This is a genomic window from Novosphingobium sp. 11B (genome assembly GCF_054589055.1).
This window is the reverse complement of the sequence record NZ_BAAILP010000058.1, coordinates 1-41,794: the sequence shown is the minus strand read 5'-3', so window position 1 is coordinate 41,794 and position 41,794 is coordinate 1. Positions and strand designations below refer to the sequence as shown.

Here is a 41,794-nt window from a genome sequence, read left to right as displayed (position 1 = left end):
TGACCACCGCCAATCCCTAATGCCATCAAGCGAAACGATCTGGCTTCTACCCGGCCGGGATCAAATCGGAATGATGGCCGGGATCAGATTGGAACAGGCGACCGGGATCATCGGAATCCGCACATTTAGCTTTTTTCCTGAATTTTACGTTCGAAACTTAAATCCGTAACGATGCGCGGCGTGTCATCGACCGTCTGCAATATTCCATATCGGTCCTCGGCTCCCTTCATCAATGACGGCTATGAATGACGGGCTATCGGAGGCGCTGTGGGCCGAAATGGGCGGATAGCGTTGAAGAAGCCCGTTTTGAACGAGAAAAGCGTGATGATCGCGCCGATGATTGATAAGGAACTGCGCACCAGCATCCGCCAGCAGCGGGACGGCGGGTACCGCACGGTGTCGTTTCCCGCCTTGCATGATTGCCTTAACGCTTCGGAACGAAGCACACAGGCAACTCCCATGGACGAAAAACCCTTCAGGTTGCAGCGTGCCACATAAGTGTGAGAATATTTGACCAAGGAACACTATCACAGCCCCGAGTAGCTTTTCCCTGTCCACCGCGACATGACTTTCATTGCCACGGGCATGGCCAGGGCAATGAGCGAGAGCCTGACGAGCAGTACTGAGGACCGTGCGGAAGGCATGCGTGTTGCGCCTGCACACGGCATTACGGAAGCAAACCGCGCGGTCCCGCCCCCATCCCGCGGCCCCACCACTCATCGAGCGTCGCTCGCAGCACGAGCGGCTCGTCTTCCAAACCAGGCGACGCACCTTTCCGGCACCGCCTCTCAGCCAGCTCGCGGCCAAAAAACGCGCGAACCGATTGCGGAGCAGACGCATTCTTCCCAGATTGGAGCCATGCAACAGACCATCATCCAGGCCCCGGCGCTGATCGTGCCGCTCGTGATCGCGATCGTATTTCACGAGGTGGCGCACGGGATGATGGCGCGGCTGCTGGGCGATCCGACAGCCTACGAACAGCGGCGTCTGAGCCTCAACCCTCTACGCCATGTCGACCCCGTCGGCACCGTGGTGCTGCCGGGCATGCTGGCGCTCGCCGGAGCGCCCGTCTTCGGTTGGGCCAAGCCGGTGCCGGTAAACCAGCTACGCCTGAACAACCCTCGTATAAGTATGATGGCGGTGGCATTGGCAGGCCCGCTCACTAACCTCGTCTTGGCGGGCGTGGGCGCGGTGCTGCTGGGACTGATGGCCAGGAGTGGTGCCGATGGCGACATCCTTGCCTTCCTCGCTCTCAACGTGCGCAATTTCGTCCTGATTAACATTTTCCTGGCGCTATTCAACCTCCTGCCCATCCCGCCGTTTGACGGCTCTCACATCATCGAAGGTTTGCTTCCGCGAAGCGCTGCCCGGCCGTACGCAAGGCTGCGCCCTTTCGGCTTCCCGCTGCTCTTCCTATTGCTGCTGGTCGTGCCGCAGATATGGCCCGGGATCCATCTGGTCGAACGGATCCTCCTGCCGCCGGTCGATTGGGCAACCGCGCGTTATGACGCGCTGGCTCGCCTGGTCGCCGGTGCCTGACACCATTCGCGGTGTCCAGGCTTAAATCCGCCTGCGGTTGCAAACGCGGGCTTGGTCTTCTCCACCCGTAGCGGATCGCGATCGAGCACTTAGCCGACCAGCCGCCAGCGCATTGTATCGCCGGCGTGGAACGGGACCACGTTCATGCCACCCGCGGCGATAATCTCCGGCACGGGTACATCCTCCCGCTTCAGTGTCACCGTACCTTCGTTCAGGGGAAGGCCGTAGAAATTGGGGCCATGTTCGGAGGCAAAACCTTCCAGCCGGTCGAGAACACCGTCCTCTTCGAACACTTGGGCGTAGCTTTCCAGAGCGAAGGGCGCGTTGAAGATGCCCGCACATCCACAGGCCGATTCCTTGCGACCGATTTCGTGCGGCGCACTGTCAGTGCCGAGGAAGAACTTTGGCGATCCGGACACCGCCGCGGCGCGCACAGCGACGCGGTGACGTTCGCGCTTGGCGATAGGAAGGCAATAGGCGTGAGGGCGGATGCCGCCAGCGAAGATCGCATTGCGGTTGATGATCAGGTGCTGCGGAGTGATCGTTGCGCCGATCAGCGGGCCGCTCTCGGCGACAAACGCGGCCGCTTCGGCGGTCGTGATGTGTTCGAGCACGATTTTGAGCGCCGGATAATCGCGGACCAGCGGCATCAGGATGCGTTCTACGAACACCGCCTCGCGATCGAAGATATCGACGTCGGGATCGGTCACCTCGCCGTGGATCAGCAGCGGCATGCCGATGCGCTGCATTGCCTCAAGCACCCGAGTCAGCTTGCGGATGTCGGTGACGCCGTGCTCGGAGTTGGTAGTGGCATGGGCGGGGTAGATCTTGCAGGCCGCGAACACCCCCTGCTCGTAGCCGCACACGATTTCCGCCGGGTCAGTGCCGTCGGTCAGATAGCAGACCATAAGGGGCGTGAAGTCCACACCGGCGGGCACCGCCTCCAGGATGCGTTCGCGATAGGCCTGCGCCCCCGCGACGGTCACGACCGGCGGGGTCAGGTTGGGCATAACGACGGCGCGCGCGAACTGGCGCGCGGTGTAGCCGACCACGGCTTTCAGCATTGCGCCATCGCGAAGGTGGACATGCCAGTCATCGGGGCGGCGGATCGTTATCTGCGAAGTCATGCCGCCTTCTCTAACCGCACACAGGCGGGCCGTCGATGCCTGGACTGCGGCACGCATGCACCAAGGTCGCACAGATTTGCGCCATTGATGAAAGCGAGCAGGATCACGCCAGTCCCCCCTTTTCTGGGTATTTCGCGAACGCTGCACGCCTCGATATCCTGGTGCGCATGAGAATCAATCTCCAGCGCGGGCTCGTCGTCAGCCTCGAGCGAGGTCAAACCGAGATCGCCAAACTCGACCTGTCCCCATTTGCGCAGGCCAGTGCCGTCCAGTTCGTGATCATCCCAAACGAACAGGGTCTGTCGCTAACGATCATCTAGGAGACCAGCGAGCCGCTTGACGAAGTCGCGATCCTGCCAGGCTTTCACCGCGCCACTGTCGAGCTACCTGAGCCGCCGGATGTCCTGCCCAGACGGTTGATGCTGCTCGGTAACGCACCCAGTTGATTGCCGCTAATCTAAGCGTCGAGGGCATCGCCCCAAGCCATGCGGGAACCCACCCCAGATCCAAAAGCCTGTGCAACCCGCAAAAGGAGAAATCCGTTCCGGTCTCGCCACCTAATCGGGAAGTGCTCAGGAAATTTCGCAAAGGTGAAGCCATTGTTAGGCATTTGGATGTACGCGAGTGCTGCAGATGCTACCCGCCATTGACCTTCCCACCTTGCGCTTGTGCAGCGCGCTTGCCTCGGTGACTTTCGTCGTCATCTTCCTGTCGCTTTGGCGGGGGCGCAGGGACCGCCTGCATTACCTTCATTGGGCCGCGAGCCTGATGCTATACTGCGTCCCGCTGGCCGGCCTGGAGTGGATAAACCGGCCAGAGGACGTGCTCATTCGGTCCCTGCTGGTGGCGGCGCTTACCGCATCCAACATTCCGTTAGTTACAGGGATGCGGCTGTTCGCTGGACGACCGCTGTGGCGCTGGTGGATGAGTATTCCACCCGCCGTGACGCTGATCGGGTTCCTGCTGCCTCACATCGCGGGCTCTCTGGGGATTTCCATGCTGGCGCGTAGCGAGCAGTTGCTTGCGGCTTTCGGCCTTGCGCTGGGAATGGGCTTGTTCGGCGCCGATGTCATCCGTCAGGCCGTCTGCGCCGTCCCGGACGGCTATGGGGGGCGCATCGCCGGCATTTCGCTACTTGCTTATCTGCCCTGCTATCTCTTCGCGATTGCTGGGGAGATCCTGCACCTCGCCGAGCCTACCACACTAGCGGTGGTGGCCCTGCTTTCGGACCAACTCCTGCTCATGCTTCTGAATGTGGGGCTATTGGCCATGCCCGCCGAGGCTGCGCTCGCTGCGATGCGCGAAAACGCCTGGCGCGACGGGTTGACCGGTGTCTTCAACCGCGCGTGGCTTGCCCAGATGCATTCCGGTTTCCTTCGGCCCGGGACCTGGCTGGCGCACATCGACATTGACCTCTTCAAGTCCGTCAACGATCGTTTCGGTCACGCGGCAGGGGATGCCGCGCTCGTCGCTCTCGCTCGTGTGCTGGTTACCGCCAGCCTCAACAGTGAGTTGGAGTCCGCCGCGCACGTCGTCCGGATGGGCGGGGACGAATTCCTCGTCATCATGCCTGACGCTTCGCCGCGCGCAGCGCAGATGCTGGTGCAGAACGTCCGAAATGCAGCGAGCGCCTCTGGCCCGATCCCCTGGACCGTCAGCATCGGGCTGGCCGAAGTCAAGACCGAGGATACAGCGTTGAGCAATGCGGTCGATCGCGCGGATCGACGGCTTTACGCCGCCAAACTGGCCGGGCGCGATCGCGTCGCCGCGTAGGACCGCGCTCGTAGGCTGAATCCAACGTTTGCTACAGAACCTATCAAACTTGCGTGGTCGTCCCAACGGTCCCCGTGAGCCGTTCCCAATTCGCGTGTGCGAAGCTCGCCTTATCGTTCTGGTCGAGCGCAAGGCTCTCAATAAACCCTCGGGCATCTCCGCCTGGCCGATATTGATAGGGAAAGTCCGTCGAGAACAAGATCCGCTCGACACCGACGGCATCGACGGCTTGTTGGAGATAGCGCCTGCTGAACATGCCGCTCGCCGTCAAATAAAGATTGCTGCGGACATACTCCAGGAAAGGCTTTTGGAGTCCAGACACTCGATCGAGCATGACGAGGCGCTCGAGATAGAAGATCACCAGCTCGCCCCAGTGGCCAAGGATGACTTGAAGGTCAGGATGGCGATCGAAGACGCCCGACAGCACGATGCGTACGAACTGCATACCCGCCTCAAAATGCCAGCCCAGACCAAAGGTTGACAAGGCGAGGTCGACGGGCGCGCTGAACCCGCTGTAATAGGCATCCCGCACACTGAATTGCGGTATCTGGGGATGGATCAACAGCGGCACACCAAGCTCGGCGGCGCAGCCAAATGTGGGCTCGAAAATGGCATCGTCGAGGTTCTTCGCGCCAACCCGGCCGTAGAGGATCGCGCCTTTCGCGCCGAGTTCCTTGACCGCCCGCTCCAACTCGCGGGCTGAGGCCGCGGGATCGGCTGAGGGTACCGCGGCAAGAAACTGAAACCGCGAAGGATTGGCGGCGACGGTTGCGGCGAGGAGATCGTTCGTGTGGCGGGCAAGCTCCACCCCACGGCCACCCAGATTGTTGAGGCCTGGCGTCGTCAGAGAAAGAACCTGCACATCGACGCCCGTCTCATCCATCAGCGCGAGACGGGCTGCACCCAGATCAGCAAGCCGTTCGCCGATAATGCCAGGATTGAGCCCGAGCGTTCCATCGTCTGCCCCGGGGATCGTGCTCCAGGCCTCTTTGACGGCATCGGGAAGCACATGCTCCTCGATCGCGATAATCTTCATGGTCTACTCCTCCCGCGACATGCGGTTTCATCCCGTCGATTGAAGTGGGAGGCTTCGCTGTAGCGAAACCGCCCTACCCCTGCGACACTCGGGAAGGCTGACGAGGGCCGATCAGGCCTTGATAAGCTGCGCAACGATAGCCTCGCCGACGCCATGTGCCGAAGCCGGGTTCTGGCCGGTGACAAGCCGTCCATCGGTTACGACATTTTCGGACCAGTTAGCCGCAGGCTGAAGCAGTGCGCCTTGCTTGTTGAGCGTCGTGGCGAGCAGATAGGGAACAACGTTGGTGTAATTGACCTCGGCCTCTTCCTCGTCCGTGAATGCGGCGAGCTTCTTGCCGGCTATGAGATAGCTGCCATCCGACAGTTTCGCGTTCACCAAGGCAGCCGGGCCGTGGCAGACCGCCGAGACAATACCGCCAGCTTCCCAGATCTCGCGAATGACCTTCTGCACGGCCTTGTCGTCGGCAAAATCCCACATCGTGCCGTGACCGCCAGCAAAAAACACCGCTGAATAACGGGAAGGATCGATATCCTTCAGCAGCGGCGTGTCAGCGAGCGCGGCACGAAAGTTCTTGTCCTTCCAGTAATGGGCGTTCGCGGCATCGGACAGGTCGAAAAAGTCGATCGGCGGATGCCCGCCGCGGATCGAGGCGATTTCATAGGAGATGCCGGCCTTGTCGAAGACCTCGAGCGGATGGGTCAGCTCGACCATGGCAAAGCCGGTCGGCTCACCGCTGTCACCGCGGATCGGATGGCTGGTGACTACGCACAGGACAGGCTTGATGGTGTCATTCATGGGCTTCACGCTCCTTGCTCTTCTTTAAGCGAGCCCATGTCGATGACGAAGCGATACTTCACGTCGCTCTCCAACATGCGCTCATAGGCTTCGTTGATCTTCTGGATGGGGATAATCTCAACGTCCGAGACGATGCCGTGCTTGCCACAGAAATCGAGCATCTCCTGGGTTTCCGGCACGCCGCCGATAAAGGATCCGGAGATTGCCCGGCGGCCATGCACGACGCCTCCGGCATTCACCGGCGTGCCAAGCGGTCCCATGTAGCCGACGAGGACCAGCACGCCCTCGAGCGCCAGCGTCGGCATGTACGGATTGACGTCGTGATCATAGGGGACCGTGTCGATGATCACATCAAAACGCCCTGCGACTGCCTTCATCTGCGTGGGATCGCTGGAGAGCACGACATGGTCGGCCCCAAGGCGGAAGGCATCCTCCTCCTTGCCGGCCGAGCGGGTGAACAGCGTGACGTCGGCGCCGAGCGCCTTGGCGAGCTTCAGCGCCATATGACCGAGGCCACCGAGACCGATCACTGCGACTTTTCTGTCCTTCCCGACCTTCCAGCGATGCAACGGTGACCATGTCGTGATGCCCGCGCATAGCAGCGGGGCCGCGCCTGCCGGGTCCAGCCCGTCAGGCAGGGACAGCACGAACTTGTCATGCACGACGATCGAATCCGAATAGCCGCCATAAGTGACACTGCCGTCCCGACGATCGCGGCTCGCATAGGTAAAGGTCGGCCCCTCGACGCAATCCTGCTCCCACCCCCTCAGGCAGGGCTTGCAGTGCTGGCAGGAGTCGACCATGCAGCCGACGCCGACCATGTCGCCCGCCTTGAAGCGGGAGACGGCGCTGCCGACCTCGCGGACCCGGCCGATGATTTCGTGGCCCGGCACGATCGGGTAGGTCGTGAAGCCGAAATGGTTGCGGGCCAGATGGACGTCTGTATGACAGACGCCGCAATAAAGAATATCGATCGCCACGTCGTCCGGGCGCGGAGCGCGCCGTTCAAAAGCGAAGCGTTCGAGTGGAGCCGTGGCTGATTGCGCTGCAAAGCCCAATGCATTCATGATCGTCTGTTCCTTTTTTCCTTTGGCGCGAGTGCGTACGGCCTACAGTTCGGCCGCTGCGTCCGGCCGCTCACAATTGTCCGAAGGACGTCGCCAGCTTTCCGACGGCCTGGTCCACATATTGGGGCACGTCATAGAGAGCGATGTGAGTTGCTCCATCGACGACGAACAGTTCCTTTGGTCCCGGTGCCGGGTCATAGGCCTGATCGCTGTAGATCTTCGTGTCCGCTTCGCTTCCGGCGATGAGCAGCGAACGCTGCGTCAGCAAGGTCGGGATCGGCGGGAAGGTCAAAAAATGCCAGCATCTTGTCCATGCTGGTCATCAGGAAACGGCCCTTGGAATTCGGATGCTGGCCGCAGGGCGTCCGGTAATAGTCGTACCCTACGCGCAAAATAGTCGGTGTGTTGTCGTCGATGTCTACGAGCATTTCGGGCACGAAGGGGATGTAGACGGCAGGCGCACCATTGGCCTCTGCCGTTCTTTGCCCTGCTGCGGCCTCCTGCGATTTCACCAAGTCTGCAGGCGGAATCGGAAAGCCGAAGAAGCTTCGGGCCGCCTCGCCCATCGGCGTGGCGCTTATACCCGCCACAGCCTTGAACCGGCGTTCGGTCTGCGCCACGGCCAGCGCATATCCGCCCCCGGCACAGACGCCGAATACGCCCATGCGCTCGATGTACACAATTGGCTGGACGGTAAGAAAATCCGCTGCACAACGGGCGTCTTCCACGCGCGTCGCCGGGTCTTCCAGCAAGCGGGGCTCGCCTCCGCTCGCGCCCTGGAAGGAGGAGGCGTAGACCACCACCACAAAGCCGAAGGATGCGAGCCTCTGCGCGTAGAGACCGATGGTCTTTTCCTTGACGCCGCCCGCCGGATGAACCCCGACGAGAGCCGGATATTTCCTATCTTCGCCAAAGCCATGTGGAAGGTGGAGGTGCCCGGCAATCCGCACACCTTTGTTCTCGAAAGTGACGTCCTTGATCATCGAAGGTCCTTTTCGATCCAGATCAGAGCGCCAATGCATTCAGCCGACGCGAAGCCCTGGATCGCGAAGACAGAGAGAGCGCGGATTACATAATGTCCAGATCAGCCTTGCCGCCTTGATCACAGGTTGTTCGGGGCGAACAGCGATTCCCAGTTGGTGAAAGGACCGAGCGGGATGACGTCCCAGTCGATGAGCCCCGCCTTGGCGAGAGGGAATTCAGCCAAAGCGACCTTGGCGGCCTCGACGGACTCAGCTTCGGCGATCACCGCGACGCCTGGACGGTCCTGACGGAAGTAGATGTCGCGGATGATGCCGCCCTTATACATTTGCCAGGCGTGACGCGCTTCGTCCTGCATATGGGGTGCGTATTTTTCCATCGTCGCGCCGGGCTGCGGTATGTCGAGGCAAAGCAGTTTCACGATCAGGCTCCTTTTGGGGTCGCGCTTGCGGAATTCAGACCGGCGTGAAGCGGTCGGTGGTCAGTACGATGCGCTTGCAGACGTAGGACGCGGTATCCAGATCACTGCGGATCGGCGTCACATCGGCGCACTGGTCATTGTTGGATTGCGTCATAACGCCGAGGCAACTGCCATACCGGTTGAGAACGTCGGTGCTACCGATGCTGCTATAACCCGGCATTATGTCCAGACCAACGCAGATCAGGCCGTGTTGGGCTGCAAACGGCGCGATCGACACCAGCGAGTTCGGCTTGCCGCCGTGCTGCGCACATGAATTCTTGAAACCCGCCGCAATGTTGTCAGGCCGCCCCTGCTCGAACGAGGTCATTTTCCAGAAGTCCTCGAAGACCTGCTTGAAGCGCGCATGGATCATGCCCTAATAAGCCGACTAGCTGAAGACGATCGCATCCCTGGCTTCCGGAACGGCCCGGTCGACCGCGCCGTCAACAAAGGTGTCGCGCCTTGCATCTGGGCCGAAAGTCTCCCTGGCGCCTATTGCAACGGCTCTTGCCATCCGCGAGACGTGGCCATGGCCACCGGTATGTACAATCGAATATCAGCAATTAGGTGCCCTTCCTTCATTGCAATGATGGGGCATTCGTCACGCTCCGCGGGGCCAGTCCCTCCTGCCCGTCGCCTCCGAAAATCCTTTGGCATGTGGCGCTTATATCGTAGAATTTGGAATGACATCAGAACTGTTATTTCTACACAATGGTTCTTCTAATTCTACAATTGGTCTGTGAGCGGCGGGGACACCAAGAGATGCGAGATAGGTTCGATGGCGTGCAGGTGTTCGTCGAGGCCGTTGAAGCCGGTGGCTTCGCGAAAGCAGCCGAGCGGTTGTCGCTAACCCGATCAGCGGTGGGAAAAGCCGTCGCGCGCCTTGAGGAGCGCCTCGGCGTCCGGCTGTTCCAACGAACCACCAGAACGCAATGCCTGACGGAAGACGGTCAGCAATATTATGAGCGTTGCGTCCGCGCGATTGAGGAATTGCGCGCTGGCGAGGCCCTTCTGGAATCCGGCCGCCGCGAAGTCGCCGGACGATTGCGCGTCTCGCTCCCCGTCCTTTTTGGCCGGCATTGCGTTGCGCCCATCCTCATAAATTTTGCGCGCCAGCATCCGAGGCTGGAACTTGAGTTAAGCTTCAGCGATCGCCAGATCGACCTGATCGCCGACGGCTTCGATCTTGCCGTGCGAAACGGGCCTTTGGGCAACAGTTCGGCTCTGCGCGCGCGCCGTCTGGTCAGTCAACGCAAGGTCCTATGCGCTGCCCCGCAATATCTGTTCACCCGAGGAGAACCTGGCTCGCTTGGTGACTTCGCCAATCACGACCTTCTGGCCTATTGGCGCAGCGGCCATAGCCTTGCCTGGCAGGTGCCCGATGCAACCGGTGCACTGATCGACATGGCCGTTACCTCTAGGCTGCGTTTCGACGACCTCGAGGTGATTGCGAACGCGGCCGTCGATGGCATGGGTTTGGCATGGCTCCCCTATTGGCTCATCCGGGACCGCATACGCCAGGGCGAGCTCGTGGAACTCTGGTCAGAGCGTCCCAGAGTATCGATGGAATGTCATGCGGTGTGGCCGGCCACCCGGTATCTACCGCTTCGCTCCCGCCTCGCGATCGACGTGCTTGCCGCCGAGCTTCCCTCCAGCCTCGAAGGTTGAGCGTCTTGCACGGCCCGTACTCCTCGAGTTCGGCAAGCCTTCAATCAAGGTTTGAATGGCCCTCACGCGGATTTACGCCAATCCTGTTTGCATCTCGACGAGCGACACCTCGGCATCAGCCTGCCATCACGCGGTCGGGCTGAAATAAAGCGCCGCGCAACATCTTGCCGTGAACAGCATCCGGTCTGCAGCCGATTGCAGGGTCGGGAGTATCCTGATAGAAGGCATTTCTGTCGAAAGAGTGCTGACCGGATGGTAGCCCGGTCGTCGTCCTTGATAGGCGGCAACTCTTCCCTTCGGGGGTATCCGCGACACCTGAGCCGGCTTGCCGGCGCAAGAGGTGTGTCCGCTGATAACCCGATGTCGTCGTCGGCGCACCTTCCTAGCTCATCGAGAAGGAAGCACGACGTTGAAACTCTCAGGCAACACCATCCTCATCACCGGCGGCGCGACAGGCATCGGCTTGGAACTCGCCCAAAGACTCTCCGAAGGCAATCAGGTGATCATATGCGGACGCAGCCAGGCGTCTCTGCAGAAGGCCAAGACGCAAGTGCCGGCCTTGGTCACGCGCATCTGCGATGTGGCGGATCACGACAGCCGCCGCGCCATGGTCGAATGGCTAAGCACTGAGCATCCTACGCTCAATGTGCTGATCAACAATGCCGGCGTGCAGGCGCGCCGCGACTTCACCACCAATTCCGCCATCGATAGCCTCGACCAGGAAGTGGCAATCAACCTCACTGCCCCGATACATCTGATCGCAGACCTGCTGCCGGCGCTGCGCCAGCGAGCCGACGCCTGCATCGTCAATGTGACGTCGGGCTTGGCCTTTTCCCCGATGGCCGATGTGCCCGTCTATTGCGCCACCAAGGCCGCCTTACATTCTTTCACGCTCAGCTTGAGACATCAGCTGAAGGCGACCGGCGTGCGCGTAATCGAGCTTGCCCCGCCGATCGTCGATACCGGCCTTGGCGGTGGCATTCGCAGCGACGGCGCCGCGAACCGGATGATTGTCACCCCGGAAGACTTCGCCAGCGAGGCACTTGCGCAGCTTGCCGCAGGCAAGGACGAAGTCCTGATCGGCATCGCCGCCCAGACGCGCCAGATGGGCGAAGCGCTGTTCGAGCGCATGAACAGCCACCGCTGACCCGAACAAGGATTAAGCTCATGAAGATTCTTGTCATAGGCGCCGTCGGCGAAACCGCCGGCCTTGTCGTTCCTGCTCTTCTCGAACGTGACGCGGTCGTGCGCGCGCTTGTCCGCAAGCCAGATCAAACGCCACTCGCCAGGGATCGCGGCGCTGACGAAGTGGCCATCGCTGATCTAGCCGATCCCGAGACCCTGTACGCTGCCCTTGAAGGCGTCGATGGCGTCTTCCACATCGGTCCGGTGTTCGAGCCGAACGAGGTGCAGCTTGGCCTTAACATCGTCGGGGCCGCCGAGCGCGCCGGGGTCCGCAAGTTTGTGTTCTCGTCAGTCATCCATCCGATCCTCGACCTACCCAACCATGCGGCCAAGGCTCCGGTCGAACGGGCGCTGGTGAAATCGGCGCTGGACTACACCATCCTGCATCCGACCATGCTGTTTCAGAACTACGCCCAGTCCTGGGGCGACATCGTGGAGACTGGCATAATAGCCGAGCCCTTCGCCCCGGAAACCCGGTTCAGCCGCGTCGATTACCGCGATGTCGCCGAGGTGGCGGCCATCGCGTTCACCGAGGACCGTCTCGCCTACGGCACCTTCGAGCTATGCGCGCCTGGCATCCACGCCCGCGCGGATCTTGCCGCGATGCTCACCGAGGTTCTCGAACGCAAGATTGGAATCGGCACGATCGACCGTTCAACCATGACGCATGCGCCGCGCGACATGATCACCATGTTCGCCCATTACGACCACGCTGGTCTGTTGGGCAGCCCGCTTGCGTTGCGCGCCATCCTCGGCCGCGAGCCCCGCACGTTGCGGGCCTATTTCGAGGAACTGGCGCGAAGCGGTTGATAGACCTACCCGGTAACTGAAAGCTTGGAATAACGACGCGACGCTATCGCAATCGCGTTTTGGCAAACCTACATCAGGTTGCTTCGCCGGCCCGCGGGGAAGCACTGCCCATGGCCGCGACGTCACCGTATAGCTGACGATTTTGAATGAGCGAGGGACCGCCAGGAGGCAGGTCACCAAATCCCATCAGCGCGAAGGCGTGACCGGCATCGCGAAACTGGTAGCAGGTGGCCTGATGGACGGGCAGTGCCAGAAAACCGGTGGCCGGATCGGCTTGCTATCCGGCGTGAAGGGCCAGAGTTTCGAGGTGCAGCGTTGGTTGCGCCATCATCATCCTTCCAAGTAATGTCAGAGAGGCAGACTACCTGACTGCTTGATCTCGCGGATCGAGAAGTGGGTGTAGATTTCCTTGATATGGCCAATCGCTCGGATACGTCGCATCGCAATCTCGTGAAAGTCCTCCATGTCATGGGCCACGACTTGGAGCAAATAGTCGTATTTCCCCGATACATTGTGACAGCCGATCACCTCGGGCATCGCCGAGACGGCAGCCTCGAACGCGCTCATCGCCGCTTCAGAATGATCGTCGAGCATGATCGAGATGAAAGCGAACAGGCCGAACCCCAAGGCCTTTAAGTTCATCCGCGCCCCATAAGCTATGACAAACTGGTCTTCCAAGCGCTTCAGCCGCTTCCAACAGGCGGGCGCCGAAATGCCGACCTGCTTCGCCAAGTCGCTGTTGCTGATTCGCCCATCGATCTGAAGCGCGGTCAGGATCGCGCGGTCGGTCCGATCGAGTTTGAACATGGGCAGCAGTTAATTTTATTCCACGATTGCTGTCAATCGGGTCGCACTTCGAAACCTAATTATCTGCAGTTTAGGCTAAATAATAGCCCTCCTTGGAGATGCTTAGTGACCGACGCCCAGACTGACATCACGCTATTGGCCCATGCCGGGATCGACCCCGCCGTGCATCACGGCTTTGTGAACCCGGCCATCTATCGTGGTTCCACCGTTGCCTTTCCGAGCGTCGCGACGATGGTCAACGGAAAACAACCCTATCGCTATGGTCGCTGGGGAAATCCTACGACGAGCGCGCTGTGCGAGGCCGTTTCCGCGCTGGAAGGCGCGGTCGGCACGGTGCTGTGTCCTTCTGGACTAGCCGCCTGCACTACCGCTATCCTTGCCGTGTGTGGAGCCGGCGACCATCTGCTCGTTCCAGACAGCGTCTATGGCCCCGTGCGCCATTTCTGCGACACGGCTGGACGGCGCATGGGGATCGGTACCAGCTATTATGACCCTCGGATTGGTGCCGGCATATCTGATCTGTTCCGCCCAGAAACAAAGGCCGTGTTCACTGAATCCCCCGGCTCTCACACGTTCGAAATCCAGGACATCCCCGCCATTGCCGCCGTCGCGCATAATCGCGGCGCGCTAGTGCTGATGGACAATAGCTGGGCGACGCCGCTCTACCTCAAACCGCTGGCGCTGGGGGCCGACATCTCGATCATGGCCGGCACCAAATATCTGGTCGGCCATTCCGACGCATTGCTGGGCACGATTGCCTGCGGCCCGAGCGCTTGGGAGAAGGTGCGTGACGTCCATTTTCAACTGGGCCAGTTTATTGGTCCCGACGATGTGACGCTGGCGCTACGCGGCCTTCGCACGCTCGATGTCCGGCTAGCCCGTCATCAGGAGAACGCACTGGCTATCGCCGGGTGGCTGGAAACGCGGCCGGAGGTCGCCCGAGTCCTCTACCCCGGCATGCCTTCGCATCCGGACCACGAACTGTGGCGGCGTGATTTTGCGGGTGCCACCGGCCTGCTCTCATTCGTAACTAAAACCTGCTCGGGCGATGCCGTGGCGGCCATGATTGACGGTCTGGACCTGTTTACGATCGGCTACAGTTGGGGCGGATTTGAAAGTCTGGCGATGACTGTAGATCCGCGGACGCTCCGCTCGGCGACGCGGTGGACGGACGAAGGTCATCTGGTGCGGCTGCATATCGGGCTGGAAAGCGCGAGTGACCTTATTGCCGATCTGGAACGCGGACTGGTGCGGCTCGAACAGCAGGAGATACGATGATGAACAACCCTAATGAAAAAGCAAGGCAAGATTTCCGGCGCATGATGCGCTTGATCGTCGCTGTCGCGATCGTCGCCAGCGTTGCCGCTGTCGCTTATATCGGGATGTTCACCCCGCTTAATTTTGTCATCGTGACTGCCACGGGCATGGGCGTGTTCTTTTCCATTATTGTCGGGTCAGGCTTGTTGGCGCTTAGTTTCTTCAGCAATCACAGCGGTGCAGACGACGCGGTGAACAGCGCTACCGAAAGTCAGCGTGGAGGAGAAACCCCCGACTAGTTCGAACGACGCTCCGGCATTTTTATGATGGTCCAAGACCCTAAAGCGACAGTGCTTATCAGCGATAGGTGAGGCAGGGGTAAGTGAGGTCGTTTGGGTGGACGGCCTCCATACGGCATCGCGATGTGCCAGAATGAGATTGCCGGTTCCGCGTTCGACTTCGCATCCCTGCGGACATGGATTGCACATTGAGTCTTTGCGTGCGGATAAATCCCGTGCAATGAGCCTTTAGGAAAGAAATTTTCCGGTAGCAGGTGGCGAAGTACGTGATGCGGAATCAACAGGTCAACGACGCGGAAGCAATGGGCCGGAGACTACGCTTCATACGGCGCGAGCAAAATGCAACGCTCGCAGAAATTAGCGCGCGTGCGCAAATCTCGCTATCCACATTGTCGAAGATCGAGAATGCCCAAATTTCCGTTTCTTATGACATATTGAAGCGTGTATGCGACGCCTTGGCGATCGGCATCGAGGATATCGTTTCGTCGGGCGAGAAAAGCCAGCTTTCCGGCCGCAAGACAACGACGCGGACCGATGAGGGCGAGCGCTTCACAAGCGACCAGTACGACTACCGGGTCCATTCCAGCGAAATTTCCAAGAAGGCGATGATCCCATTCGAAATGGTAATCCGCGCCCGCTCCATAGACGAATTTGACCACTGGAGCCAGCACAACGGTGAAGAGTTCGTTTATGTCTTGTCCGGTTCGATCGAAATTCACACCGAGCACTACACTCCGCTTCGCCTGGATCAGAGTGAGAGCGCTTACTTCGACAGCAGCATGAAGCATCTGTATATTTCCATTGGGAACGCGGATGCCAGGGTACTGTCGATTTCCTACGACCCGACTGCCGCAGAGGCACGCCCGGTGTCTACCTATATGCATCCCTCAATCCGCTGACAGGAAGCACAAAGCCCTTCCTGCATCTTTCCTATAGGAAAATCGAAAAGCCGAGCGAGACACGCTTCAAACCCGGCGCTTTTCAGTCATAGCATCAATCATAGCATTCCGGGGCAAGCCGCATCTGCTGGATGGCGACGGGATCGTGGAACAGCAGCATACCGGCATCCATTGTCTCGCGGAGTTGCTTCAGCCGGCGGATAGCGCCCAGGGCGGCGGCATCGTCGCAGGACTCCCCCGGCAGTATTTCCAACTCGAAATTCTCGGCCAGATCGCCCGCGTCGAATGGCAGGATGATGGGCCCGCTTTCGGGCAGTTCCAGCAGCGCCGACTGATGGCCCGCCGTATGGCCGCGCGTGTCCAGAAGTGTCAGGCCGGGCATCGCCGTCCAGTCGCCGCTGCGCATGTCCCAGTCGAGCCCGGTCAGGTCGTAGTCCGAGCGAATATAGGCGGGTCCGGGATGTGCGCCGAACGCCACCATGTATTCCGCCTCCTGAACGCTGATGCGCGCATGGCGCAGGCGGTCCAGATAGCCACAGTGATCGAAGTGCAGGTGCGACAGAATGACCCAGCCGATATCCGCAAAGCCGATGCCGATCTGTTCGAGCTGCGTCTCCATACGGTGCGCGGCGCGGACGATCGGGGCGGTCATGCCATGCCGGGAGAAGCAGGCCTCGCGTCGCACCGGATCGTCGATGTTGTCCGGGTTCAGCCCGGCATCGAGCAGCACCCAGCCCGATGCGGTGTCCAGCAGGTAAGCGCACACGGGCTCGCTGAGAATGAAGCGGCTGCCAAGATCGCGGGTCGAGATTGTCTTGGGCAAGATCTCGAAGCCGCAGAGCAGGACGAAAAGGCGTTTGATGTCGGTCATGCGCTATCTCAGGTCGGGGCCGCGGCGGTCGTGCCGCGCGTGACCGGCAGGGCCAGCACGGCAAGCGCCAGCCCGGCGCAGGCGATCAGGACGAAACCGATCCACCGGGTCATGCCGAAATAGATCGATGGCGCCAGGAATGAGAGGATCGAGATGCCCTGCCCGATCAGGCCCGAGGCCGCGCCGCTGCGGCTCGGGCTGGTCACCACGGTGGAAAGCTGCGCCATCGCCACTGCACCCATGCCGCTGAACGCCACGAGCCAGCCAAACAGGCCAAGCGCGGCAACGGCAAAGCCCGAACCGGGCCAGAACAGCATCCACTGCGAAGCCGCCCCAAGCAGCGCCAAGCCGATGAACAGCACCTTGCGGTCGAGGCTTCCTGTCAGCAGCACGCCCGTGAGAAGTCCGCACAGCACCATCGCCACGCCCTTGATCGCCGCCACCACCGTGGCCGATGCCCCGATCGAGGTGCCATGCACATGCGCCAGATAGGAAGGCGAGATCAGGCTGGTGCCATAGGACAACGCGGAAGGTACCGCCACGGCCAGCGCCAGCAGAACGACCTTGCGTTCGCGAAACACTCCAGCGAAATCGCGTAGCTGCACGCGCCAGTGGGGCATTGCAGCGGTCTGGACGCGGGGCAGCGCCAGCAGGCCCGCGAACAGTGCCAGCATGATCGCTCCGTACAGCAGCAGCGCGGGCTGCCAGCGTCCGGTTCCCGCGAACGGCGCTGCCAGCAGCAGGCCCATGGCAAAGCCGGTGGGCGCATACGTAGACCACAGCGACATCGCGCGCACCTGCCGCCGACCGGCAGTGGCGCTGACCAGCAGCGCCGGGGCGGCAACGCTGATCCCGGTAAAACCGATGCCGCCGATGGCCAGCGCCAGCAGCAGCACGCCAAGGCTCTGCCCCAGCGCAGCAACGCCTGCGCCCCCTGCACAGAACAGCGCCGAGACGACAATGACGGCCCTCGCCCCTGTCCGGTCGACCAGCCCGCCGCAGAACACGCCGCCCACTGCCGAGGGCAGCGAGAACATCGCCAGCGCCATGCCCACTTCGCTGCCCGCCACATGCAGGGCCTCGCCAAGGTCTCCGGTCAACGCGGCGACCACGCCAACCATGGCCATGCTGGCGACAGTGGCGAGGTAGACCAGCGCGATCAGCAGCCAGTCAATCTGCGGGCCTTCGGGATTATCGCCTGTTGCGGGGCCTGTTGTGAGGTTTGCCATCTTGGTCTCCACAGATGCCAGTCAGGCGCGTTCGAGAATTGTGTTGTCCATGGCCCGGCCCAGAACCGCAAGCCGGTCGAGGTCCGGCACGGGGCCCGTATGCGCTGCCTTGCTGCCGATGTACCATACCGTTTCCTTGCCAGGGACGTACTGCGGCCAATGGTCCGCCTGCGATGCGGCATTGGGATTTCCGGTGCGGGCAAAGCGGGTCCACCACCCGCTCATCCGGTCCATCAGCGCGCGTTGCTCGCTGCTGAGGCCCAGGCCCCGCGCGGGCTGGGTGCGCAGCGCGAAACCGATCTCCGATCCGTGGAACGCGCCAAGCTGCGCGCCCGTACCCTCAGCAAAGCGCGCGGCGGCAGGGACCGTACCGCTGTATTCGAACTGATAGGAGTAGACCGGCGAGCGTCCGGATGTCGCCAATGCGATCGCCAGAGCAGCGGCGTTCCAGTTGAAGATGATGTCGCCCATGGCAGTGTGGCCCTGCCGCTCCGCCGCGCCATCGTCGGCCGCATCGTAGAAGGCGAACGCCTCCTGCGCCCGCGCGCCATATTCGGCGGCGATTTCGCTGCGCAGGCCCTGCACGGTGCCGCCACCGAGCGCGGCAAACATCGTGCCTTCATCGCGGTTGCGCCCCACGATCACCGGCACGGCGGCGTGACGCCCGGCCATGACCATGGTGAAAGGATGTTCGGGCACATAGTGTCCGTCTATCTGCGGATAGAACCGCCATGCACGGGAATTGGCCTCGACGAGCGCAGGGGCCGGCATCGCGCGCAGGTCCGCCAGGCTGGTAGCGCCGACTTCCTTGGCGAAATCGAGGCCGGCGCGCTCCATCGCCTCGCGCTCCCCCAGCAGGATGTAGCCGGACGGCTTGCCCATCGGCGCACCGCTTTGCGCGATGGCGCGGTGGAACATTCCGCGCGACTGCGGCATGACAAGGTGAAAGCCGACACTGAAAGCTCCTGCGGACTGGCCAAGGATCGTCACATTGCCCGGATCGCCGCCGAACGCGGCGATGTTCTCCTGCACCCAGCGCAGGGCAGCGATCTGGTCCATGAGGCCGTAATTGCCCGATATGCCTTCGGCGGATTCGGCGACGAGTTCGGGGTGGGCAAAAAACCCCAGAATGCCCACGCGGTAATTGATCGAGACGAAGACAACGCCTTCACGCGCCAGCGCCTCGCCGTCGTAAAGCGGGTTGTCGCTGGTGCCGCCGACGAAGGCCCCACCGTAAATCCACACCATCACAGCATGCGGTTTTTCAGAAGGCGTGGACGGCGCCCAGACGTTCACCGACAGGCAGTCCTCGCCCATCGATGCAGGCCCGCGCAGCGTGTAGACGCTCTTGCCGGTTTCGGGTGCGGCCCAGGGGCTGGGAGAAAAGCGGTCCGCGCGCAAAATGCCGGTCCAGGGCACAACCGGCTGCGGCGGACGCCAGCGCAAAGCACCGGATGCGGGCCGTGCGTAAGGAATGCCCAGCCAGCGGCGCACGCCGCTTTGCGGCAAGCTCTCCCCCTCGATCCGCCCCGCCGCCGTCTTCACCATAAGCGAAGGAGTAGCGGCGCGGACCGTTGGGGCCAAAGCCAGTGCTGCAGTACTGGCAACAAAGCCACGACGTGTAAGAGTAGTTACCTTCAACGGTTTTCCCATCGTGGCCCGGTCGTTGTTCCAATACGGCAAGCGCGGCGATTACTGACGATAGGTCAGCGTCAGGCCAAGGGTGCGCGGACGGTTCGAGAAGTCATAGTACAGCGCCGAACCCGTCAGATCGTGCGTGCGCGACAGGGGCTTGCTGTCGTTGAAGATATTGTTGGCGAAGATCGAGAGATCGAACGCCGCCATCTTCGCGCCCAGCCTCGCCGAGACGACCGCGCCCGACTTCGTGGCGGTAAGCCCCGGATCGTAGCTAAAGGTATCCTCGTTGCGCATGACGCCCTTGCTGCGGAAAGTCGTGTCGGCGCGGAGGTATGCGTCGATCGATTCCGAAACGGGCAATTCCACCTGGCCGAACACCGCGCCGGTCCACTGCGGACCGCCGATGCGCTCACCCTTGGCGGCAAGCAGCGAGCCGCCGCTGCCTTCTACGTCCTCGGCAAAGGTCGTGCGGTTGAAGCCGAGGTTGCCGCCCACGCTCAAGCCCGGTGCAAGCCGGAAGTCGAGCACGAGATCGAGGCCGCGGCTGTTCGCCTTGCCCAGATTGGCGATATACTGGAAGCCGCAGGTGGGCAGGTTGACCGGCTGCTGGATGTTGCTCCACTTGATCCAGTAGGCATTGGCGTCAAGATGCATGCGGCCGCCCATGAAGGTACCCTTGGCACCGCCGTCGAAGCTCCAGACGCTATCGGAATCATAGCGCGTGGGGCTCTTCTCGATACCCAGCGATTCCAGATCGGACGCGCAGTATTCGGCCGGAACCGGACCTTGCGCACCGCCCTGCCGAAAGCCCTTGGCCGCGTTCGCATAGACCAGCAGGTCGGGGTTCGCCTGATACGCCACGGCGAACTTGGGCGTGACCGGATTTTCCTTGGTGCTGCCCTCGACATAGCTGGGGCCACCGTTGACTGGGCCGTCGGCGGCGTCGGTAAACGAGAACTTCATCTGCGACACACGCACGCCCGCGCTGAGGGTCAGCTTGTCCGCGACGTGGTAGTCCAGATTGACGAAGCCCGCGATCTGTTCGTCCTTGGAATTGACCAGATCGATGTAGCTCAGGGCCCCTGTAGCAGCGGCAACGTTGGACGATGTGGTCTTGTTGTCCGAAACCTGGCGCTGGTTGGAATAGTAAAAGCCTACCACCCAGTCGAGCGGGCCGCCGGGTTGCGACTGCACGCGCAGTTCCTGCGTGAAGTTGCGCTGGGCGGTGATGACGGTTGCCGCCGACGGACGCAGGGTGGCGACTGGCGTGACCGCATCGCCGGTGCGGATCGCGCGCAAGTAGCTGGTATAGTCCAGCCTTGCCACCTGACGGCGATCGAACCACGAGGTGTTCGAGACGATCATGATCTTGTCGCCGGAGTACTGCACCTTGGCGGCAGGCAGGTAGAAACGGTCGCGCAGCGGCTCGGAGATCGTGTTGCCCGAACGGTAGTCCGCGCTGCCCATGTCGCTGTGCTGTTCCCAGTACTGGTTACGCTCTGGCTGGTACTGCTTCTGGAAGAACAGCGAAGGCGTGATAGTCAGTTCGGGCACCGGGCGGATGGCCAGCGCGCCGCGCACCACGGTGGTGCGCTGCCAGTTGGCGTTCTTGTCCACCAGATCGCCGGTCACGGCGTTGATCCGGTCGATGTAGCCGCCGTCGCGGCGCTGGGAGACGCTCAGGCGGAAGCCCACCAGATCCTGTGCCAGCGGTGCACCGATTGCGGCACCCACTTCGTAGGACGGCGCGCCGTTGTCGGTGGTCGCAGCTTCGGCGCGGCCATAGCCCGAGACTTTATCGAGGCTGGGCGCAGGCGTGATGAAGCGCACTGCACCGCCCTCGGCACCGGCGCCGAACAGCGTACCCTGCGGACCCTTGAGGACTTCGACACGCTCAAGATCGAACACGCGGGGGAAGGCGTTGCCGCCGAAGTAGCCCACGCTGCGGATCTGGATCGGCGTTTCGTCCACGTAGATCGCGGTCGTCGCGGCGCCGACGTCGGAGGAGATTCCCCGGATCGAGATGCTGTTGCTGGTATTGCCCGAAACGCCGCCGGTATTGGTAAACTGGAGGCCCGGCGTGTAACGGGAAATGTCGTCGATCGAGCGCATGCCGCGCTGATCCATCTGCGACTGGCTGAACGCGTCGATCTTCACCGGAACCTTGTCCAGCGACATCTCGCGACGCGTTGCGGTGACGACGATAGCCCCGTCCTCGACCGCCGGTTCCGCTTCAGCGGCCGACACCTGAACCGAGCTCGCCGAAGCGAACGTGACACCTGCGAGCAAACCAGCCCTCAGGATCGCGATTTTTCCCTCATGATTAGTATATTTATTGAACATACAACCTCCTAGAACCAGAATGTCGTGTTCGCCCTGCATTGTTTTGCAATTTTATATTTATGCTAGAATAAATCGAAGTACTCTTTCTGCTCCCAATCGGTAACCGAAGTGTTGTATCGGGCAACTTCGGCTCTCTTTATCATGACGAAATAATCGATGAATTCACGTCCGAATGCGCTTTCCATCATGGAACTCGCCTCCAGCACGTTCAGCGCCGCCTCAAGACTTTCCGGCAGGCGGTCCGCCTCGGCGATGTAGGGGGAATCGACGGGCTCCACCGGCTCTTCCCCGGCATCAATCCCGGCCAGCCCGGTCAGCATCTGCGAAGCGAGATAGAGGTAGGGGTTGGCCGCAGGCTCGCCAATGCGGTTCTCGATGCGCGTTGCACCGGGGGCACCGCGCGCGAGGACACGCAGCAGCGCGCCGCGATTGTCCTCGCCCCAGGCCACCCGGTCGGGCGCGAGCGAATTGGGGCGATAGCGCTTGTAGCCGTTGATCGTGGGCGTGCTGAAGGGCGTTGCCGCCCGCGCACCCGCCAGCAGGCCCGCAAGGAAGTGCCGCCCCGTCTCGGACAGGCCATACTGGCCATCCTCGCGCGCAAAGAGGTTGCGGCCGCTTGTGCGGTCACGCAGCGACTGGTGCAGGTGCCAGCCGCTCGACATCGCCTCGCTCCACTGCGGGCGGCACATGAAGCTGGCATGATAACCGTGGCGGCGCGCGATTTGTTTTACCGCGTTGCGGAACAGGATCATGTCGTCGGCGGGCTGGATGCCGGTGCCCGGGCGGAAGACGAACTCCACCTGGCTTGGCCCGAACTCGATCTCGAGCGAATGGATCGGCAGGCCCAGCGCCTGACAGTGATCGCGCAGCACGTCGAGGATCGGCTCGATCCGGTCATAGCGCTGCTCGGTCAGATAGGCGTAGCCCTGATGCAGCAGCGATACCACTGGCGACGTGCCGGGCTGGCCTGCATCGCTGAGTTCGAGACGGGGATCAGTCAGCCGGGTCAGGTGAAATTCCACCTCCAGCCCACTGACGAATTCAAAGCCGCGCTCCTCCAGTCGGGCGGCGGCCTGCTGCGCCAGCCGCCGGGTGGAATGCGCCACCGGCCGACCGTCCGTGTAATAAAGGTCGCACAGCATCCACGCCGTGCCCGCTACCCAGGGCAGGATGCGCAGCGTGGTCGGGTCCGGCACCATGATCACATCGCCGCCGCCCTGAAGCGCCGGCTCGCCGATGCCTGCGCCCTTGGTGAACACCGGAGCTACCGTGCGATGTGCGGTATCCTTGAGCAGCAGCGTCGAAGTGATCGCGCAGCCGTCCTCCATCGCGCCCGGCAGCGCGTCGGTCATCAGCGTCTTGCCGCGCAGCAGCCCGTGCAGGTCGGAGAACGAAAGGCGCACCTGCTTGACCCCGGCAGAGCGTAGCTGCGCCTCCACCTCGCCTGCGGCGCGGCCCCGTTCCTCGTTCCACAAGCCGTGGCGGGCGATGAACCCGGTCATTGCGAGGCGGCGCCTTGCGCGGACCACGAAGCCCCCTCGCGGCGGCGCGCATCGGCGCGCGTCCAGTAGCCCACGACATCCTCATCGGCTGGGGCAACGCCGTCGATGGTGGCAGGTCCGGTCACGCCCGAGGCGTCCTGCGGAGCCAGCGCCATCAGCGGAGCATTGCCGTGCGAAGCCTTGCGGATCTCGCCCAGCAGCAGCTTGCGGTAGGCGACGATACCCTTGTCGGTGGTGCCGAGATGCTCGCGCGTGCGGTCCTGGATGCGGCCCTGGCTCTCTACCGCCCACTGGTCGTGGACGTTGATGTCCTCGCCCATGCCAGTGTAGGTGCGCAGGCGCTGCTCTTCGAGGTCGTAGCCGTAGTTGTTGTGGCGTCCTACGCGCGGCATGTAATCGGGCAAAGTGTACAGCTTGAGCCGCTGCTCGCGCATCATCGCCTTGTCGACGGGATCGGCAAAGCCGGTGAAGATCGCATACCAATAGCAGCTCTCGTCATCGATCGGCACGTGCCACTGGGTGATCGTCATCGTTTCCGAAAGCGGGATGACGAAGGCCTGCGGGAACAGCACGTTGGTGATTCGAACATGGGTGCCGCCTTCGCCCAGGGAACGCAGCGCGGTCAGCCGCAGGCCGATGTCGGAGCGTTCCACCGTGATTTCGGGGTTTTCGTATTCGCGCAGAACCTGCGTCATCGTCAGTTCGCTGTCCGCCGAAGTGGCGCGGAACTGGCGGCCATAGCTTTCCGCCGCGTCCTCATCCTCGTAGAAGCGGTGGAGGAAGCTGGCGTGCGCAGGATCGATGCCCACTTCCAGCGCCTGAAGCCAGTTGCAGTCCAGATAGCCCTTGAACGCGAAGACGTGGCTTTCAGGCGCAATGAAACAGTCCAACTCGGGAAATGCCGGAGCCTCGCCCTCGCCCAGATAGGCGAAGATGATGCCGCCGCGCACTGCCGTGGGATAGCTCTTCTGGCGCACGCGAGAGCACAGCGTGCTGCCGGCGGGCTCGCCTGGCGTTTCGAGGCAGTTGCCGTCCACATCGAACAGCCAGCCGTGGAACAGGCAGCGAATGCCGCCATCTTCCAGACGGCCGAACGCAAGGTCGGCGCCGCGATGTGGACAGTCGCGGTCGAGCATGCCGATACGGCCCTGTTCGTCGCGGAAGATCACGAAGTCCTGACCCAGCACACGCGCTGCCCGCGATGGGCGCGGACCGTCCAGTTCGTCCACCAGCGCAATTGGCTGCCAGTAGCGCCGCAGCAAGCCGCCCAGAGGGGTGGACGTGCCGGTGCGGGTTATCAGATCGTTCTGTTCAGGTGTCATGGAACCGAGGGACTCATCATGCGATTGCCTAGGCCCAAGAGGTTACATAGTTTTACTATAAGAAAAAGAGGTAAATTTTTTCCGTCCTTCATGCCGATAGGAAATCTGGATAATTCACGTCATGGCTTTGATTTCACGAGGGAATACAGAAATTTCCGCTTAGGTCTGTGAGACGCAAAGACTTGAAAATTCGATGCCGATCGCGCGCATCGCCCTCGCCAGGCAGTGCAAATCTCGATCTTTTCAACGGAATGCGCCGTGTTCCATGCAAGCGTTTCCGCGCTTTGAGACAAGCCCCTTGCCGGGCAATGCGTGATAAGCAACGCTTTCAGGCACCACGCTGGACAATCGCGTTATCCCGGAAAATGGCCGAACTGTAAGGAAGACTGCCAATCGGATCGGCCAACGCTTCATGGGCCGGAACGAGAAAGCCCGGACAACTTTCGGCACACCCCTGAACGTAAAACCGCAACCCCTTATGAAAATATTTTCTTATAGGAAAATCCTGTGTTAGGCAAAGGCATATCACGCTGCCAGATTGCAGGGGAATCCGTTGAACATCACCAAAGTAGAGGCATTTGCCTTCCGTCTCCCACCCCGACGCGACTTCCGCTGGGCGGGGCTTGTTGCCGACCTTGGCGGCTTTGTTGCCGTACGAATCGAGACCGAAGGCGGTATCGTGGGCTTCGGCGAAGCCACTCCGCTGCCTGATTGGGGCGGCGACTGGGAACGGCGCTGCGGTGAGACGCAAGGGACCGTCACCCACCTCGTCAACACCGTGCTTGGCCCGGCGCTTATCGGCATGGACGCCACTGCCGTCACCGCCGCCCGCCGCAAGATGGACAGCCTGGTCGTCGGCAACGTCTACGCCAAGTGCGCGATCGACATTGCCCTGCACGATGCCTGGGGCAAGATCGTGGGCCTGCCGATCTACAAGCTGCTGGGCGGCGCGGTGCGCGGATCCGTTGCCGTGGCGCACATGATCGGGCTGATGCCCGAAAATGAAGCACTGGCTGAAGGCACCGAGGCTGCCACAGACGGCGTGCGCTCGCTCCAGATCAAGGGCGGCGTCGATGCCCCGCGCGACATCCGCCTTGCCGCCGCGCTGCGCCGCGAACTGGGCGACGATTTCACCCTGCGCCTCGATGCCAACCAAGGTTATGGCCATGGCAAGCATGCCGCGCGCATCGTCGGCAAGCTGATCGACGCCGGGATCAGCATGGTGGAGCAGCCGACCACCGGCCTTACCTACATGGCCGAAGTCACCGCCGCCTCCGAAGTACCGATCATCGCCGACGAAAGCTGCTGGAACGTCAACGATGTGCTGGACGTCAGCGCGACGCGGGCGGCGGACTCGATCTCGATCTATCTGGCCAAGGCAGGCGGCTTCGTCGGTGCGGCCAAGGTCGCCTGCGTGGCCCATGCCCAGCTGATGGCCTGCGACGTGAACGGATCGATCGAATCCGCCATCGGCACGGCCGCCAACGTCCAGTTCGCGCTGGCCCAGCCCGCCGTGACGCTGGGCGCGGTAATCGCGGTCAGTGCGCCTGCCAGAACCCACCCGTGCAAGGTGGCGGGCCGCTATTACGAGGATGACGTGCTGGCCGAGCCGATGGGCTTTGCCGATGGCGCAATCCTGCCGCCGGACATGCCGGGCCTCGGCATCACGGTGGATGAGGACAAGCTAATGCGGTATCGGTGCGACTGATGGCATCCGGATACCGCATCGCGGCCGACATCGGCGGCACATTTACCGATATCGCGTGCCTGTCCCCGGACGGCACCCTTACCACGGCCAAGACGCCCACCACGCCGGGCGACTATGCGCAGGCGATACTGACAGGCATCACCGACATCGCCGGGCGCCTCGGCCTGCCGGTCGATCGTTTCGACGAAGTGCTCCACGCCTCCACCATCGCCACAAACGCCATCCTTGAAGGCAAGGGCGCGAGCACCGCGCTTGTCACCACCGAGGGCTTTCGCGACGTGCTGGAACTGCGCCGTATCCGCGTGCCCCGGCTGTACGAGCCGCTCTATCGCAAGCCCGATCCGCTGGTGCCGCGCCGCCTGCGCCTCGAAGTGCCAGAGCGCCTCTGCCCGCGCGGTGAAGTGGTGCGCGAACTGGATACCGATGCCGTGCGCGCCGCAGCGCAGGCTCTGGCCGGGCATAATGTTGAGGCTGTGGCTATCTGCTTCCTCCACAGCTACGCCAACCCCGAGCACGAGAAGGCCGCCGAGCGCATATTGCGCGAAGCCTTGCCGCAAGGCACCTTCATCTGTTCCAGCCATGACGTGCTGCCCGAAATCCGCGAGTACGAGCGGACCAGTACCACAGTAGTCAACGCCTATATCGGCCCCGTCGTCAGCCAGTACCTGACCGCGCTCCAGACGCGGCTGCGTGAGGCGGGCATCGGCGGGCGGCTGCTAATGATGCAGTCGAGCGGCGGCCTGCTCGATGTGGACCGCGTGATCGCGCGGCCTGCCACCGTGGTCGAGAGCGGCCCGGCGGCGGGCGTCGTGGGCGCAGCGCGGCTTGGCGGCAAGGCGGGCCACGGCGATGTCATCACCTTCGACATGGGCGGCACTACCGCCAAGGCATCGCTGATCGAAGGCGGGCGTCTTGTCAGCACCGATGAATACGAGGTCGGCGGCGGCATTTCCATGTCCAGCGCGCTGGCCAAGGGCGGCGGCTATGCGCTGCGCCTGCCGGTGATTGACGTGTCCGAAGTGGGCGCGGGCGGCGGCAGCATCGTGCGGATCGACGCCGGCGGCGCGCTCAAGGTGGGTCCGGACAGCGCGGGCGCCGTGCCCGGCCCCGCCTGCTACGGCGCGGGCGGGATCGAGGCGACGGTGACGGACGCCAATGTCGTCCTGGGCTATCTCAACCCCACCGCGCTTGCAGGCGGCAGCGTGCCGATCGACGCTGCGCTTTCGCGCCGCGCCATCGAGCGCAGCGTGTGCGAGCCGCTGGGCCGCGATCTGCTGTCGGCGGCATGGGGCATCCACCGCCTGGCCAACTCGGCAATGATGCGCGCGGTCAAGGCAGTCTCCACCTACCGTGGCCGCGATCCGCGCGACTTCGCGCTGTTCGCCTTCGGCGGCAACGGCGGCATCCACGCCGCCGCGCTGGCGAGCGAGCTGGGCATGGGTCAGGTCATCGTGCCCCCCGGCGCCGGCGTGTTCAGCGCCGTTGGCCTGCTGTTCACCGACCACGAAGTCAGCCGCGCCAACACGTTCGGGCGGGCGCTGTACGACAATCCCGAACTGCCGCCGGAAATGGCCGCCACTTTCGCTCGCCTCGAACAGACGGTGCGGGCGGAACTGGGGGATTCCCCGGCGCTGCAAATGAGCTGGCGCGCGGACCTGCGCTATCGCGGGCAAGGCTTCGAGCTGGGCGTGGATATCGCTCGCGGTCCGCTGAATGCCACCAGCCTCTCCGCCATCCGCGCCGCCTTCGAGGAAGAGCATCGCCGCAGCTACGGCCACGACCTTGGTCACCATGCCATCGAGATCGTCACCCTGCGCGCCATCGGCACGATCGCGCCGCAAGGGCCCTCCGGTATTCGCGATAGCGTACAGCCTGCCCGCCAATTGCCCGAGACGACGCGGCCTGCCTACTTCGGCCCCGACCATGGCTTCATCGACACCCCCGTTATCACCCGCGCCGACCTTGACGCTTCGCCGCGCCCCGGCCCGCTGATCGTCGAGGAATACGAAGGTACAGCCGTCGTGCCGCCGGGATGCACGGCCCTGCGCGACAGCCACGGCAACATCGTCATCGCCCTCAGCGCGGGAGAAGCGCCATGACCACCAACGTCGATCCCATCCTCCTTGAAGTGTTCAAGAACGGCTTCGAGGCCATCGCCGACGAAATGGCGCTGATCCTCATGCGCACGGCCCACTCGCCCATCGTGCGCGACGCGATGGATTTCTCCACCGCGCTGTGCGACGCGAAGGGCGAGAACCTGGCGCAGGGGCTGACGACGCCGATGCACCTCGGCAGCTTTCGCGATGCCATGCGCCACCTGATGGACGAATACGCCGGAGACATCGACGACGGGGATGTCTTCATCGGCAACGACCCCTACCTCGCCTCAGGCCAGCACCTGCCCGATATCTACGTGGTCAAGCCGATATTCCACGCAGGACACATCGAGGGCTGGGCCGCCACCATCGCCCACCATGTCGACGTGGGCGGACTGGTGCCGGGAAGCAATTCGCTCAGCGCCACCGAGATCCATCAGGAGGGGCTGCGCCTTCCCTTCCTGAAGCTGCGCCGGGCAGGCGTGGCCGATCCGGTGCTGCCCCGCGTGATCGCCGCCAACGTGCGCACGCCCGAGCTCGTGCTGGGCGACATCGAGGCGCAGCTTGCCGCCGCTGTCGCCGGATCGCGCGGCCTTGCCGCCATGATCGAGCGCTACGGCGCGCAGACCGTGCGCGACTACGGCATCGCCCTGCACGACTATGCCGAGCGCCTCGCCCGCGCCGCGTTCCGCGAAGTGCCCGACGGCGTCTACACTTTCCAGGACCACATCGACGGCCTCGGCGACGATCCCACACCCATCGTCTTCCAACTCACTCTGACCGTAGCAGGCGATGAAGTCACCGCCGACTGGACCGGCACTTCGCCGCAAGTGGCGGGCGGGATCAATGCGCCGATCTCTTTCTGCAAATCGAACGTCTACGCCGCGCTGCGATCCATCATGGGCGCGGACGTGCCCAACTGCCACGGCTACACCCGCCCGATCCGCGTCATCGCGCCGCCCGCCTCGGTGCTCAATTGCGAGTACCCGGCCCCCTGCGGCGCGCGCGGGATCACCGGCTATCGCATCGTCGACTGCGTGTTCGGCGCGCTGGCCGCCGCCGTGCCCGACCGCGTCAGCGCGGACGGCGCGGGCGGCTCCACCCTGCCCAGCTTCAGCGGCCGCATCGACGGCGAGACTTTCGTCTTCTCCGAATGCGTGATGGGCGTCTGGGGCGCAACCAGCGCGCATGATGGGCAGGAAGGGGTGCCGCACATGGCCTCCAATCAGGCGAACGTGCCCGTCGAAACCATCGAGGCGGACTATCCGATCCGCATCGAGCGTTATGGTCTGGCGCAGGATACCGGCGGTCCGGGGCGCAACCGGGGCGGCCTTGGCATCGTGCGCGAATACCGCGTGCTGGCCGACGACGTCTATTTCGGCGTGCGATCCGACAAGATCGCCTATCCCCCGCACGGCCTCTACGGCGGCGTTGCCGGCGCGCCTGCCAGCAATCTGCTGAGCGGCAAGAGCGGGGACTGCACTCTGCCCGGCCTGCCCACCCACGCGATGACGCTGGGCACGGGCGACACCTACCGCCACGTCATGGCCGGAGGCGGCGGCTTTGGAAACGCGCTGGAGCGTGAGCCTGAGCGCGTCCTGGAAGACATACGCGACGAGCGCATCAGCACCGCCCATGCGCGCGATGCCTATGGCGTGGTGCTGGCCGCGGACGGCGGGCTCGACCTGCCGGAAACCGCCGCCCTGCGCGCCCGGATGAAGGAACTTGCCCGATGAACATTGCCATGGACAGGCGCGTCACCTCCGACCTCGATCCGTTCTGCGAGGAATTCCGCAGCGATCCTTACAGCCACTATGCGCAGCTTCGCGCGCTGGGCCCCGTCGTCTGGCTGGAGCAGCACCAGATCTGGGTCGTCCAGCATCACGAACAGGTGAAGCAGGTCCTCACCGACTGGAAGCGCTTCAGCAATGCCGGCGGCGGCGGGCTGACAAATTACTTCAAGGAACCGAACTGGCGTCAGCCCAGCATCATCCTCGAAGTGGACCCGCCCGAGCATGACCGCACCCGCAGGGTGATGATGCGTGCGCTCAACGCCAAGGCGCTCAAAGCTATGCGCGGCGGCTTCGAGAAAGTAGCAGGCGAACTGGTCGATGCCGCGCTTGCCAAGGGCGAGATCGAGGCGGTGGACGATCTGGTGCAGCCCTTCCCGCTGACGGTCTTCCCCGATGCGGTAGGCATGTCAAAGCTCGACCGCGATATTATGCTGGTCTATGGCGGCATCGTCTTCGGCGCATTCGGCCCGCGCACCGCGTGGTATGACGCGCTCATGAAGCGCGCCGAGGAAGTCGGCGGTTGGATCGATGCACGGTGCGAGCGCAGTGCTCTGACCCACGACGGCCTTGGCGCGGCGATCTATGCGCAAGCCGATGCAGGTGACATCACCCATGCCGAAGCAAAGCTGCTGGTCCGCTCGTTCCTTTCGGCAGGCGTGGACACCACGATCGATTCCATCGGTCTGTGCCTGCGCGCACTGGCGGAGCATCCCGATCAGTGGCAGGCCCTGCGAGAAGACCCCTCGCTGGCGCGCAACGCCTTCGAGGAAGCGACCCGCTACGACAGTTCCTCGCAAAGCCTGTTCCGCACCACCACCGAGGCGTTCGAATTCGCTGGGCAACAGATCGACCGCCACGAAAAGGTACTGGTGCTGATCGGCTCTGCCGGGCGCGATCCAGCGATCTGGGGCGAGCCCGACCGCTTCGACATCCGCCGCCGCATGACCAACCAGATCGGCTACGGCACCGGCATCCACGGCTGCGTGGCGCAGATGATGGCCCGCCTCGAAGGCGAAGTGTTCTTCCGCGCCATTGCCGAAAAGGTGCGCACGCTGGAAACGAACGGCCCGTCCACGCTGCGGCTTGTGCCCGGCCTGCGCGGCCTTTCCAGCCTGCCGCTCAAGCTTACCGCGAACTCCTGAGGATACGACAATGGCTACAGTAATCGTCGCGGGCGGCGCCACCGGGATCGGGCGCGCAACGGTGCAGGGCTTTCGCGCGCGGGGCGACAACGTGGTCTTGATCGACCACCGCCACGAAGCCGCGCAAGTCGCAGCAGAGGATCACCCAGGCGCCTGCATTTTCCTCGAGCGCGATCTGGCCAGCATAGTCGTGGCACAAGAAGCCGTGGCGCTGGCGGCCGACACATTCGGCGGCGTCGATACCCTGCTGGTAACGGCAGCGGTGATGAAGTCCGCCGCGCTGGAAGATTGGACCGAGGAGATGTGGGATCATTCGGTCGCGCTGAACCTGAAGATGCCGTTCTTCTTCACGCAGGCCGCAGCGCCCTGGCTGCGCAAATCGAACAACCCCAGCGTCGTCTTCATATCCTCGACTGGCGCGATCCGCGGCCATGCAGGCATGTCCGCCTATCAGGCCACCAAGGCCGCGCTCCCCGGCCTCGCCCGCAGCCTGACGGCGGAACTGGGACCGGACGGCGTCCGCATCAACTGCATCCTGCCGGGCTGGATCGAGACGCCGTTCAACGATCCCTTCTGGACCTATCAGCCAGACCCGGAGATAAAGCGCAAGGCGATCGAGGCGCAGATCCCCGTGCGGCGGCAAGGCGTGCCCGAGGACGTTGCCGCCACGATCCTGCTGCTTACATCGCCTGCTGGCCGCTATATCGCGGGCACCTCGATCGTGATCGACGGCGGCTATACGGCGGTCTGACGATGAGCGCTCCTTGGACACTGGCGGACTCGTTCTCCTCGCCCCATCGCCCGGTTCTGCGCGGCAGCCTTGGCGCGGTATCGGCCGCGCATCCGCTGGCCGTGGCCGCAGGACAGAACGCGCTCTTCGCCGGAGGCTCCGCCGTCGATGCCGCCATCGCGGCGCAAGCCGTGCTCTGCGTCGTCGCGCCCGATGCCTGCGGGCTGGGCGGCGACATGTTCGCGCTGGTAGGCGATGCGGACCGGACGCTGGCGATCACCGGCGCGGGCGCAGCGCCGCTCGGCATGACCGAGGCCGCCGACGATGGTCCCAAATCCATCACCGTGCCGGGCATCGCCGGGGGCTGGGACGCGATGCACAGGCGCTGGGGCCGCCTGCCGCTGGCGCGCGTGCTGGAACCGGCCATCCGCATCGCTAGCGAGGGGCTAGGTGTCCCTAGGGTGCTGTTAGGTGCCGTTCAGTCGCAACGCGCGCGCCTCGAACGCGGCGGCGCGGGAGCGTGGAATTTGCTTGGATTGGGCCTTGGCGAACGCTTCGTGCAGCCCGAACTGGCCGCGCTTCTGACGACATTGGCAGAGCATGGGCCGCTCAGTTTCTACGAAGACGAAATCGCGCTAACCATCGCCAACCGCGTCCAGGCGCTTGGCGGCGCGCTTGCCATGTCGGATTTCGCGGCGCACGAAACGCCTGTGAATGAAACACTTACGGTGAACTTCATGGGCTGCGAAGTCGCCGTGCAGCCGCCGCCTACTCAAGGCGTCCTGCTCGCCATGGCACTGGCCGGACTGGAACGCTGGCACTCCAAGGCGACAGCTTTCGACCACATCGGTGTCGAACTCACCGAAGCCGCCTTCGCCCACCGGGACGATGCGGCAAGCGGAAAAGCCCTCCTCGACGTGCCGCTGGAAATCGACCTCGAAAACGCGGGCTTGCGCGGAGGCCCGCGCGCCTACCTGCACACTGCTGGCGTATCAACCGTCGATTCTCAAGGGCTTACAGTGTCCTCCCTTGTTTCCGTCTTTGACGATTTCGGCTCCTGCGTATTCGTCTCGGAACTTGGAATAACCCTCAACAACCGTGCCGGCGGATTCACCTCCGGCGCCAACGCCCCTGCTCCCGGCAAGCGCCCGGTACACACCCTGGCGCCTGCAATGTTGCGCAAAGGCAAGAACTTGCTCGCACTGGCCACCCCCGGCGCGGACGGTCAGGTGCAGACACTACTGCAAGCCATTGCCCGCATCCTCCTCCACGGCGAAGACATAGCCACCGCCATAGCCGCCCCCCGCTGGCGCAGCGAAGGCGGCAAGCTGCTGATCGAGGACGGCCACCCCGCCCTCCCCGACCTGACGCAGCGCGGCCACCGCACCGTCCCCGTCAAGTCCGGCGACATGCGTTTCGGATCTATCGCCTGCGCGGGCACCGCAGCCGGACAGGCCTTCGCCGTGGCCGACTGGCGCCGCGAGAACTGGGCTGGAGTGGCATGATGAGCAGCGGGAAACTCACGCTTTTGCTGGCGGCATGCTACTGCGCCGCCACACCGCTCAGCCCCGCGATCGCATCGGATAGCGAGACGCTGGCGGCCTACACCTACCGGAATCCAGGCTGTACGAACAAGATATGACAGGGAGTGATGTCTTGGACGGCGCTTTCCAAACCGAAACTAGCCATTCGCGAGCGAACACACTCACCTGTCGGATCGGCGCTCATAGGAGTCGCGCAAAATTTGCAGTGCCCGGCGTGACGGCGCTGCGATCCCGAAGGCGTTCGACCGTAGCAGGCTTGGGCGAGATATGTGTCGACCCAGCGAACATTGCCTCGATGCCACGGATGTACAGGATGGCGTTTTCTCCATCCAAACTGTAATACACCTGCTTAGCTTGCCGCCGTGTCTTCACAAGTTCCCCCTTGCGAAGTTCGGCAAGCTGCTGGCTGAGTGCTGGTTGTCCGATCCCGGTCGCGACATCAATTTGAGTGACCGACCTCTCGCCATCCAGGAGAAGTGACAGGATCATCAGCCGCTGTCCCTGGGCGATCCTGCGCAGTGTCTCTGCGACCGCCTCAGCCGCTTCCCGGGACTTCCACAGCACCGTCATCCATCACTCCGGCAAAACCAGTCGATCTCGTCCTGCGCGTCTTCATTTGCAGGAAGGAGCAGAGGACGCCCCGGCTGCCAATCCGCGGGTGCAAGCTTGCCGCTGGAATGGGTTGCCTGAAGAGCCGCGACCATCCGGATCATCTCGTCGATGGATCGCCCGATAGTATGCGGATGGTGCGCTATGGCGCCGATCACCCCATTGGGGTCGATGAAATAAGTCGCACGCATGCCGGCGCTGTTGTCTGTCGTCTCGTCGATCATGCCATAGGCTCGCCCGACGGTCATCGAGGGATCCTCGATCACCGGGAAGGGGATCTCGATGGAAAAGATCTCACGGATCGCCCGGGTCCATGCGAAGTGGGAGTAGAGACTATCGACCGACAATCCCAGTAGGGCGCAATCGAGCGCAGCGAAGCGATCATACGCCTTCGCCAAGGCGACGAATTCCGATGTGCAGACCGGCGTGAAGTCTGCCGGATGCGAGAAAAACACGACCCAACGCCCCTGATAGTCGGAAAGCCGGATCGGGCCGTGTGTCGACCGCGCCTCGAAGTCGGGCGCCGGGTCGCCCATGCGCAGCGGGCGCAAGGCGATGCGGTTGATCACCTCGTTCATGAAGGTCGTGGGTGTGAAATCGTCATTGATCGCTTGTTGCACAGCACCGAACTTGACTCAAGATAATTACACAATTACATGCCTCGGCAATAGACTAATTGATAGGGCGTCATCCCCTTAGCGGCTTGCGCGCCTCCTATCCCAAGCACAGTCCACGGAGCCGTTGATGCCAATATTGCCCTACCTCGTGAAGGTGAACGTGAGCGATGGGGGCGGGATTGCCGATGCGCCGGGCACGTTCCATCGCCAATCCCAAGCTTGTCAGGCTAAGATCGTCCCGATGGTATGCAGATATGCTTGATGCTCTCTTGCTCGCACGCATTCAGTTCGGCTTTACCGTCAGTTTCCATTTTATTTTCCCCTCCTTTTCGATTGGCCTCGCAAGTTATCTGATGATCCTTGAAGCGCTGTGGCTGAAGACAGGCAGCGGCGTCTATGCCAACCTCTACCGATACTGGCTCAAGATCTTCGCGATCGCCTTTGGCATGGGCGTCGTCTCGGGGATCGTCATGTCCTACCAGTTCGGAACGAACTGGTCGGCTTTCTCCGACAAGGCCGGACCGGTCATCGGGCCGTTGATGGCTTACGAGGTTCTGACCGCATTCTTCCTCGAGGCCGGGTTCCTTGGCGTCATGCTATTCGGCATCAACAAGGTCGGGCCGCGGCTGCATTTCTTTGCAACCTGCATGGTCGCTCTCGGCACCTTCATTTCAGCGTTCTGGATTCTGTCCGTCAACAGCTGGATGCAGACGCCAACCGGCTACGAGATCGGCGCGAACGGGCAGTTCCTGCCGGGGCCGAGCTGGTGGGCGATCGTTTTCAACCCAAGCTTTCCCTATCGGCTCGTCCACACCGTCATCGCGGCCTATCTTACTACGGCGTTCGTCGTCGGTGCTGTTGGCGCCTGGCATCTTCTGAAAGATCGCGCCAATCTCGGTGCGCGCAAGATGTTCTCGATGGCCATGTGGATGGCAGCGATCGTGGCGCCGATCCAAATCGTCGCAGGCGACATGCACGGCCTCAATACGCTCGAGCATCAGCCGGCCAAGGTCATGGCGATGGAAGGCCATTACGACAGCCATCCCGATGGCGCTCCGCTTATACTCTTCGGCATTCCCAACAGCGCCGATAAGCGCATCGACTATGCGGTCCAGATCCCCAAAGCCTCTTCGCTTATTCTCCGGCACGACCTCAACGCGCCTCTCCCCGGTCTCGACACCGTTCCGGATCAGGACGAGCCCCCCGTCAGCGTCCTGTTCTGGTCGTTCAGACTTATGGTCGGTCTCGGGATGGCGATGCTGCTGCTGGGTGCCGCCAGCCTTTACGCTCGCTCGCGCAAGCGGCTGTATGACTGGCCGCTGCTGCATCGCGCAGCGGTCGTGATGGGGCCCAGCGGATTTGTTGCGGTCATCGCCGGCTGGATAACGACGGAAGTTGGGCGACAGCCCTACACGGTCTATGGCCTGTTACGGACGGCACAATCGGTTGCTCCGCTGGACAGTTCGGCGGTGGCGATATCGCTGCTCGCGTTCATCGTCGTGTACTTCACGGCCTTCGGCGCCGGCATTTTCTACATTCTACGACTGATAGCCAGGCCGCCGCAGCCGCACGAAAGCGCTGATCCGTCCGCCGGCACACCCGTGCGAGCCGCCGGGATCACGCCCGCCCCGGCTCTTGAGGAGGGCGCTGCCCGATGATCGATCTCACAGTTGTCTGGGCGGCCATCATCGCCTTTGCGGTCGCTGCCTATGTAGTCATGGACGGTTTCGACCTCGGTATCGGTATTCTCTTCCCGACCTTCACCGTCGGCAGAGACCGCGACAGGGCAATGAACAGCATCGCCCCTGTCTGGGACGGCAACGAAACATGGCTTGTCCTTGGCGGCGGCGGTCTGATGGCCGCCTTTCCGCTCGCCTATGCCATTATCCTTCCGGCCCTTTACGCTCCGCTGATTGCCATGCTTCTCGGGCTGGTATTCCGCGGCGTCGCATTCGAGTTCCGCTGGCGTGATCCCAGGCACAGGCATTTCTGGGACATCGCCTTCTGTGCGGGTTCAGTCGTCGCAACCTTCTCGCAGGGCCTGACCCTCGGCGCGCTGCTGCAAGGTATTCACGTCGAAGGCAGAGCTTATGCAGGCGGATGGTGGGACTGGCTGACACCCTTTTCCATTTTAACAGGGATCAGCCTCGTTGCCGGATATGCCCTGCTCGGCGCCGGATGGCTGATCTGGAAGACCGATGGCTCCACACAGGCTCACGCCCGTCGACATGCGCGCGTCCTGACCGTGGCTTTGCTTCTGGCAATCGCATGTGTGAGCGCGGCCACTCCCTGGCTCGACGGTCGCTATTATCAGCGTTGGTTCAGTTGGCCCGGCGTCCTGGCCGCTGCGCAAATGCCTTTGCTTGTCGCGCTTGTTTCGTTTGTCCTGTGGCGATCCATCGATCGGGCGCGGGACTGGCTGCCTTTCCTGTTGACGCTCCTGTTGTTCGGGCTCGCGATGACGGGACTGGCAATCTCGATTTTCCCCGATGTGGTTCCCGGCAGAGTGTCGATATGGGAGGCCGCGGCACCCGTGCGTAGTCAGCTGTTCATGCTCATCGGTGCCGGGATTATGGTCCCGATCATCCTTGGCTACACAGCTTGGGCCTATTGGGTTTTCCGAGGTAAAGTAGATGAAGCAGGATACCACTGATCCGCAAGAGCCACGCCTTCCGGCTCGACTGGCCTGGTTCGCTGGCATCTGGCTGGCGAGCGTGCTTGCTCTGACCATTGTTGCCTTCGCGCTAAGAGCGATTTTGTCCACCTGAATGAGGGCGACACTGATAGGAGATGGCGGCCGGGCCCACTGCGGATGATTTATCGTCCGCATTCCCACCCCCAGACGCAAAAAGATCAATTTCGAAATCACTGACGACGATGCACGTGTCGCCATTTCCCTGTCTTTGTACGCCAGAGTACGACCGCCACATTATGATGGCTGAAACGCCCTGAATTCTGCCGCATCTACTTATTCCCGATCCAGGGATGGCCAGAAGCGGTCCCGCAAAGAACGGGGACGACGTGGCTTCTTCTTCCGAGAAATATGAGGCGATACTTCGCGGAGCCCGGATGCTGCGGACCGCACTCGGCCCCGCCATCGCCGGTATCCTCGGAGACGCCAGCGTCGCCTAGTGGTCAGATTGCAACGGATGAGTCCCTTTTGAAGGCCAGAAAATGGCTGATTTCCAGCAATCCTGGCGGAACCATCCGATTGAATCTAACCACTAGGTGATGCTCAACCCCGACGGCCGTCTCTGGATCGACCGGCGTTCGGAAAGTTTGTCCGACACTGGCGAGTGCCTATCAGCCGCCGGCGGCGAGCGCATCGTACGCGTGTCGCGCACCATGTCGGCGCTGAGGTCCATTCGGCAACCCGCGCGTCTCCGCCGAGCTGCCGGAAACGGTAGAGCGGTTCGAGGTCCTGCTGCCTCCCGTGGTGGCGGCGCCTGCCTTCGCGATCCGGATCGCCGTCTTCACGCTGCCGAACTATGTCACCGCCGGCATCACGAGGGCCGAGCAGGCCGACTTCCTGCGTCAGGCAGTCGCCAGTCGCCGCAACATTCTCGTCGCTATCGGCACCTGAACGTCTGAGGCGAACCATGATAAACCTCGCCGAATATCGTCGCATCTCGACCCGGCTCGCGGATTCCCTGCCCCGGGGGGCGCTCGTCGCGCCCGGAGGCGTCCTCAACACGGGAGGCGGCTTCCAGCGAAGCGCGCGTTTCGGCGGATCGGATTTCGATTCCGCCGTCCAGGCCGAACTGGTCGCCGTCGCACGCCGCCTCAACAGTGCCTTCCGGCGCCTTGGCAGCGGCCGGGCGATCTTCGTCGACGCGCAGCGCCATGCCGCCGGCGCCTATCCGACGAGCCGGTATCCAAGGCTATGTCCCGGGCTGGGGCGTCTAGCGCGCGGCCAAATTCGCGGTCGCCGGCATTACCGAAGCGCTGGCCGCGGAAGGCAGGGAGTTCGGCATCAAGGTGACGCTGGTGTATCCGGGCCATATGCGCACAAGCTTCCTCTCGCAGCGGTCGATCATGTCACCGAGCCATCCGATCGCCGGCTATGTCTCGGTTCGCAAGGACGAGGAAATGGCAAAGCAGCAGATGGACGGGCACCTGATGGGCGCCCCGGATAAGGGGGCCGCACTGCTCATCAAGATCAGTGCATTGGATACGTCCCGCTGCATTACTTCGTGGGGATAGATGTTTTCCAGGCAGCCCATGCGAAGATCGCGACACTCTCCGAAGCCCTCGACACCTGGAAACAAGACAGCCTGTCGATCGGTTTCTGAGGTCGCAGCCACGATATCCCGTGTGCCTGTCCATCACTCCCCCCACTCTCGCGCAAGGCTGATCGGCTGAAACAGGATGTCGCGGCCCATTCGTTCCGAAGCGCGTTGCCGCAATGCGCAGTGATCCCGCCATTAAACCCGTTACGCTGCAAATAGCTGCAAACAATGGTGCCAGAAACTGTCACCACGACTGTGTAAGGTAGGCGCAGAACAGGGACAGGCATCGATCACCTTCTCATCGGCCCCTCCAAGAAAGACACCAGCTCATGCCCAGATTCGAACTACTCGACCCCGACTATCCGGTCGCCCGTCAGACGGAGGCCGACGCCGGCCCTATCGTGATGATCAACCTCCTGACTATGGCGCCCGCCGACGAGGCTGCGTTTCTTGCGGCCTGGACTGCGGACTCGCTGTTCATGAAACGCCAGCCCGGCTTCATCTCGACGCAGTTGCATCGTGCGGTCGGCGATAACCCAACTTACCTGAACTACGCGGTCTTCGACAGCGTCGCGGCGTGGCGCGAAGCTTTCAGGAACCCGGCATTTCAGGAGAAACTGAAGGCGCACCCTGCCTCGGTGGTGGCCAGGCCGCATCTCTTCACAAAGGTCGCCGTTCCCGACCTCTGCACGGCTTGAAGCTGGGAAGGCGACTGTAATGAAACGCATTCAATACACCCGCTATGGCGGCCCGCAGCGCATGCGAGTCGAGGATTTCGAGTTGCCGGCACCCGGTAAAGGTGAGGTGGCGGTGCGGGTCAAGTTCGCGGCCATCAATCCGATCGACTGGAAGCTGCGCGCCGGCCAGATGAAGATTGTCACTGGCAGGCGCTTTCCGCGTGCGATGGGCATGGACTTTTCCGGCGTCGTTACGGCGGTAGGACCCGGCGTCACACGGTTCAAGGTGGGCGACGATGTTTTCGGGCTCGCCCGCTTCAAGGAGTGCGGCGCGCTCGGCCAAGCCGTGGTCACAAAGGAGACGTTCCTCGCCAGCAAGCCCGAGGGCATTTTGTTCGAGGATGCGGCATGCCTCGGCACGCCCGGCGTCACCGCTTGGAACGGGCTTATCGACAAGGCAAAGCTGCAACGGGGCCAGCACGTCTTCATCAACGGCTGTGCCGGCGCAGTGGGCGAAGGCGCCGTGCAGATTGCCCGGCTCTTCGGTGCCAGCGTTTCGGGCAGTTGCAGTGCCCGGGACATGGAGCGTGCAAGGTCACTCGGTGTCGAGACCGTCTACGATTACCGCACAACGGATCTTGCCGCGATCTCCACCCGCTTCGATGTCGTCTACGACACCGCCGCGACGATGGCGGTCCCGAACGGCATCGCCATGCTCTCTCCCGGTGGTGTGTATCTTGATCTCAATCCTGGTCCGGGCAAGTTTCTTCGTGCCATGTTCGAACGGCGCCTGAAGCTGATCATCGGTTCGCCGCGTGCCGAGATCTTGCAGAAGGTTGCAGAGGCAGCCAGTGAGGACAGGTTCCGCATTCCAATCGGGGAGATTGTTCCCTTGAGTGGTGCTGTCCAGTTGATCACCGAGCTTGAACAAGGCCGTAAGCTCGGCGGCAAGGGCGTCGTGGCGATGGAGTGATCATGGCAAGAAGTCACCGACTGTTCGATTTGATGCAAGTGCTTCGCCGGCACCGCAGGACGGTGTCCGGCAAGGCGCTTGCGTGCGAGCTGGGTGTGTCGCTGCGCACGATCCGCCGAGATATCGCGACACTGCAGGACATGGGAGCGGATATCGATGGCGAGGCAGGCGTCGGCTACATCCTGCGGCCCGGCTTCCTTTTGCCGCCGCTTTCATTCACTGACGAGGAAATCCAGTCGCTGGTGATCGGTGCCCAGTGGGTCAGCCGATACACCGATGACACGCTCGCCCTTGCTGTCAAGAATGCCCTCGCCAAAATCAATGCCGTGCTGCCGCCCGACATGCGTACCGCCCTTGAGGACGACACTGTCTATGTCGGGCATCGACTGAAGACGTCGTCGTCGCTCGATCTGAGCGACATCCGCCGTGCGTTGCGCGAACAGCGCAAGCTGCGCATAACCCTGGCGATTGACCATGTTCCCAAGGATGAACAGCTTGTCTGGCCGATTATGCTCGGCCTTGTCGATGGCTGCCGGTTCATCGCTGCATGGTGTGAGACGGATAGCCAGTTCCGCGTCATTGCCACTGACGATATTGCGAGCGCCGAGGTCTTGGTTGAGCGCTATCCGGGCGCGCGCCGCCAACTTGTAAAGCAATGGCGGATTCAGGACGTCAGACCGTGTAACGGCCAGGGCAACATTTGTTGACGTAGGGAGTGAATCTTGCCCTCTTCCCGCTCGGACGAAGACGAAGTGGACATCGCCGAAACACTCTTGGCCTATCTCGAAAGACGCGGCTTCTTTGTGATGCTCCTGCTGCGGTGTCGACGCTGGCTGCACCTTGAACCACACGGCAGCGAAGGGAGGGTTGTCGAGCGTACGATCTCGGCGCTCGATTACCGCGATCTCGTCATCAGGATATTTTGCTTTAAGAACAGTTACTGAGCTCGACTTTGTACGATCAGGTAGCGAAGCATAGTGCCTGAGCCATACGTTTTAGGCGGGTTGTGGGAATATAGTTCGGTTCTGGGTGCGGCGGGGAGTGTTGATTAATGTCGCCGACCCA

Annotated in this window: 42 protein-coding genes and 1 pseudogene; 26 read left to right on the top strand and 17 right to left on the bottom strand. The window is 62.6% G+C overall.

The window, feature by feature from the left end:
• Positions 1–291: 291 nt before the first annotated feature.
• Positions 292–498, top strand: a complete 207-nt coding sequence (locus tag ACYPYD_RS05145; RefSeq protein WP_459662341.1) for a hypothetical protein — start codon at positions 292–294, stop codon at positions 496–498.
• Between the two features lie 360 nt (positions 499–858).
• A complete protein-coding gene (locus ACYPYD_RS05140) occupies positions 859–1,539 on the top strand; it encodes a site-2 protease family protein (protein WP_459662340.1) in 681 nt (226 codons plus the stop codon).
• A gap of 89 nt (positions 1,540–1,628) precedes the next feature.
• On the opposite strand, the gene pyrC is transcribed toward ACYPYD_RS05140, so the two are convergent.
• Positions 1,629–2,666, bottom strand: a complete 1,038-nt coding sequence (gene pyrC / locus ACYPYD_RS05135; protein ID WP_459662339.1) for a dihydroorotase — start codon at positions 2,664–2,666, stop codon at positions 1,629–1,631.
• A 35-nt stretch (positions 2,667–2,701) separates the two neighbouring features.
• Between pyrC and ACYPYD_RS05130 the strand changes: the two genes are divergently transcribed.
• Complete coding sequence (locus tag ACYPYD_RS05130; RefSeq protein WP_459662338.1) at positions 2,702–2,986, top strand: hypothetical protein; 285 nt, start codon at positions 2,702–2,704, stop codon at positions 2,984–2,986.
• Positions 2,987–3,353: 367 nt separating this feature from the next.
• Positions 3,354–4,439 (top strand): GGDEF domain-containing protein, encoded by a 1,086-nt coding sequence (locus ACYPYD_RS05125; RefSeq protein ID WP_459662337.1) that lies wholly within the window; start codon positions 3,354–3,356, stop codon positions 4,437–4,439.
• Positions 4,440–4,482: 43 nt separating this feature from the next.
• Here the strand turns inward: ACYPYD_RS05125 and ACYPYD_RS05120 are convergent, their stop codons facing one another.
• The 6 genes from ACYPYD_RS05120 to ACYPYD_RS05095 form a co-directional block, all read right to left on the bottom strand.
• Positions 4,483–5,475, bottom strand: coding sequence for an amidohydrolase family protein (locus tag ACYPYD_RS05120; RefSeq protein WP_459662336.1), 993 nt, complete (start codon positions 5,473–5,475; stop codon positions 4,483–4,485).
• A 111-nt stretch (positions 5,476–5,586) separates the two neighbouring features.
• The gene (locus ACYPYD_RS05115) at positions 5,587–6,273 is read right to left on the bottom strand and encodes a type 1 glutamine amidotransferase domain-containing protein (protein WP_459662335.1); all 687 of its coding nucleotides are present in this window, start codon (positions 6,271–6,273) and stop codon (positions 5,587–5,589) included.
• Between the two features lie 5 nt (positions 6,274–6,278).
• Complete coding sequence (locus ACYPYD_RS05110) at positions 6,279–7,340, bottom strand: NAD(P)-dependent alcohol dehydrogenase (RefSeq protein ID WP_459662334.1); 1,062 nt, start codon at positions 7,338–7,340, stop codon at positions 6,279–6,281.
• Between the two features lie 194 nt (positions 7,341–7,534).
• On the bottom strand, positions 7,535–8,323 hold the full coding sequence (locus ACYPYD_RS05105) for an alpha/beta hydrolase (protein WP_459662333.1): 789 nt from the start codon (positions 8,321–8,323) through the stop codon (positions 7,535–7,537).
• A 119-nt stretch (positions 8,324–8,442) separates the two neighbouring features.
• Positions 8,443–8,742 (bottom strand): hypothetical protein, encoded by a 300-nt coding sequence (locus ACYPYD_RS05100; protein ID WP_459662332.1) that lies wholly within the window; start codon positions 8,740–8,742, stop codon positions 8,443–8,445.
• Positions 8,743–8,776: 34 nt separating this feature from the next.
• On the bottom strand, positions 8,777–9,154 hold the full coding sequence (locus ACYPYD_RS05095) for an NADPH-dependent FMN reductase family protein (protein ID WP_459662331.1): 378 nt from the start codon (positions 9,152–9,154) through the stop codon (positions 8,777–8,779).
• A 410-nt stretch (positions 9,155–9,564) separates the two neighbouring features.
• Between ACYPYD_RS05095 and ACYPYD_RS05090 the strand changes: the two genes are divergently transcribed.
• The 4 genes from ACYPYD_RS05090 to ACYPYD_RS05075 all read left to right on the top strand — a co-directional run bounded on the left by ACYPYD_RS05090 (position 9,565) and on the right by ACYPYD_RS05075 (position 12,790).
• A complete protein-coding gene (locus ACYPYD_RS05090) occupies positions 9,565–10,449 on the top strand; it encodes a LysR substrate-binding domain-containing protein (protein ID WP_459662330.1) in 885 nt (294 codons plus the stop codon).
• Positions 10,450–10,774: 325 nt separating this feature from the next.
• Positions 10,775–11,596 (top strand): SDR family oxidoreductase, encoded by an 822-nt coding sequence (locus ACYPYD_RS05085; protein ID WP_459662329.1) that lies wholly within the window; start codon positions 10,775–10,777, stop codon positions 11,594–11,596.
• Between the two features lie 20 nt (positions 11,597–11,616).
• Entirely contained in the window at positions 11,617–12,444 is an 828-nt protein-coding gene (locus ACYPYD_RS05080; protein ID WP_459662328.1) for an NmrA family NAD(P)-binding protein, read from the top strand.
• 199 nt (positions 12,445–12,643) lie between these two features.
• Positions 12,644–12,790, top strand: a complete 147-nt coding sequence (locus tag ACYPYD_RS05075; protein ID WP_459662327.1) for a hypothetical protein — start codon at positions 12,644–12,646, stop codon at positions 12,788–12,790.
• Positions 12,791–12,792: 2 nt separating this feature from the next.
• Here ACYPYD_RS05075 and ACYPYD_RS05070 read toward each other — a convergent pair whose 3' ends face one another.
• Positions 12,793–13,251 carry an Lrp/AsnC family transcriptional regulator gene (locus ACYPYD_RS05070; RefSeq protein WP_459662326.1) on the bottom strand — a complete coding sequence of 153 codons (459 nt, stop codon included), beginning with the start codon at positions 13,249–13,251 and terminating at the stop codon, positions 12,793–12,795.
• Between the two features lie 105 nt (positions 13,252–13,356).
• On the opposite strand from ACYPYD_RS05070, the gene metC reads away from it, so the two are divergent.
• The 3 genes from metC (at position 13,357) to ACYPYD_RS05055 (ending at position 15,706) form a co-directional block, all read left to right on the top strand.
• Positions 13,357–14,529, top strand: coding sequence for a cystathionine beta-lyase (metC, locus tag ACYPYD_RS05065; RefSeq protein WP_459662324.1), 1,173 nt, complete (start codon positions 13,357–13,359; stop codon positions 14,527–14,529).
• The gene (locus ACYPYD_RS05060) at positions 14,526–14,807 is read left to right on the top strand and encodes a hypothetical protein (protein WP_459662323.1); all 282 of its coding nucleotides are present in this window, start codon (positions 14,526–14,528) and stop codon (positions 14,805–14,807) included. The genes metC and ACYPYD_RS05060 overlap by 4 nt, the downstream gene beginning before the upstream one ends.
• Before the next feature lie 254 nt (positions 14,808–15,061).
• The gene (locus ACYPYD_RS05055) at positions 15,062–15,706 is read left to right on the top strand and encodes a helix-turn-helix domain-containing protein (protein WP_459662322.1); all 645 of its coding nucleotides are present in this window, start codon (positions 15,062–15,064) and stop codon (positions 15,704–15,706) included.
• A gap of 94 nt (positions 15,707–15,800) precedes the next feature.
• Here ACYPYD_RS05055 and ACYPYD_RS05050 read toward each other — a convergent pair whose 3' ends face one another.
• From ACYPYD_RS05050 to ACYPYD_RS05025, 6 genes are all read right to left on the bottom strand, one after another.
• A complete protein-coding gene (locus tag ACYPYD_RS05050) occupies positions 15,801–16,577 on the bottom strand; it encodes an N-acyl homoserine lactonase family protein (protein ID WP_459662321.1) in 777 nt (258 codons plus the stop codon).
• An 8-nt stretch (positions 16,578–16,585) separates the two neighbouring features.
• Positions 16,586–17,806, bottom strand: coding sequence for an MFS transporter (locus tag ACYPYD_RS05045; RefSeq protein WP_459662320.1), 1,221 nt, complete (start codon positions 17,804–17,806; stop codon positions 16,586–16,588).
• 21 nt (positions 17,807–17,827) lie between these two features.
• Positions 17,828–19,354: a carboxylesterase/lipase family protein gene (locus ACYPYD_RS05040; RefSeq protein WP_459662319.1), complete on the bottom strand. Its 1,527-nt coding sequence runs from the start codon at positions 19,352–19,354 to the stop codon at positions 17,828–17,830.
• 144 nt (positions 19,355–19,498) lie between these two features.
• The gene (locus tag ACYPYD_RS05035) at positions 19,499–21,691 is read right to left on the bottom strand and encodes a TonB-dependent receptor (protein WP_459662318.1); all 2,193 of its coding nucleotides are present in this window, start codon (positions 21,689–21,691) and stop codon (positions 19,499–19,501) included.
• A gap of 158 nt (positions 21,692–21,849) precedes the next feature.
• Positions 21,850–23,289: a glutamine synthetase family protein gene (locus ACYPYD_RS05030; protein WP_459662317.1), complete on the bottom strand. Its 1,440-nt coding sequence runs from the start codon at positions 23,287–23,289 to the stop codon at positions 21,850–21,852.
• Entirely contained in the window at positions 23,286–24,611 is a 1,326-nt protein-coding gene (locus ACYPYD_RS05025) for a Rieske 2Fe-2S domain-containing protein (protein WP_459662316.1), read from the bottom strand. Before ACYPYD_RS05025 ends, ACYPYD_RS05030 begins: the two co-directional genes overlap by 4 nt.
• A 553-nt stretch (positions 24,612–25,164) precedes the next feature.
• Between ACYPYD_RS05025 and ACYPYD_RS05020 the strand changes: the two genes are divergently transcribed.
• The 6 genes from ACYPYD_RS05020 to ACYPYD_RS04995 are packed head-to-tail and all read left to right on the top strand — an operon-like array spanning position 25,165 to position 33,585.
• Positions 25,165–26,319 carry a mandelate racemase/muconate lactonizing enzyme family protein gene (locus tag ACYPYD_RS05020; protein WP_459662315.1) on the top strand — a complete coding sequence of 385 codons (1,155 nt, stop codon included), beginning with the start codon at positions 25,165–25,167 and terminating at the stop codon, positions 26,317–26,319.
• Positions 26,319–28,418, top strand: a complete 2,100-nt coding sequence (locus tag ACYPYD_RS05015; RefSeq protein ID WP_459662314.1) for a hydantoinase/oxoprolinase family protein — start codon at positions 26,319–26,321, stop codon at positions 28,416–28,418. The genes ACYPYD_RS05020 and ACYPYD_RS05015 overlap by 1 nt, the downstream gene beginning before the upstream one ends.
• Complete coding sequence (locus ACYPYD_RS05010; RefSeq protein WP_459662313.1) at positions 28,415–30,151, top strand: hydantoinase B/oxoprolinase family protein; 1,737 nt, start codon at positions 28,415–28,417, stop codon at positions 30,149–30,151. Before ACYPYD_RS05015 ends, ACYPYD_RS05010 begins: the two co-directional genes overlap by 4 nt.
• Complete coding sequence (locus ACYPYD_RS05005; RefSeq protein WP_459662312.1) at positions 30,148–31,350, top strand: cytochrome P450; 1,203 nt, start codon at positions 30,148–30,150, stop codon at positions 31,348–31,350. Before ACYPYD_RS05010 ends, ACYPYD_RS05005 begins: the two co-directional genes overlap by 4 nt.
• A 10-nt stretch (positions 31,351–31,360) precedes the next feature.
• A complete protein-coding gene (locus ACYPYD_RS05000; RefSeq protein WP_459662311.1) occupies positions 31,361–32,101 on the top strand; it encodes an SDR family NAD(P)-dependent oxidoreductase in 741 nt (246 codons plus the stop codon).
• A 2-nt stretch (positions 32,102–32,103) separates the two neighbouring features.
• Positions 32,104–33,585: a gamma-glutamyltransferase gene (locus ACYPYD_RS04995; RefSeq protein ID WP_459662310.1), complete on the top strand. Its 1,482-nt coding sequence runs from the start codon at positions 32,104–32,106 to the stop codon at positions 33,583–33,585.
• 219 nt (positions 33,586–33,804) lie between these two features.
• Here ACYPYD_RS04995 and ACYPYD_RS04990 read toward each other — a convergent pair whose 3' ends face one another.
• Both ACYPYD_RS04990 and ACYPYD_RS04985 read right to left on the bottom strand, forming a co-directional pair.
• On the bottom strand, positions 33,805–34,194 hold the full coding sequence (locus ACYPYD_RS04990; protein ID WP_459662309.1) for an ArsR/SmtB family transcription factor: 390 nt from the start codon (positions 34,192–34,194) through the stop codon (positions 33,805–33,807).
• Positions 34,191–34,811 carry a peroxiredoxin gene (locus ACYPYD_RS04985; protein ID WP_459662308.1) on the bottom strand — a complete coding sequence of 207 codons (621 nt, stop codon included), beginning with the start codon at positions 34,809–34,811 and terminating at the stop codon, positions 34,191–34,193. The genes ACYPYD_RS04990 and ACYPYD_RS04985 overlap by 4 nt, the downstream gene beginning before the upstream one ends.
• A gap of 293 nt (positions 34,812–35,104) precedes the next feature.
• Between ACYPYD_RS04985 and ACYPYD_RS04980 the strand changes: the two genes are divergently transcribed.
• The 4 genes and pseudogenes from ACYPYD_RS04980 to ACYPYD_RS04965 all read left to right on the top strand — a co-directional run.
• Positions 35,105–36,508, top strand: coding sequence for a cytochrome ubiquinol oxidase subunit I (locus ACYPYD_RS04980; protein ID WP_459662307.1), 1,404 nt, complete (start codon positions 35,105–35,107; stop codon positions 36,506–36,508).
• Positions 36,505–37,503: a cytochrome d ubiquinol oxidase subunit II gene (gene cydB / locus ACYPYD_RS04975; protein WP_459662306.1), complete on the top strand. Its 999-nt coding sequence runs from the start codon at positions 36,505–36,507 to the stop codon at positions 37,501–37,503. Before ACYPYD_RS04980 ends, cydB begins: the two co-directional genes overlap by 4 nt.
• On the top strand, positions 37,484–37,618 hold the full coding sequence (locus tag ACYPYD_RS04970; protein WP_459662305.1) for a DUF2474 domain-containing protein: 135 nt from the start codon (positions 37,484–37,486) through the stop codon (positions 37,616–37,618). The genes cydB and ACYPYD_RS04970 overlap by 20 nt, the downstream gene beginning before the upstream one ends.
• A gap of 460 nt (positions 37,619–38,078) precedes the next feature.
• A pseudogene (locus ACYPYD_RS04965) lies at positions 38,079–38,430 on the top strand (P-loop NTPase family protein); the annotation flags it as partial.
• Here ACYPYD_RS04965 and ACYPYD_RS04960 read toward each other — a convergent pair.
• Complete coding sequence (locus tag ACYPYD_RS04960) at positions 38,420–38,695, bottom strand: hypothetical protein (protein ID WP_459662304.1); 276 nt, start codon at positions 38,693–38,695, stop codon at positions 38,420–38,422. The pseudogene ACYPYD_RS04965 and the gene ACYPYD_RS04960 sit on opposite strands and share 11 nt — an antisense overlap.
• Positions 38,696–38,828: 133 nt before the next feature.
• Between ACYPYD_RS04960 and ACYPYD_RS04955 the strand changes: the two genes are divergently transcribed.
• The 5 genes from ACYPYD_RS04955 (at position 38,829) to ACYPYD_RS04935 (ending at position 41,673) form a co-directional block, all read left to right on the top strand.
• Entirely contained in the window at positions 38,829–39,053 is a 225-nt protein-coding gene (locus ACYPYD_RS04955) for a hypothetical protein (RefSeq protein ID WP_459662303.1), read from the top strand.
• Positions 39,054–39,408: 355 nt separating this feature from the next.
• A complete protein-coding gene (locus tag ACYPYD_RS04950) occupies positions 39,409–39,777 on the top strand; it encodes an antibiotic biosynthesis monooxygenase family protein (protein WP_459662302.1) in 369 nt (122 codons plus the stop codon).
• 19 nt (positions 39,778–39,796) lie between these two features.
• On the top strand, positions 39,797–40,729 hold the full coding sequence (locus tag ACYPYD_RS04945; RefSeq protein ID WP_459662301.1) for an NAD(P)-dependent alcohol dehydrogenase: 933 nt from the start codon (positions 39,797–39,799) through the stop codon (positions 40,727–40,729).
• Positions 40,730–40,731: 2 nt separating this feature from the next.
• Positions 40,732–41,436 (top strand): helix-turn-helix transcriptional regulator, encoded by a 705-nt coding sequence (locus tag ACYPYD_RS04940; RefSeq protein ID WP_459662300.1) that lies wholly within the window; start codon positions 40,732–40,734, stop codon positions 41,434–41,436.
• Positions 41,437–41,451: 15 nt separating this feature from the next.
• Positions 41,452–41,673 (top strand): hypothetical protein, encoded by a 222-nt coding sequence (locus ACYPYD_RS04935; protein WP_459662299.1) that lies wholly within the window; start codon positions 41,452–41,454, stop codon positions 41,671–41,673.
• Positions 41,674–41,794: the final 121 nt, after the last annotated feature.

Excerpts from the sequence above, each read along its gene's own strand:
- ACYPYD_RS05140 (WP_459662340.1), top strand. The coding sequence starts at position 859 with ATGCAACAGACCATCATCCAGGCCCCGGCGCTGATCGTGCCGCTCGTG.
- pyrC (WP_459662339.1), bottom strand. The coding sequence starts at position 2,666 with ATGACTTCGCAGATAACGATCCGCCGCCCCGATGACTGGCATGTCCAC.
- ACYPYD_RS05130 (WP_459662338.1), top strand. The coding sequence starts at position 2,702 with ATGCCTGGACTGCGGCACGCATGCACCAAGGTCGCACAGATTTGCGCC.
- ACYPYD_RS05120 (WP_459662336.1), bottom strand. The coding sequence starts at position 5,475 with ATGAAGATTATCGCGATCGAGGAGCATGTGCTTCCCGATGCCGTCAAA.
- ACYPYD_RS05115 (WP_459662335.1), bottom strand. The coding sequence starts at position 6,273 with ATGAATGACACCATCAAGCCTGTCCTGTGCGTAGTCACCAGCCATCCG.
- ACYPYD_RS05110 (WP_459662334.1), bottom strand. The coding sequence starts at position 7,340 with ATGAATGCATTGGGCTTTGCAGCGCAATCAGCCACGGCTCCACTCGAA.
- ACYPYD_RS05105 (WP_459662333.1), bottom strand. The coding sequence starts at position 8,323 with ATGATCAAGGACGTCACTTTCGAGAACAAAGGTGTGCGGATTGCCGGG.
- ACYPYD_RS05095 (WP_459662331.1), bottom strand. The coding sequence starts at position 9,154 with ATGATCCATGCGCGCTTCAAGCAGGTCTTCGAGGACTTCTGGAAAATG.
- ACYPYD_RS05080 (WP_459662328.1), top strand. The coding sequence starts at position 11,617 with ATGAAGATTCTTGTCATAGGCGCCGTCGGCGAAACCGCCGGCCTTGTC.
- ACYPYD_RS05070 (WP_459662326.1), bottom strand. The coding sequence starts at position 13,251 with ATGTTCAAACTCGATCGGACCGACCGCGCGATCCTGACCGCGCTTCAG.
- ACYPYD_RS05060 (WP_459662323.1), top strand. The coding sequence starts at position 14,526 with ATGATGAACAACCCTAATGAAAAAGCAAGGCAAGATTTCCGGCGCATG.
- ACYPYD_RS05050 (WP_459662321.1), bottom strand. The coding sequence starts at position 16,577 with ATGACCGACATCAAACGCCTTTTCGTCCTGCTCTGCGGCTTCGAGATC.
- ACYPYD_RS05045 (WP_459662320.1), bottom strand. The coding sequence starts at position 17,806 with ATGGCAAACCTCACAACAGGCCCCGCAACAGGCGATAATCCCGAAGGC.
- ACYPYD_RS05040 (WP_459662319.1), bottom strand. The coding sequence starts at position 19,354 with ATGGTGAAGACGGCGGCGGGGCGGATCGAGGGGGAGAGCTTGCCGCAA.
- ACYPYD_RS05030 (WP_459662317.1), bottom strand. The coding sequence starts at position 23,289 with ATGACCGGGTTCATCGCCCGCCACGGCTTGTGGAACGAGGAACGGGGC.
- ACYPYD_RS05025 (WP_459662316.1), bottom strand. The coding sequence starts at position 24,611 with ATGACACCTGAACAGAACGATCTGATAACCCGCACCGGCACGTCCACC.
- ACYPYD_RS05015 (WP_459662314.1), top strand. The coding sequence starts at position 26,319 with ATGGCATCCGGATACCGCATCGCGGCCGACATCGGCGGCACATTTACC.
- ACYPYD_RS05010 (WP_459662313.1), top strand. The coding sequence starts at position 28,415 with ATGACCACCAACGTCGATCCCATCCTCCTTGAAGTGTTCAAGAACGGC.
- ACYPYD_RS05005 (WP_459662312.1), top strand. The coding sequence starts at position 30,148 with ATGAACATTGCCATGGACAGGCGCGTCACCTCCGACCTCGATCCGTTC.
- ACYPYD_RS05000 (WP_459662311.1), top strand. The coding sequence starts at position 31,361 with ATGGCTACAGTAATCGTCGCGGGCGGCGCCACCGGGATCGGGCGCGCA.
- ACYPYD_RS04995 (WP_459662310.1), top strand. The coding sequence starts at position 32,104 with ATGAGCGCTCCTTGGACACTGGCGGACTCGTTCTCCTCGCCCCATCGC.
- ACYPYD_RS04990 (WP_459662309.1), bottom strand. The coding sequence starts at position 34,194 with ATGACGGTGCTGTGGAAGTCCCGGGAAGCGGCTGAGGCGGTCGCAGAG.
- ACYPYD_RS04985 (WP_459662308.1), bottom strand. The coding sequence starts at position 34,811 with ATGAACGAGGTGATCAACCGCATCGCCTTGCGCCCGCTGCGCATGGGC.
- ACYPYD_RS04980 (WP_459662307.1), top strand. The coding sequence starts at position 35,105 with ATGCTTGATGCTCTCTTGCTCGCACGCATTCAGTTCGGCTTTACCGTC.
- cydB (WP_459662306.1), top strand. The coding sequence starts at position 36,505 with ATGATCGATCTCACAGTTGTCTGGGCGGCCATCATCGCCTTTGCGGTC.
- ACYPYD_RS04970 (WP_459662305.1), top strand. The coding sequence starts at position 37,484 with ATGAAGCAGGATACCACTGATCCGCAAGAGCCACGCCTTCCGGCTCGA.
- ACYPYD_RS04960 (WP_459662304.1), bottom strand. The coding sequence starts at position 38,695 with ATGGCGCTGCGCGTCGACGAAGATCGCCCGGCCGCTGCCAAGGCGCCG.
- ACYPYD_RS04950 (WP_459662302.1), top strand. The coding sequence starts at position 39,409 with ATGCCCAGATTCGAACTACTCGACCCCGACTATCCGGTCGCCCGTCAG.
- ACYPYD_RS04945 (WP_459662301.1), top strand. The coding sequence starts at position 39,797 with ATGAAACGCATTCAATACACCCGCTATGGCGGCCCGCAGCGCATGCGA.
- ACYPYD_RS04940 (WP_459662300.1), top strand. The coding sequence starts at position 40,732 with ATGGCAAGAAGTCACCGACTGTTCGATTTGATGCAAGTGCTTCGCCGG.